Below are 43,771 nucleotides of genomic sequence, written 5' to 3'. Positions count from 1 at the left end.
CCCAGCACGACCCACCATCATTTCACCATCCACGAGATGGACAGATTCCCAGGTCGTTTAGCTCAGCTGGGAGAGCACCTCCCTTACAAGGAGGGGGTCACTGGTTCGAGCCCAGTAACGACCACCAGATTGAAGAAGCCCGCAGCGATGCGGGCTTTTTTGTCTCTGTCGTCAGGTGCGCAGCCGCTCGAGCTGGCTCGCCAGGGTGGTGGCTGCCTGCTCCAGCTGCTCGCTCAGCAGGTGACTGGCACTCGCCTCCTGCCCCAGGGTAGTGGCGGTATCCCCGATGCGCACCAGATTCTGGTTGATGTCGTCGCTGACGGCGCTCTGCTGTTCGGCGGCGGTCGCCACCTGGCTGATGTGATCATGGATCTGCTGGATCTGGGCCACTACCTGGTTGAGCGCCTCGAACGCCTGCTCGGTGCCTTCGACCGTGCTGACCGAGCGGTCGATGCCTGTGCTCATCAGTTGCTGGCTGCTGCTCACCTCGGCTTGCAGGCTGCCGATGAGCTGACCTATCTCGTCGGTGGACGAACGGGTCTTGTTGGCAAGGGCCCTCACTTCATCTGCCACCACGGCAAAGCCCCTGCCCATCTCGCCGGCCCGCGCCGCTTCGATGGCCGCGTTGAGAGCCAGCAGATTGGTCTGCTCGGCGATGGCCCGGATCACGTCGAGAATACGGCTGATATTGGTGCTGCGCTGCGCCACCTGGGCGACCGCCTTGTCCGCCTGGTGCATGTCCTCGACCAGGGTATGGATCTCGTTGCGGGCCCGGCTCAGGGTCTGCTGCGCCGTACTGACATGCTGGGTTGCCGCCTGGGACTCCTGGGCCGCCTGCTCGGCATAGCCCGCCACGCTGACCGCCGTCGTGCTCATCTCGTGCATGGCGCTGACCACGCTCTCCAGCTCCAGGCTCTGCTCGTCCAGGCTGCTGCGCATGGCGTCGGCCGTCTGCTTCATGGCTCTGGCCTGCTGATGAACCTGCTGTCCTATCTGCTTGCTGCCCTGCACCATGGTCCTCAGCTTGCCGAGGAAGGCGTTGAGCTGACCGCCCAGCTCGATGAGTTCCTGGTGGGTATCGATGCGCATCCGTTGGGTCAGGTCCCCCTCACTGCTGGCGAGGTGGGAGACATGGCGGCTGATGAGAGAGAGGGGAGCCGTGATGGTCTGGATGAACCAGACCAGCAGACCCAGCGCCAGCAGGGTAATGACGACCATGGCCACCAGCTGCCGTTGCTGGGTGGCTTGCAGCAGGCTGGCAAGCTGGTCGCCGATGGTGTTGGCCTGGCTCATGGCCAGCGCCTTGGGCACCTTGATCATCAGCCACCACTGGCTGTCGGCGGCGTCGATCTTGATGGGTTGCTGCAAGATGAAGTCGCTGTCGCTATGGTGCGCCTGTCCGTCCGGCGCCACCAGCCCGGCCTCCGTCAGGGGGCGCCCCAGCTTGTCCGCGTGGCGATTGCTGCCGACGATAAAGCCCATCTTGCTGACCAGGGTCACCTCGGCCTGATTGTCATAGAGGCTCTGGCCAAGGCGTTCTGCCAGTTGCTGGAAGAGGGGCAGATTCATGTCCACCCCGGTGATCCCGACAAACTTGCCCTCCTTGAGGATGGGCACCGTCAGGCTGGTCATCAGCATCTGCTTGCCCGGACTTATCTCGTAGAGGTAGGGCTCCATCAGGCAGGGACGACGCGTCTCGCGACCGCAGAGATACCACTCGCTGTTGCGAATGCCGAACTCATTGCGCGAGGTGTCGAACTTGGCTTCGCTGGTTGCCGCATCTATGGTCTGCTGCGCAATGTCTCCGTTCTGTTCCCGGGTGAAATAGATCTCCAGACTGCCCTTGCCCGCCACCGAGTGGCTGGCGCCGCTCTGCCAGTCGGCATCCTGCCCGTCATAGCCATCGGGTTCGAACTGGGCATAGATGGAACTGATCCCGTCCGCCTGACGCAGGCGACTGCCGAGCAGCAGTTCCACTTGGGGGCGGCTCAGTCTGGTGTCCGGCCGTGCCATGCTCCCTTCAATCTGCGCCGCCATGCCGAGCGGTATCTGGTAGGACTGTTGCAACTGGTCTGCGATCTGCAAGGCGTACCGCTCAGCCTGGAACTGCAGGGTACGCGATACCTCCTGCTCCAGGGCGCCGCGAGTCTGGGTCACTATTTCATCGCGCAGGCTGCTCAGGGAGGCAGACTGCATCAGGGTCATGGCGACGCCACTGGCGAGAAAGAGCCCCAGGGTGAGCAGCAGCAACTTGGTCTTGAGCGAGCGTTGTTTCATTCGGCAACTCCTTTTGGCAAGAATGACAACGAATTATCCGGATAGGGTCTGACCCTTGTACTGTACTGGATTTGTTGATGGGTTTGTGCGCGGCTTCTGGTTATAATTTTGGCCTTTCCAAGCGTTGATGGAACAGTCGCAATGAGCAATGCACTGAGCAGTATTCCTCCCGTGGTTGAGATGGATTACCCCTTCCCGGCCAAACCCGTCCCCTTGAGTCAGGCCGAGAAGAGCCGTTTCATCGAGGAGATCAAGGCACTCTTGGTCGAACGGCAGGCCGTGCTGATCGCCCATTACTACACGGATCCCGAGATCCAGGCCCTGGCCGAGGCCACCGGCGGCTTCGTTGGCGACTCCCTCGAGATGGCTCGCTTCGGGCGCGATCACGCCGCCCAGACCCTGATCGTGGCCGGGGTGCGCTTCATGGGGGAGACCTCCAAGATCCTGAGCCCTCACAAGCGAGTGCTGATGCCGACCCTGAAGGCGGAGTGCTCCCTCGATCTGGGCTGTCCCATCGACCAGTTCTCCGTCTTTTGCGATGCCCATCCCGATCACATCGTCGTGGTCTACGCCAATACCTCGGCGGCGGTGAAGGCGCGGGCCGACTGGGTGGTCACCTCCAGCATAGCGCTGGAGATAGTCGAGCATCTGGACAGCCAGGGCCACAAGATCATCTGGGGTCCGGACCGCCACCTGGGGGCCTACATCGAGAAGAAGACAGGGGCCGAGATGCTGCGCTGGCAGGGTCATTGCATCGTCCATGACGAGTTCAAGGCCCGCGCCCTGCGCGAGCTGAAAGAGCAGAATCCGGACGCGGCCGTGCTGGTGCACCCGGAATCGCCGGCCTCCGTCATCGAACTGGCCGATGCGGTTGGCTCCACCAGCCAGCTCATCAAGGCGGCCCGCGAGCTGCCCCAGCGCAAACTCATCGTGGCGACCGATCGCGGCATCTTCTACAAGATGCAGCAGGCCTGCCCGGACAAGGAGATGGTCGAGGCACCAACCGGGGGCGATGGCGCCACCTGTCGCAGCTGCGCCCACTGCCCCTGGATGGCGATGAACGGCCTGGCGGCCATCAAGGAGGCCCTGACCGAAGGCGCAGAGCAGCACGAGATCCTGGTGGATGAAGCGCTGCGCATCAAGGCCCTGATCCCGCTGGATCGCATGCTGGATTTCGCCGCAGAGCTCAAGCTCAAGGTGCAGGGCAACGCCTGATTGGGGTGAACGGATAAATAAAGAGGGCTCCCGCGGGAGCCCTCTTTATTTATCCGTCTGGCATATCGTCAGAGGATCACGGTAGAGAAGCTGTGCTCTTCGTCCGGCGCCACAGTGATGCCGGCGTCGGTTGTGATGGCCGCCTCGACGCAGAGGCTGGAGTGATGGCCTTCATCGTCTACCCTGGGCTCAGAGGATCACGGTAGAGAAGCTGTGCTCCTCGTCCGGCGCCACAGTGATGCCGGCGTCGGTTGTGATGGCCGCCTCGACGCAGAGCATGGTGCGGTAGCCATCGTCGCTCATGTCGGCCATGGCTGCGGCACCCTGTGCCCAGGGAGTCCAGACCACCACGCTGTCGTTGTTGCCGCTCACCACCCGGGTGGCGCGCTCCCCATCCTGGACCGCGACTATGGCCTCGGGCTGGCGATAGATGCGATCCATGGCCGCGGTGACGGTCAGTGCTCCCTGCTGCAGTTCGTTGCGGCCGGTCAGCTTGTCCAGATAGGGGGCGCCCAGCCCGGTCACGCTCACCGCTTCCGGGGCGCTTATCTGCAGATAGGTGTGCAGAGCCGCATTGTAGGTGAGAGGCGTCTTGCCTGTGTTGCGGGTAGTCAGTACCAGGGAGAGCTCCTTGCCCACCAGCACGTCCAGCTCCAGGGCGAAGGCATGGGGCCAGAGTGCCAGGGTCGCTTCATCCTCCACCAGGGAGAGATGCACCAGGGTGCCGTCCTGGTGGTCACTCACCCCATCCAGGGTCCAGAGGCTGGTTCGGGCGAAGCCGTGGGCGGGCTTGTCGTCGCCGACCCGGGCCGGGGCCGGACCAAACCAGGGCCAGCACAGGGGAATGCCGCCGCGGATGGGCTTGTTGCCATCCAGTACCGCCTTGTCGCTGAGCCAGAGGGAGTCTGGTTCGCCATGGCGCTGGTAGCTCAGCACATGGCCGCCGAACAGGCTGATCTGCGCCTTGGCCTGGTCGTTGTGGATGGTGAGGATGGGCAGACCGGCTGCGTTGTTGGCGAGCTGGCAGTGGGCGGTCAGGGGGCGAGTGGATTGCATGGGGACTCCTGTCATCGTGAGAAAGAAAACAAAAAGGCGGCCAATGGCCGCCTTTTTTCAAGCTACGCGAACGCGCATCCCATTACTTGGAGATGTGAGCGATCAGGTCCAGAACCTTGCTGGAGTAGCCCATTTCGTTGTCGTACCAGGAGACGACTTTCACGAAGGTCTTGTTCAGCTGGATACCAGCCTTGGCGTCGAATACGGAAGTCTGACGCTCACCCAGGAAGTCGGTGGAAACCACTTCGTCTTCGGTGTAGCCCAGCACGCCCTTCATGGCGCCTTCGGAAGCGGCTTTCATCGCTTCACAGATTTCAGCGTAGGAGGCTTCTTTCTTCAGGTTGACGGTCAGGTCAACAACGGACACGTCCGGAGTCGGTACGCGGAAGGCCATGCCGGTCAGCTTGCCGTTCAGTTCCGGGATAACCACGCCAACAGCCTTGGCCGCACCGGTAGAGGACGGGATGATGTTCTGAGCCGCACCGCGGCCACCGCGCCAGTCTTTGGCGGACGGACCATCAACGGTCTTCTGGGTAGCAGTGGTAGCGTGAACTGTGGTCATCAGGCCGGACTCGATACCGAAGGTATCGTTCAGCACTTTGGCGATGGGGGCCAGGCAGTTGGTGGTGCAGGAAGCGTTGGAAACGATGTCCTGGCCAGCGTAGGAATCCTGGTTGACACCCATGACGAACATGGGGGTGGCATCTTTGGACGGACCAGTCAGCACGACTTTCTTGGCGCCGGCGGCGATGTGCTTGCGAGCGGTCTCGTCGGTCAGGAACAGACCGGTGGCTTCGGCAACAACGTCAACACCGATCTCGCCCCATTTCAGGTTGGCCGGGTCACGCTCGGCGGTAACGCGAACTGTCTTGCCGTTGACAACCAGGTTGCCGTCTTTGACTTCAACGGTGCCCTTGAAGCGGCCGTGAGTGGAGTCGTACTTCAGCATGTAAGCCATGTAGTCAACGTCGATCAGATCGTTGATGCCGACCACTTCGATGTCAGCGCGCTCGGCGGCCAGACGGAAGACGAAACGGCCGATGCGGCCAAAACCGTTAATACCTACTTTGATAGTCATAATTGGTTACCTAACTGTTCAGTAGTCAAAGAAAATTCCGTTTGTAAATTTACTAGAACTCCCCCGTGAGTCAACCAACAATCTGTCTGAAATTGCGCTATATCATGAAAAACTGTGAAATTTATTTTCTGTTTATGTAACTCACTACCAGTTTTTGTCGAAAAGAGATAACCCAATACTGCCTGCCTTGTCACACAACCTCAGGACTGAATGTGTAAAAATAGCGGCGGTTTGGCGTGGCCGACAGCGCCAGCGCACGAGCTCGACCCATAAAAAACAAACAAAATAGTATAGACAGAATCCACAGCGGGAATTCTCAAACTATGACCACCCTGATTGAACAGCTGGCTGCCGCCAAAGGCATTGCCAGCGAGTATGTCGATGCCTGGGGCCAGCCGGCCCTGGTATCCGAAGAGAGCAAGGCCGCCATGCTGGGCGCCATGGGTTATCGCGTCGATGACGAGAGCGCCCTGACCGAGCAGCTGGAGCAGGAGCACCGCCAGCACTGGCTGCGGGCGCTGGATCCCGTGATGGTGGTACGCAGCGGCGAGCCCGTCACCCTGGAAGTCCGTCTCCCCATCGATTTCGTCAACGACGCCCTCACCTGGCAGCTTGCCCAGGAGCAGGGACCCGTCTTGTCCGGCAAGATCACCCCCATCGACGGGGAGCTGGTCGGGGTAGCCGAGTTCGAGGAGATGGAGTGCCAGGCCTATCGCGTCGCGCTGGATGTGCAGCCGGAGCTTGGCTATCACCAGCTGACTCTGCTGGAGGAGGGCAATGAGGAGCCGCTCGCCACCATGCGCCTCATCGTCGCCCCCAAGGCGTGCTACAAGCAGGCGCCGATTGCCAACGGCCGCAAGGTGTGGGGCCCGAGCGTGCAGCTTTACTGCCTGCGCAGCCGCACCAACTGGGGCATGGGGGACTTCAGCGATCTCGGCCAGCTGGTAGAGAAAGCCGCCGCCTGGGGTGCCCATTTCGTGGGTCTCAACCCCATCCATGCCCTCTATCCGGCCAATCCCGAGAGCGCCAGCCCCTACAGCCCCTCGTCCCGTCGCTGGCTCAACCTGGCCTATATCGACGTGGAGGCGGTGCCCGAGTTTCTGGCCAACGAGCGGCTCAAGGCCGAGGTGGCGACGCCCGCTTTCCAGCAGCACCTGGCTGAGCTGCGCGCCAAGGAGAACGTGGATTACACCGGCGTCATCCAGACCAAGATCGGCATGCTGCGCCAGGTGTTCGACCAGGCGAGCTTTGGTGCCGAGCGTCAGGCCGCCTTCGATGCTTTCGTGGCGGCCGGCGGTGACAGCCTGCAACAGCAGGCGACCTTCGATGCCCTGCAGGCCCACTTCTACAGCAAGGGTGAGAACGCCTGGGGCTGGCCGGTCTGGCCGGAAGCCTTCCGTGACTACCACAACCCAGCCGTGGCGGCCTGGATGGTGGAGCACCAGCAGGATGTGAATTTCTATCTCTACCTGCAGTTCCTGGCCGACGAGCAGCTGGCCCGGGCCGATGCCCGCGCCAAGGCGGCCGGCATGGTGATGGGGATCTACCGGGATCTGGCGGTCGGCGTCTCCGAAGGCTCCACCGAGATCTGGGCCAACCGGGATCTCTACTGCCCGAAAGCCTCGGTCGGTGCCCCCCCCGACATTCTCGGCCCCCTCGGCCAGAACTGGGGCCTGCCCCCCATGAACCCGAACCAGTTGTTCGAGGCGGCCTATCAGCCCATGGTGGATCTGTTCCGCGCCAACATGCGCGCCTGCGGCGCCCTGCGCATCGACCACGTGATGGCCTTGCTGCGCCTGTGGTGGGTGCCGCCCGGAGCGTCCGCCGCCAAGGGCGCCTACATCTATTACCCGGTCAACGACCTGCTGGGGATCCTGGCCCTCGAGTCCCACCGCAATCAGTGCCTGCTGATCGGGGAAGATCTCGGCACCGTGCCGGAAGGCATAGACGTGACCCTCAAGGAGAACGGGGTCCACTCCTACAAGGTGTTCTTCTTCGAGCGCTCCAAGGCCGATGGCGGTTTCATCTCTCCCGCTCACTACACCGAGCAGGCAATGTCGGCCCTGACCACCCACGACATGCCGACCCTCAAGGGCTTCTGGCATTGCGACGATCTGGCGCTGGGACGCGAGCTGGGATTGTATCCAGATGAAGACGTCCTCAAGACCCTGTATGCTGATCGCCACCAGGCCAAGCAGCGCATTCTCGACAGCCTGCATGCCCATGGTGTCATCTCCGGCAACATCAGTCACGACGTGAACTGGGTCGGCATGAACACCGAGCTCAACCATGGCCTGCAACTGCATATGTCCCGCGGCAGCTGCGCCCTGTTCAGCACCCAGTTGGAAGACTGGCTGGAGATGGACAAACCGGTCAATGTGCCCGGGACCAGTTACGAGTACCCCAACTGGCGTCGCAAGCTTTCAAGGGATCTGGAAGATATCTTTGCCGACGAGGCGCTCAAGGCGCTGGCGGGCAAGATGAGCCAGGCCCGCGATGAGGCCAGTCGTTGAGTCCCATTACCATGACTCGCTTACATCCGCTCGGGCCCAGGCCCGGGCGGATGCTCTGCTCTGAAAGGATGTGCTTATGCTTGTTGAACGTTTGGCGGCGGCCCGTTGCGCCGATCCCTTCTCTCACCTGGGCCTCAGCGTCAATCCCGATGGCCCTGGCCTGCGGCTGAGAGCCTGGCTGCCCGATGCGCTCGAGGTCCGGGTCAAGGATCTCAAGTCGGGCAAGATAGTTGCCACCCTCAGCCCCAGTGACCCATCGGGTCTTTTTGAAACTGTTTTCACCCGCCGCAAGAATCCCTTCCCCTATCAGTTGCTCGTCCGTTACGCCGACGCCACCTCCGAGCTTGTCGATCCCTATCAGTGTCAGGATGCCGCCTGGACCGGCCTGGCGGAGCTGACCGCACAACCGGAGCATCTCTATCACACCCTGGGCGCACAACTGCGCACCGTGGATCTCCTGGGTCAGCAGGTGGAAGGGGTCCGCTTCGCCGTGTATGCCCCGAGCGCCACGGCGGTGAGCCTCATCGGCGACTTCAACTTCTGGGATGGCCGTCGCCACCCCATGCAACGCAGCCTGTGCGGTCACTGGGTGCTGTTCGTGCCTGGGCTCAAGGCCGGGGATCGCTACAAGTTCGAGCTCAAGGATCCCATGGGCAACCGGCTGCCTCACAAGAGCGATCCGGTCGGTTTCTATTGCGAGCAGTATCCGTCGTTCGCCTCCGTGGTGTACGACCACGAGCAGTACCAGTGGCAGGATGGCGACTGGCAGGCACGCCAGGGAGGGGACAAACGCCAGCAAGCCATGTCCATCTATGAGTTGCACGTGGGCTCCTGGAAGCGGCACCCGAACGGCGACAGCCTGAACTGGCGCGAGCTGGCCAGCGAGCTGGTCGATTACGTCACCGACATGGGCTACACCCACATCGAGCTGCTGCCCGTCTCCGAGCACCCCTTCAGCGGCTCCTGGGGCTATCAGCCGGTGGGCATGTTCTCCCCTACCAGCCGCTTTGGCAGCGCCGACGACTTCAAATATTTTGTGGACAGATGCCACCAGGCGGGCATTGCCGTCATCCTGGACTGGGTCCCGGCCCACTTCCCGTCCGACGCCCATGGCCTGGCCCGCTTCGACGGCACGCCGCTGTATGAATACGAGGATCCGCGCCGGGGCTGGCACCCGGACTGGAACTCCTACATCTATGATTTCGGCCGCGATACGGTGCGCCAGTTCCTGGTGGCGAGCGCCCTCTACTGGCTCGACAAGTTCCACATCGACGGTCTGCGGGTGGATGCGGTCGCCTCCATGCTCTACCTGGACTATTCACGCAACGCCGGCGAATGGGTGCCGAACGTGGATGGCGGCAACCACAACTACGAGGCGATCAGCCTGCTCAAGTGGTTCAACGAGGCGGTCTACGATCAGTATCCCAATGCGGTGACCATCGCCGAGGAGTCCACCGCCTTTGCCGGTGTCTCCAAACCCACCTTCCTGGGGGGATTGGGATTTGGCTTCAAGTGGAATATGGGCTGGATGCACGACACCCTGAGCTACATGCAAAAAGAGCCGATCCATCGCCGTTACCACCATAACGAGATGACCTTCGCCATGGTGTATCACTATGACGAGAACTTCATCCTGCCGCTCTCCCACGACGAGGTAGTGCACGGCAAGCACTCCCTGCTCTACAAGATGCCGGGGGACGAGTGGCAGCAGGCCGCCAACCTGCGGGCCTACATGGGTTACATGTACGGCCACCCCGGCAAGAAGCTCAACTTCATGGGCACGGAAATCGCCCAGAGCAGCGAGTGGAACCATGATGCCCAGCTGCCCTGGCAGCTGCTGCAATTCCCGAAACACGCGGGGCAGCAGGCCCTCATCCGCGACCTCAACCGCCTCTATCGCAGCGAACCCGCCCTGTTCGAGGCGGATCACGAGCGCCAGGGCTTCCGCTGGCTGGATCACAGCGATGCCGACAACAGCATACTGGCCTGGCTGCGGGCCGATCTGGCGGGGGGCGCCCCCGTGCTGGTGGCCAGCAACTTCACCCCGGTGCCGCGTCAGCGTTACCGGTTGGGGGTGCCGGCGGCCGGCCACTACAGGGTCTTGCTCAACACCGACAGCGAGCATTACTGGGGCAGCAACTATGATGTGGGCGTGGTGTTCGTCGCCGAGCCGACCCCCTGGCAGGGCATGACGCACAGCCTGGTGCTGGACTTGCCCCCCCTCGCGACCTTGTTCATCAAACAGGAGTCCTGATGCGTGACATAGAGAAGGGAAGCGGCCAGCGCCTCGGGGCCTGGCTCGATGATCTGGGGTGCGAGTTCTGCGTCTGGGCGCCGCGGGCACGGCGGGTCGAGCTCTGTCTCTATGACGAGCAGGAGCGCGAGACGGCGCGTCTGACGCTGCCCGGGCGGCGGGGTCAGTACAGCTTCGGCCATGTGAAGGGCATCAGGGCGGGTCAGCGTTACGGCTATCGCGTCTACGGGGAACCACAGGATGGCCTGCTGTTTGATGGCGACAAGCTGCTGATCGACCCTTACGCCCGCGCCCTTTCCCGCCCGCTGCGCTGGGATCCGGACCTGTACGAGGGGGACAGCGCCCCCATGCAGGCCAAGTCGGTGGTGGTTCAGGATGATTTCGACTGGCAGGGGGTCAGCAAGCCCGGGATCCCGAGCCAGCAGACTGTCCTCTACGAGGCCCACGTCAAGGGATTCACCAGGCTGCATCCGGCCATTCCCGAGGCCGAACGCGGCACCTATCTGGGCATGTGCCATCCCCATATCCTGGCCCACCTCAAGGCGCTGGGGATCAGCTCGCTGCAGCTGATGCCGGTGGCGGCCTTCATGGCCGAACCCAGGCTGGAGCAACTGGGACTCACCAACTACTGGGGCTACAACCCGGTCGCCTTCTTCGCCCCCGAGCCGCGCTATGCCGTGGCGGATGCGGTGACCGAATTCAAGACCATGGTGCGCGAGCTGCACCGGGCCGGGATCGAGGTGATCCTGGACGTGGTCTACAACCACACCGCGGAGTCCGGCTTCGACGGCCCCATGCTGTCGTTCAAGGGCTTCGACAATGCGGGCTACTACGCCTTCGAGGCGGGAGCCCATGGTCCGGACTACCATCGCCACGCCAACGTCACCGGCTGTGGCAACAGCGTCAACCTGGATCACCCCAACAGCCTGCGCCTGGTACTCGATGCCTTGCGCTACTGGGTGACCGAGATGCAGGTGGATGGTTTTCGCTTCGATCTGGCGGTGACCCTGGCCCGGGAGGTGGGGGAGTTTGAGCCCATGGGGGCCTTCTTCAAGGCGGTGATGGCCGATCCCGTCCTCGCCGGGGTCAAGCTGATCGCCGAACCCTGGGACATAGGTCCGTTCGGCTATCGACTCGGCCAGTTTCCCAGCCAGTGGCAGGAGATCAACGATCGTTACCGGGACACGGTGCGCGCCTTCTGGCGCGGGGATGGCGGCAAGATGGCGGATCTCGCCACCCGGTTGATGGGATCCCGGGATCTCTTCCCCAAGAACTGGCGCTCCCCCCGTACCAGCGTCAACTACCTCTGCTATCACGACGGCTTCACCCTGGAGGATCTGGTCTCCTACAACCAGCGCCACAACCAGGCCAACGGCGAGGACAACCGGGATGGCCATGGCCACAACCTCTCCAGCAACCACGGGGTGGAGGGGCCCACCCTGGATCCGCGCATCAACAATCTGCGCCAGCAGCAAAAGCGCAACCTGATCGCCACCCTGCTGATCTCCCAGGGGACGCCGCACTTTCTTGGCGGAGACGAGATGGGGCGCAGCCAGCTTGGCAACAACAACGCCTACTGCCAGGACAACCAGATCAGCTGGGTCAACTGGCAGTGGCGGCCGGAGGATGAGCGCCTGCTCGCCTTCACCCAGCAGATGATGGCCCTGCGGGCCGAGTCGGAGGTCTTCTCCAATCTGCGCCTGTGTGACGACGACTGGAGCGGGCCCCAGGCGCATTGCCACAGGGTCGACTGGTATCACCCGGATGGCCACAGTCTCACCGAGCAGGATTGGCAGGCCCCCATGGGGCAGGCGTTTGCCATGGACATAGGCGCGTTGGACGAGGAGGGGGAACGCTGGCTGGTGCTGTTCAATGCCAGCGGTTACGACATCCAGTTTCGCCTGCCGCCGCCGGGGAATGGCATGGAGTGGATCCAGACCATAGACACGGCCACCAACGACGGTCTGCCCTTCCTGCCGGACGACATCAAGCGCCAGGTGGCGGTGGGGCGGGCCCACTCCCTCAAGCTGCTGGAGCGGGTCTCCCAGGTGGTGGAGTCCAGCGGTCATCATGCCCCCTGACCCCAGAGGACGATGTCGCGCGACCGGCGGCGGTCATCATGCTCTCTATATCCCAGGGGACGATGTCGCGCGGCAGGCGGCGGTCATCATGCTCTCTACATCCCAGGGGCCGATGTCGCGCGGCAGGCGGCGGTCATCATGCTCTCTACATCCCAGGGGATGATATCGCGCGGCAGGCGGCGGTCATCATGCGCTTTGACAGGTCGCGCTGCTGGCGGGATCACAAACTGGCATAACCGGACATTGTGTGGGGTGGAGTCGGTGAGGCTGGCTGGTTATGCTGTGGCTCCCGTCACCGACAGTGTGACCGACCAAGTGCCACGGAGGCTGGATGAGTGCAATAAACCCCGAGGCCTGGCGTCAGCGCCTGACCCCGGAGCAGTACCATGTCTGCTGGGAGAAGGGGACCGAGCGACCCTATAGCGGCGCCCTGCTGCACAATCGCAAGAGCGGTGATTACCTCTGCACCTGCTGCAAGAGCGTGCTGTTCCACTCGGAGGCCAAGTTCGATGCCGGCTGCGGCTGGCCCTCCTTCGATCGGGCCATCGAGGGGACTGTGACCTACACAGAGGACAGCAGTCACGGCATGAAGCGGGTGGAGATCACCTGCAGCGGGTGCGGTGCCCATCTGGGCCATGTCTTCCCGGACGGGCCGACCGAGACGGGCCAGCGCTACTGCGTCAACAGCCTGAGTCTGGAGTTCGTGCCCACCCCCGACCCCTGAGATCCCCAGGCATGAAAAATGGCGCCTTCCCCTGTGAAGGCGCCATTTTTTTATGGGCTCTTGGTTGGCCCTCATGCCAGCAGCAGGCTGCTTCCCATGAGCAGGGCGGCCAGGACCAGCACAGGCAGCTTGATGATGCGCAACAAATAGAAGCCGATGGCGGCCAAGGCCAGATCCCGGGGGGTGAGCACGGCGCTTTGCCAGATGGGCTGGTAGAGGGCGGCCAGCAGCAAGCCGACCACGGCGGCATTGATGCCGGCCACGGCGCCCGCCAGCCTGGGCCTGGCCAGCAGGGATTGCCAGCAGGGGCCGAGGGCCCACAGCAGCAGAAAGCCGGGCAGGAACAGGGCCAGGGTGGCGAGCAGGCTCCCCAGCAGCGCCTGCTGCGGCAGCAGCAGGGCGCCCAGGTAGCTGGCCAGGGTAAACATGGGGCCGGGCACCAGCTGGGCCAGACTGTAGCCGGTCAGGAACTGGCTGGCCCCCAGGGTCTGGCCCGCGCTCTCTTCCAGCAGGGGCAGCACCACGTGGCCGCCACCAAACACCAGGCTGCCCGCGCGATAGAAGTCCGCAAGCAGGCGGCCGGGCTCGGAGGACGCCAGCAGGGGCAGGCCGAGAAACAGCAGGGCAAACAGGATCAGGGTCGGCCAGTGGGGCCCTTGCCACGGCGGTACGGGGGCCGTGCTCGCCATGGCCTGGTGGGCGCAGATCAGGGCCCCGGCCAGCAGCATCAGCAGCTGGGTGAACAGCCCGGGTTGCCACCAGAGGGCGGCGGCCGTCGCCACCATGATGCCCAGGGAGAGGCTGTCCCGGCAGAACTGGCGGGCCATGGTCAGCACCGCGTCGGCCACCACCACCAGGGCCAGCAGCTTGAGACCGTGCAGGGCCGCATCCAGCCAGAGGTTGGCCGTCAGTCGCTCGAGACCTAGGGCGGCGAGCAGCAGCAGCAGGAAGGAGGGCAGGGTGAAGCCGACGAAGGCGGCCAGTGCCCCGCCGAGCCCGGCCCGGTGGCGGCCGATGGCGAAGCCGAGCTGGCTGGAGGCAGGGCCAGGCAGCAGCTGGCACAGGGCCAGCAACTGGGCAAATTCGCCCTGGCTGAGCCAGCCCAGGCGCGTGACGAAGGTGCGCTGGAAGTAGCCGATATGGGCGGCGGGGCCACCGAAGCTGGTGCAGCCCAGCCAGAGGAACTGGAGGAAAACCGGGATCATGGCGCTGTGCTCACGATAGAGATGGCAAGGGAACTCTCAGAATATGACAGTCCGGTGTCATTTTTATGACGACGCTTGCGGCCGTACGGGCTGATAGCTGGTCCCCGCGAGCCAGCAGGCAATGGCCTGACGGCTGGCATCGAAATGGGGTTCGGGCAGCTCCCTTGGATCGCACCAGCGCCACTCCTCGCACTTGTCCGGCTCGCGCAGTTCGGGCTCACCGCTTACCTCGGCCAGCAGGGCGACGGAGACATAATGCAGGCCGCTCTCGCGCCAGGTCTCCAGGTTGTTGCTCACCGCAACGACCCTGGGATGCTGGATGATGAAACCGGTCTCTTCCTCCACCTCGCGCACCGCCGCCGACTCGAAACTTTCGCCAAGTTCGAGGTGGCCGCCAGCGATGGACCAGTAGGGGGAGTGGCTCCCCTTGCGCTTGCCGATCAGTACCTGTCCCCGGGGATTGACCAGGATGACGCCGATCCCGACGCGGGGGTAAGGAGTAGACATTTGAAATCCTCGATTTGGATTTATATGAGGCCATCAAAGAGGGTGTTGTCTGACCAGGATAACGCTGGCATCGACCTCCGACGCGGGGGTAAGGTGTCGATGCTGGAATGCCTCGCTGGCTGAACACCATAAAAAAACGGGACCACATTAGAGCCTGTGGACCCGTTTCGCAAGCCACCAGCGAGGGGCTATCAATCCAGCTTGATCAGCATCTTGCCGGTATTGCGTCCCTCGAACAGGCCGATGAAGGCGGCAGGCGCCTGCGCCAGCCCCTCATAGACGGTCTCGCTGGCCTGCAGCTGACCCTGTTCGAAGGCGGGGGTCACCTCGGCCAGGAAGTCGCCATAGTGCTGCCAGTGATCGAAGACGATCAAGCCCTGCATGGTGAGGCGTTTGCGGATGATCTGGGAAAGGTTGCCCGGTCCCCCCTGACCCGCGCCATTGTACTGGTCGATGAGGCCGCACATGACGATGCGGCCGTTGACCACCATGTGATCCAGCGCGGCCTCCAGCATGGCGCCTCCCACGTTCTCGAAATAGACATGGATCCCCTCGGGGGCCAGGCGCGCCAGCTCACCGGCCAGATCCTGGGTCGTCTTGTAGTTGATCACCCCATCTATGCCCAGGGCTTCGAGGGCCGCTACCTTGTCGGCCGAGCCGGTGGAGCCGATGACGCGGGCGCCTGCCAGCTTGGCCAGCTGCACCACCATGGAGCCCACGGCCCCCGAGGCGGCCGAGACCAGCACGGTTTCACCGGCCTGCAGCTTGGCTATCTTGTGCAGGCCGACCCAGGCGGTCATGCCCGGCATGCCGAGGGCGCCGAGGAAGCGCTGGGGCGGCAGCGAACTGGCAGGCAGCCGGGTGAGGGCGGCGCCAGGAGCGATGAAGCGATCGCGCCAGCCCTGCATGCTGCTGACCTTGTCGCCGATGGCAAAGTCCGGATGACGGGAGGCGACCACGGTACCGACGGCGCCGCCGTCGAGGGCGCTGTTGAGGGCGAAGGGCGGCACATAGCTCTTCGCCAGGGACATGCGACCCCGCATGTAGGGATCCACCGACAGCCACTGGTTGCTGACCTCAACTTCCCCATCGTTCAGAGGGGGCAGCGCCACTTCGGCCAGGGTGAAATCGCTCGGGCTGGGCAGGCCGCTGGGGTAGCGCAGCAGGTGGATCTGGCGGCTGATATGGCTCATTTGGTTTCCTCCAGCAGTTGGCCGTTGAGCAGCAGGCGGGTGGCGACATTGCCCCGCATGGCATTGGCGAAGGGGCAGGTCTGGTGGGCCTTGCGCACGATTTGCTCGGCGAGTTCCCCGCTCAAGGTCACCTCCAGCAGGATGGCGAAGGTGAAGGTGCCATCGGCGCGGGCCAGCAGATCGACCGTGGTGGCGACGGGGGCGCTGGCCAGGGGTGTACCCAGGGCCTTGGCCACATGCAGCAGGGCGTTGGAGAAGCAGGCGGCATAACCGGCTGCCAGCAACTGCTCCGGGTTGTTGCCCTGGCCGTTGCCGCCGAGGGCGGTGGGCAGGGCGAGGGCCAGTTGCAGGGTGCCGTCCTGGGTGTGGACTTCCCCGTTGCGACCGGCCTGGGCCAGTGCCTGGGTGCGATAGAGGCTCTTCATGATGATGGCGTCTCACTATTGTTTGTGTGCAAAGTAAATTCAGGCTAATACCGCAGCACGCTTTTGACAACTACTTTGCGTGCAAATTATTTGGGTGGTGATTAATCTTGGGTATACTGGCCCCCCAGTCAGCGAGGTAGTGCCATGAGCGAATTGAAGAAACAGGTCTGTTTTGCCCTCTACAGCGCCGCCAATGCGGTGATGCGTGCATATCGCCCCCTGCTGGATCGGCTGGATCTCACCTACACCCAGTATCTGGTGATGCTCTCCCTCTGGGCCGAAGACGGGGTCAGCCTCAAGCAGATTGGTCAGGATACCGGTCTGGATGCGGGCACCCTGACCCCCATCGTCAAGCGGCTGGAGAGCAAGGGCTGGCTCACCCGCACGGTGTCGACGGAAGACGAGCGGCAAAAATGCGTGGTGCTGACCGACGCGGGACGTGCCTTGCAGGACGAGGTGCGAGCCTGCTGCCTGGCCGACAACTTGCGCAATCAGGTGGACTTGAACGATGCTGAGCTGACCCAGCTCAAGGGACTGTGCGATCGCATCTCGCACCAGCTGGGTCGCTGATACCCATCTGGCAACGTGAGGAGATCATGGATGAAAAAGACAAGCCGACTGGCCCCCCTGTTGGGGCTCTTGCTGGTGGCCTGTGGTGGTTCGGGCCAGCATACCCGCCCGCTGGAGATCGATGATGCCGACGCCTGGCGCGCCATCTGCAAGGATGGCACCCGGGTCAAGGCGGTGCGCGAGCAGGGGATCTGTGACGATCATCATGGAGTGGCCATGTGGATGAATAAGCCAGGGGAGGCTGCCACGGCAGAGGAAGCTTCCAAATGAGGGGAGATCCTCATCACAAAATGACGCAACCGACCGCCCTGGTCGGTTTTTTTTCGCGATCCCGCCAGCAGTTTGCCCGACTGTTCATGGTGCACTCAGTTTTCTCTTCCCATACTGGCCTCACAGTCCCGCAAGAGGAGTACCAAATATGCAACATTGGGTCGGGCTCTCCATCTTATGGGGGCTAGCCAGTTTCGGCGTACAGGCGGATTTCATCGAGAGCCGGGATCCGGTGGAGCCGCTCTGGCATGCCCAAGCCCAGGTCGAGATGGAAGGCTACTTGATTGAATCCCTTGGCGAGGGGCGCTGGGTATTCGATACCGGCTCCGACAGCCTGCTGGTGGAGTTGCCCCAGGGGCGGGTGGCCGCCCCCGATGAGCGGCTGCTGCTGAGCGGTGCCCCGCGTCAGGAGGCGGAAGGCTGGCTGTTGCAGGTCGAGGACGTCAGCACGGTCGCGACCTGACCGCCAGCACAGGCGATGCATGCAAAAGAGGAGGCCATGGCCTCCTCTTGTCGTTTCCATCAAGCCCCGGCCCTCAGCCGAGGTGATTGAGGGGCAGCGCCGTCTTGTGCTTGATGCGGCGCAGCACGAAGCTGGATCTCACTCCGGTCACCCCGGGAATATGGGTCAGCTTGTCCAGCAGGAAGTGCTGGTAGTGCTCCATGTCCCGCACCACCACCTTGAGCTGATAGTCGGCATCATTGCCGGTGATCAGGTCGCACTCGAGCACTTCGGGCAGGGCGGAGATGGCGGTGTCGAAGTTCTCGAACCGCTCCGGGGTGTGCCTGTCCATGGAGATGTGGATGTAGGCGGTGAGGGTGAGCCCCAGTTGGCGGGCGTTGAGCAGGGTGACATGGGTGTCGATGAGCCCCGCATCTTCCAGCGCCTTGACCCGGCGCGAGCAGGGGGAGGGGGAGAGGCCCACCAGCTCGGCCAGTTCCAGGTTGCTGATGCGGCCATTCTCCTGCATCAACTCCAGAATATGGCGGTCGATACGATCCAGTTTCAGCATGCTTTGCCACCTTGTCGCAATGTTTGATTGTATTTTCATAGGTTAAGGGTGAGTCATTGCAAAAACAACCGAAAAGAACAGGATCTTCGCAACCACTCTCCCGGGCGGCTTCGGTACTATGAACTCATCAAACGGTGGTCAGGCAGCGGCAGCACCCAGCCCCTGAGGCGACGAGTTCAACCGGACTCCTAGCACCACGAGACGTCACGCCTTATCGGGCCATGACCGACAGATACGGGCTTACCGGTCCGTAAAAAGCAACAAAGCAGGCCTCCCGGCGCCTGCTTTGTTGCTTTTTGCATGCCGGATCCCGGCTCAGGCTGCGGCTTCTGGATGGGGCGGACGGATGCGGTAGAGGCAACGGTGATCGCCGCTGAGCAGGTACTCCTCCCGCTCGACCCGGGCCGGGGCCAGCAGCTCGGCGAAGATGGCCAGCTCGCTGCGACAAAACCCCTGACAGCCCCGTGCCGCCACGCAGATGGGACAGTGACTCTCCCACAGCAGCCAGCTGCCATCCTCTTCCTGGCGCGTCTCGGCCATATAGCCTTCCCGGGTGCGCAAGGCCGCCAGTGCCTCCACTCGCTGCGCCAGGGGCAAACCGGCCAGCTCTGCCCGGTAGCGCACCAGTTGCTGCTGTTCCCGCTCCGCAATCACCTTGTCCAGTCCACTCTCCCCAAACAGCTGCTGCACGGATTCAATCAGGCGCAGGGTCAGTTCGCCATGACCATCGGGGAAGCGTTGCCAGGCCTGCTCGGTCAGTTGCCAGAGCCGACTCGGTCGACCCCGGCCCCGGGCTTCATCCCGAAAGCTCACCCAGCCGTCGGCCTCCATTGCGTGCAGGTGCTGACGGGCCCCCATGGATGTCATTTGCAGCTGCTCCCCCAGGGCGGCGGCGCTCTGGGGTCCTTGGGTCTTGAGCAGGTGAAGTATCTTGTCGGTGCTGGCGTTCATGTTGTGGCTCTGCTTATCGGCATCGGGTTATCGAGCGGCGCTGGCCGGCAGCGGTGGCGCCCTGGGGGATCCACGGCATCTCGAGCAGGTGGCGTCTCTTGTCGCTGCTGGCGTTCATGGCATCCCCGATTGCTGTGCTTGATGGGAATTATGGGCAGGCGGATGATTTAAATCAACAATTCACTTTACAAAACATCTGGCGTTTATCAGTATAAATAAACCTTTAACTTTACATAATGGTGAGTGCAATGGAGAGCCGCAAAGACAAGGCGAGTCTGTGGGTATTGGTAATGACGGTGACCCTGGCGGTGGCGGGCTTCAGCCTGCCTTCCCCGGTGCTGGCACCCCTGATGCTGGATCCCGGCCAGGGCATGCTGACCCCCGAGGCCTCGGACTGGAGCCGCAAGGTGTGGCTCGGGGTCATCATGGGACTCTATCCGCTGTTTCAACTGCTGGGGGCCCCCTTGCTTGGCAGGCTGTCGGATCGCCATGGGCGCAAGCCGGTGCTGACCCTCTGCCTGGTGGGGGTGCTGGCGGGGTATGTGTTGATGGCGCTCGGCATTGCCTGGCGCTCCCTGCCGCTCTTGCTGCTGAGCCGGGTGGTGGAGGGCTTCTTCAACGGCGACATCGCCATCGTGCAGGCGATGGCCGCAGACATGAGCACGGCCAGGACCAAGGCGCGCAACTTCGCCCGCATCAACATCGGCATGAACCTGGGCTGGGTGGTGGGCCCCATGATAGGGGGCTATGCGGCCGTGGTGTCGGGGGATTACAGCCTGGCGGCCTGGCTGGCGGTCGGGATGACGGTGGTCAACCTGCTGCTGGTGCTCTGGCTGCTGCCAAACCGTCCCCCGGTTCCGGCGACCCAGGATGAGGCGCCCCTCTCGACTCGCCAGCTGCTGCTGCAACCTCGCCTCCTGCCCTATTTTGCACTGACCCTGCTCAGCTATGGCGCCGTGCAGCTCTATTTCAGCTATTTCAATGTCTGGCTGGTGGACGAGCTGGCCTGGGATCCGGTGCAGCTGGCCCAGGCCGCCGTGCTGGTGAGCGTGCCCATGATGCTGGGATCCTGGATCGGTGAGCAGCTGGCACGCCACTGGCGCGGCAGCTCCCTTGGCATCGTCGGCCATCTGGTGATGGCGGCGGGCATGCTGATGTTCATCCTGCCGAGCCAGTGGTGGGGGCTGGCGCTCACCTTCATCCCAGCCGGCATCGGCATGAGCCTGGGGGAGCTGGCCACCTCGGTGGCGGTCTCCAACCGCAGCCATGCCAGCCAGCAAGGGCAGGCCATGGGGCTCTACCGCGGGATTGCGGTGGGCAGCGAGATCCTCGCCGTGGTGCTGGGCAGTCTGGCATTGCTGGCGGGCAATCAGTGGCCCTTCTATCTGGCGGCGGGAGCCGGCCTGCTCTGCGCCCTGGGATTCTATGCCCTGCGCCGCCGGGCCGACAGGCGCAGGCAGATCACAGAATGGGCGACCCAGGCGGGATGAGACTTGCATCGGGGTCGGGAGTCTGGGAATTTATCCCCTTTGTGGCTCAGCAGATGGGAGGGGATATGACGCAGTACAAGGCGATCGCACTCGACATGGATGGCACCTTGTTGACCCGGGATCACAGGATCTCCAGTGCGACCAGGGCGGCGCTGGCCGAGGCCAGGTCCCGCGGCATCAAGGTGTTGCTGGTGACGGGTCGCCACTTCATGACGGCGCGTCCCTTCCACCATGAGCTGGGGCTGGATACCCCCATCATCTGCAGCAACGGCGCCTATCTCTACGACCCGGCAGGGGATCGGATCCTCTGTGGTGATCCCCTGGCCAGCGAGCCCCTGAGCCGCCTGTTGGCCGCCATGGCCGAGGAGGAGGTCGAGGCCCTAGCCCACCTCTCCCACGGCATAGGCCACATCGGCTGCGAGCCCTATGTCACCCGGATCCGCGACTGGTCGGCCAATGCGGCGCAGCAGCACAGGGTGCAGTTGCTGCCCCAGAGCGGCGCCGACCTGCTGGCCCAGCCCCAGGTGTGGAAGCTGGAGCTGTTTGGTCAGGAGCCGGCCCGGCTGCACGACTTCGTCAGCCGGGTGGTGGAATCGCTGCCGTTTACCCAGGACTGGGCGGCGCCCTATGCGGTCGAGCTGGTGCAACCCGGTTGCAGCAAGGGCAACCGACTCGCCCAGTGGGCGGCGGGGGAAGGGATCCCCCTGGAGCAGGTGGTGGCGTTTGGCGACAACAACAACGACATCAGCATGTTCGAACGGGTCGGGCTGGCGGTGGCCATGGGCAATGCGGCCCAGCAGATCCAGGGGATGGCCCACAAGGTCACGGCGGATCACAACGAGGATGGCATCGCCCTGGGACTGGCGCGCTGGGTGCTCTAGCCCCTTGATGAAAGAGGCCCATGGTTTTCCATGGGCCTCTTTTTTCGTCTTGTTACAGCTTGAACTCGATCACCCTGGGGGGATGGCGCAGGCGGTTGTACTCCTGGCGCAGGGCCGCGTCGCGGCGCAGGGCACGCTCCCTCTGATAGCGATAGCCGTCGCGCCTGGCGCTGTCGCCCTCGGTGCGGATCAGCTGCTCGAGCCGGCGTATTTCCCGCTCGTTCTGGCCGATGGCCTGGGCCAGCTCGTCGAGGCGGGCGGCGAGTTGATACTCCCGCTGGCCGCGCTCGAACTGGCGCAGGAAGGTCTCGTCATGGGGGCAGACCCCCTGATACTCCTCCCCGTCGCGTCCCTTGCGATAGGCGAGCTCCGGGATGCAGTAGAGCTCAAGTCCCTTCTGGTAGCCTCGCTGCCACTCTCCCAGATCCGCCGCGATCCCGTGTTCGCCGCAGCGCTCGGCGTACCCCTTGCCCGCATCCGGCGCCTTGCCCTGTTCGCCATCGGCAAAGCCCAGGTTGTACCAGCTCATGGCGGCGCACTCCTCCCGGGAGAGGCTGCTGCAGGCCCCCAGCAGCAGGCAGAGGATGAGCAGAGCGGCTCGTGATCCCGTGGTTGTCATCATGGTTGCACTCCTTGCGGTGTCGCAGACGGCGGTGTGTTGTGGGATGCGCATTCTAGGAGTGGGCCGGCCCGGGAACAAGGGGGAGCCGCTGCTTTTGCCCCGGCTCGGCCAAGCTGCGGGGGGAAGGAGACGAGATGGCGGGCAAGGCTTCTCTTGCAGGCAGCATGAGAGTAAACTTGCGGCCACTTTTTAACAGCCATGCAACAACGCACATGAAAGTCCTGACCGTCGACTACCGGGCCCCCGATGCCGCCCAACGCTTCACCGAATCCCTGCGCACCACCGGCTTCGGTGTGCTGACCCATCACCCCATTCCCAAGGAGCTGGTACAGGGGATCTACGACAACTGGTATCGCTTCTTCATGAGCGAACGCAAGCAGGATTTCCTGTTCAACCGGGAGACCCAGGACGGCTACTTCCCGCCCTCGGTGTCCGAGGTGGCCAAGGGCCACAGCCAGAAGGACATCAAGGAGTATTTCCACCTCTACCCCTGGGGTCAGATGCCGGACGAGCTCAGGGCCCAGGCCATGGAGTACTACCAGCTGGCCAACAACCTGGCCGCCGAGCTGCTGGGCTGGGTCGAGCAGTACACTCCGAGCGATATCGCCGCCAACTACAGCTGCCCGCTCTCCTCCATGATCGAAGAGAGCCAGAAGACCCTGTTGCGAGTGCTGCACTACCCGCCGTTCGATGGCACCGAGGAGCCGGGCGCCATCCGCGCCGCCGCCCATGAGGACATCAACCTGCTGACCATACTGCCCGCCGCCAACGAACCGGGCCTGCAGGTGAAGGGATCCGACGGGGAGTGGATGGATGTGCCCTGCGACTTTGGCACCCTCATCATCAACATCGGCGACATGCTGCAGGAGGCGTCCGCCGGTTATTACCCCTCCACCACCCACAGAGTCATCAACCCGACCGGCGGCAGCGCCAGCAAATCCCGCATCTCCTTGCCGCTGTTCCTCCATCCGCGCCCGGACGTGGTGCTCTCGGAGCGTCACACCGCCCACAGCTACCTGATGGAGCGGCTGCGGGAGCTCGGCGTGATCTGAGCCGGTCGGCCTGCCCATCCTGCATCAAAACCGGAGCATCTTTGCTCCGGTTTTTCATTGTTGGCATCATTGTCGTGAGTGTGGCGATATTTTGGTGATTCCTGCTAATTTGTCCGCGCTCACGCCAGATTTCATCATTGTGATTGCGCAGCCCCTCCCTTACTCTGGCCGCCGCTTTTCGCCAGCGGCATCCCAGGCCCTGGCCCTGACCCCGGAGTTCATATGCAGCAGTCCCAATGGTCATCCCGGCTTGGCTATATTCTCGCCGCCGCGGGATCGGCAGTCGGCCTCGGCGCCATCTGGAAGTTTCCCTATGTGACGGCCGCCAACGGCGGCGGAGCCTTCCTGCTGGTGTTCCTGCTGTTCAGTTTTACCCTGGGGGTGGCGGTGCTGATGGGGGAGACCCTGCTCGGCAGCCTGAGCCGCCGCGGGGTGGTGGGGGCCATGGCCAGTCTGGCAGGTCCGCGCTGGCGCTGGCTCGGCGCCATGGGCCTGCTCTGCAGCCTGCTCATCTTCTGTTTCTACAGCGTGGTGGGAGGCTGGACCCTGGGTTACACCGCCATGGCCCTGTCCGGCAGCCTCAACAGCGGTGATGGCGCCGCCCTCACCGCCCGCTTCAACGACTATGTGGCGGATCCCTTCTGGCCTTTACTCTCTCACCTGGCGTTCGCGGCCCTCGCCTGGTGCTGCGTGCAGGGCGGGGTGCAGAAGGGGGTGGAGCGTACCCTGCGCTGGATGATGCCGAGCCTGCTGGTGATGATGCTGCTGCTCGCCGCCGTAGGATTGACCCTGCCCGGCGCCATGGCCGGGGTGCGTCACTTCCTGCTGCCGGATTTTGACAAGCTCGGTATGGAAGGGGTGCTCGACGCCATGGGGCTGGCCTTCTTCTCCCTCTCCATCGGTCTTGGCATCCACACCACCTATGGCGCCTACCTGTCCGACAGCGAAGGGGTGGGGCGTTCCAGCCTCTGGGTGGTGCTGCTGGCCAGCCTGATCGCCGTGCTGGCGGGACTGATGATCTTCCCCGTGCTGGCGGCGACCGGCATAGATCCCACCGCCGGGCCCGGGCTCACCTTCATGACCATGCCGGCGGTGTTCCAGCAGCTTCCCTTCGGCCAGGGGCTGGCCAGCCTCTTCTTCGCCCTGCTGGTGGTGGCGGCGCTCTCGTCGGCCATCTCCCTGCTCGAACACCTGCAATGCTTCGTCAGCGAGAGCTGGGGCTGGCGGCGACGCAGCAGCTGCACCCTGATCATCGCCCTGGTGATGGCGGGGGGCATACCGGTCAGCCTCTCGTTCGGCCCCTGGTCCGGGGTGACCCTGTTTGGCAAGAACATTTTCGAGCTGCTCGATTTTGTCACCTCCAACCTGATGATGCCGCTGTTCGGTCTCGGCCTCACCCTGCTGCTGGGGTGGCGGCTGGGCCGCGCCATCCTGCCCAAAGGGCTGGGTCAGCCCTGGCAGGCGCTGCTGCTGGGAGGATGGCGCTGGCTGGCGCCCCTGCTCATTGGCGGCATCCTGATCCGCGGCCTGGTCTGAGGGCTTGGATGAGGACTTGCTGCCGGCCGCAGAAACGGCGACAGGTGATGGTGCCGACTCGATCAACCCCTGCCATGAGTGAGAAACAGGGATTTTTCAACTGATCTTGCCGAGAATGTTCGACAGGATCTGTCAACTTGCCTTGCCATGGTTTAGGCTGTCGCCCACTCGTTTTCCGGGCCCGTGCCATGGCATGGGCCCGGCTCGATGCAGTCGTTCCTGGTGTGGCCATACGAGGCTATTCTGGGTGGCTGACGAGCCGGATCTTGTTGCAGGGTCGCCGCGAGGCGGCCCTTTTTGTGTGTCCATCATGGAGTCAATCATGTTGTCCTCAAGGGAGTTGGTATGAGCCAGGTGCAGTGGTCTTCACGTCTCGGTCATGTGCTGGCGGCCGCCGGCACGGCGATCGGCCTCGGTGCCATCTGGAAGTTTCCGTATGTGACCGCCACCAATGGCGGTGGCGCCTTCCTGCTGCTGTTTCTGCTGTTCAGCTTCACCCTGGGGGTGGCGGTGCTGGTGGGGGAGACCCTGCTCGGCAGCCAGAGCCAGCGCGGGGTGCTGGGTGCCTTCAAGAAGCTGGTGGGGCCGAATTGGCGCTGGATGGGCTACATGGGCATTCTGTGCGGCTTTTGCATCTACAGCTTCTATAGCGTGGTGGGGGGCTGGACCCTGGGCTACGTGGGCTTCGCCGCCATGGGGCGCCTCAACCTGAGTGAGGGGGATGCCCTGACCGCCCTCTTCACCGGCTATGTGAGCGACCCCTGGTGGCCTGCCCTGACCCATCTGCTGTTCGCGGGCCTGACCTGGTGGTTCGTGCAGGGGGGGATCCAGAAGGGCGTGGAGCGGGCGCTGCGCTGGATGATGCCCGCCCTGTTCGTCATGATGCTGCTGCTGGTGGGGGTGGGGCTCTCCCTGCCGGGGGCCATGGCCGGGGTGCGCCAGCTGCTGCTGCCGGACTTCAGCCAGCTGAGCGGCCAGAGCGTGCTCGATGCCCTGGGGCTGGCCTTCTTCTCCCTCTCCATCGGTCTTGGGGTGCACACCACCTATGGCGCCTACCTGCCCAGCAGCCAGGGTGTGCTGCGCTCCGGGGTCTGGGTGGTGACGCTGGCGAGCCTGATCTCTGTGCTGGCGGGGCTGATGATCTTCCCGGCCCTGGCCTCGACCGGCATAGATCCGAGCGCGGGCCCCGGCCTCACCTTCATGACCATGCCCGCCGTGTTCAACCAGCTCCCCTTCGGCCAGGGGCTGGCCCTGATCTTCTTCCTGCTGCTGGTGGTGGCAGCGCTCTCCTCCTCCATCTCCATGCTGGAGCATCTGGTGCGCTTCGCCTGCGAGGAGTGGGGCTGGTCGCGCCGTGGTGCCTGCCGGGTGCTGACCCTGCTCATCATGGCGACCGGGGTGCCGGTCAGCCTCTCCTTCGGGATCTGGTCCGAGGCGACCCTGTTTGGCAAGACCCTGTTCGAGCTGCTCGACTATCTCACCTCCAACCTGATGATGCCGCTGTTCGGCCTGGTGCTGACCCTGCTGCTGGGCTGGCGACTGGGGGACAAGATGCTGCCGGAAGGGGCGCCGCCCCTGGCCCGTTTTGCCCTGCTCTGGTGCTGGCGGCTGGTGGCGCCGCTGCTCATCGCCAGCATCTTGCTGCGGGGTATCGGCTGACAGGCCGGACAGGACGAAAAAGGGTTGGCCCATGGCCAACCCTTTTTTCATCGACCCGCGGCCGTTACAGCAGGGGATTGGTGGGAAGGGATCCGCGCAGCAACCCCGCCAGCCGCTCCAGCCCCTCGGCAACGCGGGCGTCGGTGGCGGGTTGGCTCAGGCTCAGCCGTACCCCTTGCGGCGCGGCGAACTGGCCGGCGGCGAAGTGTTCCCCGCTCGCCACCCCCACCCCCTGGGCGTTGGCGGCCTCGGCAAACTCCTGGCTGCGCCAGGGCTCGGGCAGCGGCAGCCAGGCATGCATGGAGCCTTCCTGCCAGCGGGCCCCGGGCAGCAGGTGGCGCAGCAGCTCGCCGCGCCGGGTCAGGATCCGCCGCTGCTGCTCCACCAATGGCATGATCTGGTGCTGGCTCACCAGCTTGCAGGCCAGCTCGATCAGCAGCGGGCTCACCATCCAGCTCGACAGGCGCATCGCCTGGGCGAAGGCGTTGCGCAGGGGAGGGGGCGCCAGTACGAAGCCGACCCGCAGGCCGCCGCAGGCGATCTTGGCCAGGCTGCCGAGGTAGATGACCCGCTCCGGCGCCAGGTTCACCAGGGGGGCCACCGGGGTGCTGGGCAGCAGGCCGTTGACGTCATCTTCGATGATCAGCAGATCGTGGCGGCGGGCGATGGCGACGACGGCCTCGCGCCTGCCCTGGCTCATGGTGGCCGTGGTGGGGTTTTGCAACGTGGGGGTGAGGTAGAGCAGCTTGGCGCGGCGGGTGCGGCAGGCCGCCTCCAGGGCATCGGGGATCAGCCCCTCCTCGTCCATCGCCAGCCCCACCACCTGATTCTTCAGCTGGCGGGCATTGCCCAGCATGCCGGGATAGCTGAGCCCCTCGCACAAGATCGTCTCCCCCACACAGCCGGTCGCCATCAGGGAGAGCATGATGCCGTGCTGGGCGCCATGGCTGAACAGCAGGCGATCCTCGCTCCCTGCCACCCCCTGCTCGGCCAGCCAGTCGATGAACAGCTGGCGCTGGCCGGGCTGGCCCGCCTCCTTGTCATAACCGAGCAGGGCATTGAGGTCGCCGTCCGCCACCTCGGTCAGCATGGGGCGAATGATGGCGGCCCTGTCCAGCTGCACCGGCAGGTTCTGCCACAACTCGATGCGGTGCCCCTCTTCCTTGCGGATCACCCACTCGTTGGCGGGATCCGTGCCAGCCCCCTTGACCCAGGTGCCGTGACCCACCTTGGCGGCCAGCAGGCCGCGCCGCTCCGCCTCGCCATAGGCGCGGGTGATGGTGCCGACGGTGACCCCCAGCCTGTCTGCCAGCGCCCGCATGGTCGGCAGCCGGGTGAGGGGAGGCAGGGCGCCGTCGTCGATGGCCTGCTCGATGGCCTTGACCAGCTTGAGGTAGAGGGGGCCATCGAAGGGGGTGAGGTCCGGGGTCCAGATTGTCATGGTGACAATAAATCCATTGATCCAAAGTTGTGGCCAATATAGCGTGAAATCTCCCACAACGACAATCAAGAATGGCACATTGTATCGATACAATGTGACAAGGAAGGAGTCACAAGATGACGATAGAATGGTATGCCACCCTGTTTGGTTTCGCCCTGCTCACCTGCGGCACCCCGGGCCCCAACAATCTCATGCTGACGGCTTCCGGCGCCAACTTCGGGGTGCGTCGCACCCTGCCCCACCTGATCGGGGTGGCGGTGGGCCAGCCTGTGCTGCAGCTGGTGCTGGCGCTGGGCTTTTATCCCATGTTCGAGCGCTGGCCCCTGCTCAAGCTGAGCCTGCAGGTGCTGGGCAGTCTCTACCTGCTCTGGCTGGCCTGGCGCATCGCCGTGGCCGGTGCCCCTGGCGATCCGGAGCGACGCTCGCGTCCGCTGACCTTGCTGGAAGGGCTGGGCTTCCAGTTCCTCAATCCCAAGGCCTGGATGATGGGGATCTCCGCCATCAGCCTGTTCAGCCTGCCGGGCAGCGACTACTGGCCGAGCATGGGGGGCATCATGGCCGTCTTCCCCATGGCGGGGTTCCCGGTCTGCTTCGCCTGGGTCTTGTTCGGCCATCAGCTCAGTCGCTGGATCAACTCGGACCGAGGCTGGCGCCGCCTCAATGGCAGCCTGGGGGCGCTCACCGCCCTGTGCGTGGTGATGCTCTGGTATTAATGACTGCCTGATTATTCATGCAAAGAAAATGCATTGCTGACCTTGTCGTCACGGCACAGGCTCTGCATATTAGGAGGCTTGCCGCATCGTTGGCGCCCTGTATCACCAAGAGGTTGAGATGGATCTGAACTGGTTGCTTCCCCTGGCGGGCTTTGCCCTCATCACCTGCGGCACGCCGGGCCCCAACAACATGCTGCTCACCAGCGCCGGGGCCGCCCAGGGCTTTCGCCGCTCCCTGCCCCTGCTGGTGGGGGTGGTGGGGGGGATCAACCTGATGATCCTGGCCACGGCGCTGGGGCTCGGGGTCATGTTCGAGCAGGTGCCCCTGCTGCACGACGGCCTCAAGCTGGCGGGCTCGGCCTACCTGCTTTGGCTGGCCTGGAAGGTGGCCAACGCCAGCGGTCCGGCCGAGGGCAACCGGCCGCTCATTCCGGCCCATCAGGGGGCCATGTTGCAGCTGCTCAACCCCAAGGCGTGGATGATGGCGCTCTCCGCCATCAGCGGCTTCACCCTGGCGGGGGAGGGCTATTGGCCCTCCGCCATCTGGGTACTGGGCATCTTCTTCGTGACCGGCCTCTACACGGGGGCCTTTTGGGTGCTGTTCGGCGCCCAGGTGCGCCGCCTCATCCGCACCGCCAGGGGCTGGCGTCGTTTCAACCGAACCATGGGGCTGGCCACCGCCGCCTGCGTGCTGATGATCTGGATTTAGGTGCCTGCACCTTGCCGTCTGTCTTGTTGGCCCTGCGGGGCCTTTTTTGTCCGAGGGGCTCAGTGCCCGCAATGAGAAGGAGCAGTTATGAAATGTATCGGTCTGCTGGGGGGCATGAGCTGGGAGTCCACCGTCAGCTACTATCAGGCCCTCAACCGGGGCGTGCGGGCAGAGCTTGGCGGCCTGCACTCGGCGCGGGTGCTGCTCAATAGCGTGGATTTTGCCGAGATAGAGCGGCTGCAACACGCCGGTGACTGGCCCGCTACCGCCCGCCTGCTGGCCAATGAGGCGCGCAGGCTGCAAGCCGGTGGCGCCCAGTGCCTGCTGATCGCCACCAACACCATGCACAAGGTGGCCCCCGAGATCGCCGCCGCCATCGACATTCCCCTCATCCACATCGCCGATGCTACCGCCCGTCGCCTGCAAGCCGACGGGGTGGCCCGGGTGGGCTTGCTCGGCACCCGCTTCACCATGGAGCAGGATTTCTACAAGGGGCGCCTGGAGACGCAGTTCGGGCTGGAGGTGCTGGTACCAGGGGAGGCGCAGCGGGAGCGGGTGCATCGCATCATCTATGACGAGCTCTGTCTCGGGCAGATCCGCGAATCGTCCCGGGCCGAGTACCTGGCCATCATCGCCGAGCTGGCCGCGGCGGGGGCGCAAGCCGTGATCCTCGGCTGCACCGAGATTGCGCTGCTGCTGGGGGACGCCCGGGCCGCCGTGCCCCTCTATGACACCACCGCCATCCACGCCGAGGCGGCGGTGGCCTGGTCTCTGGCCCGGGAGTGAGGTGTCCTGTCTGTCAGGGGCGGATCGGTTGCCCCGATCGATCCGCCCCGGGGCGCCGTTATCGATTGGGCCTCTTTTTCGCCTCATCCCTGCTCTCTTGATGCTGGTCAGATCTCATATCGACCGTTGTGGCATAGTCCTCGGGATAAAAGCGTGTAAAATTGCGCCCTGAATTTTGGCCGACCCGTCGGCCAGCCTCTCTCTCAAGCAAGGCAGACCCGGTGACAGAAGTAGACAGATTCGCAGACATTCGCCCCTATCACGACGATGAAGTTCCCGCCGCCATCGAGCGCCTCATCCAGGACGACGAGTTTATCGGCGCCATCGCCAAGTATCGTTTCGGCGCCCTGATGAGCGGGTTCGGCTGGGCGCTGCGCCCGCTGATCCGTTACTTCCTGCGTAGAAAATGGCGCCATGTGACCACTGTGCATCAGGTGCAGATGGGGGTGACCCGCTACATGTCCCGCATGATTGCCACCTCCACCAAGGGGGTGACCTTCTCCGGCATCGAGCATCTCCAGCAGGGCCAGGGCTACCTGTTTGTCTCCAACCACAGGGACATCGCCATGGATCCCGCCTTCGTCAACTGGGGACTGCATACCCACGGCTTCGAGACGGTGCGCATCGCCATCGGCGACAACCTGCTGCGCAAGCCCTGCGCCACCGAGCTGATGAAGCTCAACAAGAGCTTCATCGTCAAGCGCTCCGCCAAGGGGCCGCGGGAGATGATGAAGGCCCTCGGCGAGCTGTCAGCCTACATTGGCCAGTCGGTGCACGAGGGGCACTCCATCTGGATCGCCCAGCGGGAAGGGCGGGCCAAGGACGGCGACGACAAGACGGATCCGGCCATCCTCAAGATGTTCTACGTGGACGGCAAGAAGCAGAAGATCCCGTTCGCCGACTACATGCGCAGCCTCAACATAGTGCCGGTGAGCATCAGCTACGAGCTGGATCCCACCGACAAGGCCAAGGCGCGCGAGCTCTACGAGAAGTCGGTCAACGGCAGCTACGAGAAGGGCGAGTTCGAGGATATCGAGAGCATAGTGGCCGGTATCGTCGGCCAGAAGGGGCGGGTTCATGTGGCCTTCGGCGCCCCCATCCGCGACGGCTTCGAGGATCCCGATCAGCTGGCGGCCCTCATCGACAAGGCGGTCTGGGGCAACTATCGCCTCTTCCCCGGCAACTATCTGGCGGCGGACGTCCCCGATCGGGCCAGCACCCTGGAGCAGGCGGCGTTTCTGACCCGCCAGTCCGAGGTGCCCGAGGAGCACAAGGCCATCTGGCGTGCCATGTACGCCAAGCCGGTGGAGAACGCCGGCAAGGTGCGCTGATTCAAGGCGAGATGAAAAAACGGGAGCTCAGGCTCCCGTTTTTGCGCCCGGTCAAAGTGCGACGGGCCCCTCTGGTGAATAATATTGTTTCAGATGGTACGTTTCCTCATCGCCTGACCGCCCATGCCTTGGCAAGGGCCCGCAGAGTGTGTAACAGTGTGGGCCCGGCCCGTGTTGCAGGCCGTGAGCAAACTGCTTGCAAGGAGTGCAGGCAGTCATGACAAGGACCCTTTGCGGTCCTTTTTCGTTTGTGGAAAAAGATGCTGACCAGATGCAGCAATAAGGAGTGACGGCCATGATCACCGGCAATCTCGAGACCCTGGATCGTACCCCCTTGCCCGCCCCGCTGGCGCGCATCATGAAAGAGGTGGTGATAAGCGTCGACCACTGGCTGGCCGCGCCCCTTGGCAAGGCGAACGTCGATGGCCTGCGCCTGTTCACCCTGGTGAGCGAAGAGATGACGGAACCCGCCCGCGATCGCCGCGGCGAGTTCCATGAGCAGTATCTCGACATCCAGCTGCTGCTGCGCGGCCGGGAGTGGATCGGGGTGGGCCCCCATCAATATCGGCAGGAAGGGGCGAGTCACCCCTATCCGGATCTCTGGTTCGTCGACCATGAACAGACCAGCTACCTGGCGTTGCAGCCGGGGGATTTCGCCATCTTCTGGCCCGGCGAGCTGCACCGCCCGCTCTGCACCCCGGGCGAGCCTGGCGCCGTCAGAAAACTGGTGGTCAAGGTACACAGGGATCTGCTGCTGCCCTAGGGGCGCCCCGGCATCCCGGCACAGGAATCAAAGACTTGGTCGCCACAGGCGGCCATACGCCCCCGGCAGGGGAAATCCCATCCCTTGCGGATGACACCATACTGTCCGGCGTGACGCCGGCCCACAGGAAGATGTAGAACATGAGCAAGCTGGTACTGATCCTTAACTGCGGTAGCTCTTCCCTGAAATTTGCCGTCATGGATGCCACAACGGGTGAGGACATGCTGTCCGGCCTGGCCGAATGCTTCAATCTGGATGATGCCCGTATCAAATGGAAACTCCACGGGGTCAAGGGGGAGGCCATGCTGGGAGCAGGCGCCGCTCACCAGGCCGCCCTGGACCACATCGTGGGCCAGATCCTGCCCCAGGATCCCGCCCTGGCCGAGCAGCTGGTGGCCATCGGCCATCGCATCGTGCACGGTGGCGAGCAGTTCTCCCGCTCGGTGCGCATCGATGAGACGGTGATCGCCGGCATCGAGGCCGCCATTCCGTTCGCCCCCCTGCACAACCCGGCCCACCTCATCGGCATTCGCGCCGCCTTGAAGGTGTTCCCGGCCCTAGCCGACAAGAACGTGGCCGTGTTCGATACCGCCTTCCACCAGACCCTGCCCGAGGAGGCCTATCTCTACGCGCTGCCCTATCCCCTCTACAAGGAGCACGGCATCCGTCGCTATGGCGCCCACGGCACCTCCCATCGCTTCATCGCCGAAGAGAGCGCCAAGGCGCTGGGCAAGCCGCTCAATGAACTCAACATCATCAACTGCCACCTGGGCAATGGCGCCTCCGTCTGCGCCATCAAGAACGGCGAGTCCGTCGACACCTCCATGGGGCTGACCCCGCTGGAAGGGCTGGCCATGGGCACCCGCTCCGGGGATATGGATCCTGCCGTGGTCTTTTTCATGCACGATCAGCTGGGGTTCAGCGTGGATGAGATAAACCATGTGCTGACCCGAGAATCCGGCCTGCTGGGGCTGACAGAAGCGAGCAGCGATTGCCGCTATGTCACGTCCAACTACGCCAGCGACGCAGGCGCCAAACGGGCGCTTGATCTATTCACCTACCGGGTTGCCAAGTATGTGGGTGCTTACGCCGCAGCCCTGGATGGCCGCCTGGATGCCCTGGTGTTCACCGGCGGCATCGGCGAGAACGCCGCCATGGTGCGGGAGATGGTGCTGGCACGGCTGGCCCTGTTTGGCTTCAAGGTCGACAAGGAGGCCAACAATGCCGCCGTGCTCGGTGGCGAGGGACCCATCACGGCCGAGGGCAGCCGCCTGGCCCTGGTGATGCCCACCAACGAAGAGCTGGTGATCGCCCGCGACGCCCTGGTCCTGGTTGGCTGAGGCGCCCCAGCCTGATGCACAGCGCCGGCCATGGGCCGGCGCTGTCGTCTGAGGGCCGGGCGGGTTTGACATATGACGGCAGATCCGTAGTCTGACCGACTCGTTTGATGAGAGGAGCTAACGGCATGAGAGAGGCATTTTTCGCCTGGTTGACGGGGCAGGGCATCGAATTGACCAGCATGATGATGCTGGTCATTGCCATCGGTTTCATCCTGCTCACCTCTCTGGTGCTGCATCTGGTGCTGCATCGCTATGTGCTGGTGGCCCTGACCCGGCAGCTGGGGCGCTGGTTGCAGGTCTGGCTGCCGCCCCAGTTGCAGCAGAAGATGTTCAACCGTTTCGCCTTCGCCCTGCAGGGGGCTGTGCTGCTGGCCCAGGCCGAGATCTGGCTGCTGGGCTATGTCGAGAGTCTGCACCTGATCGAGACGGTGGCCCAGCTCTGGATCCTGCTGTTCCTGCTGCTGGGGGGCTTCTCCATCCTCGATTGCGTGCTCTTCATCAGCCGCCGCGCCCCTGTGGGCAGGACGCTGCCCCTGCGGGGCATCTTCCAGGGGGTCAAGCTGATGGGCAGCATACTGGTCGGCATAGTGATGCTGGCCCTGCTGATGGGCAAGTCCCCCCTGATACTGTTCAGCGGCCTGGGGGCCATGACGGCGGTGCTGATGCTGGTGTTCAAGGATCCCATCCTGGGTCTGGTGGCCGGGATCCAGCTCTCTGCCAACAGCATGCTCAACGTCGGCGACTGGTTGCAGATGGACAAGTACGGCGCCGATGGCGAGGTGATCGACATCGGCCTCACCACGGTAAAGGTCTCCAACTGGGACAAGACCATCACCACCATTCCCACCTATGCCCTCATTTCGGACTCCTTCAAGAACTGGCAGGGGATGACGGAGGCGGGGGGGCGCCGCATCAAGCGCTGCGTCAACATCGACATGACCAGCGTGCGCTTCCTCGAGCGCGACGAGTTGCAGCAGCTGGCCCAGGCCAGGTTGCTGGCCCCCTATCTGAGCGAGAAGGAGCAGGAGCTCTCCCGCCACAACCAGCCCCTGGGGGAGGAGCTGGCGTGCCCCATCAATGGTCGCCACCTCACCAACCTCGGCACCTTCCGCGCCTACCTGCAAGCCTATCTGAAGGCCCACCCCGCCATCCGCCAGGACATGACGCTGATGGTGCGGCAGTTGGCGCCCACTTCCGACGGCATCCCGCTGGAGATCTACTGCTTTACCTCGACCACGGCCTGGGCCGAGTACGAGGGGATCCAGGCCGACATCTTCGATCACCTGTTTGCGGTGATTGGCGCCTTCTTCCTGCGGTTGCACCAGACGCCGACCGGTTACGATCTGCGCGCGTTGCAGGGGTCCCTGCCGGTGCGCGAGCGTCTGAGCCAGCGCGCCTGAGGCGCCGTGGATTTGCCAGTTGAATTTTTAGTCGCCGCGAAGAAGAATAGCGGGCCGTTTAAGGCGGTCGGCGCGGCCCGTGCCCGCCGGGGTTCAGTCATCATCACAGGACATTTATGAACAGCCTTCGTTTCTCCCTGGCCAGCCTGCTGCTTGGCCTCATCGTCACCAGTGCGCCGAGCTGGGCCCTGGAATACCCGCTGCCGGCGGCCAACAGCCGCCTCATCGGTGAAAACATCCAATATCAGGTGCCAGAGGGCAAGGGGACCCTGGAAGATATCGCCGCCCGGTATCAGCTCGGTCTCACCAACCTGATGGAAGCCAACCCTGGGGTGGATCCCTTCCTGCCGCGCCCCGGCAGCACCCTGACCATTCCCCATCAGCTGATCCTGCCGGATGCCCCCCGGGAGGGCATCGTCATCAACGTGGCCGAGATGCGCCTCTATTACTACCCCAAGGGCCAGCAGGTGGTGGAAGTGCTGCCCATCGGCATAGGTCAGCTCGGCACCGACACCCCGGAAGACTGGGTCACCAGCATACAGCGCAAGAAGGCCAACCCGACCTGGACCCCCACCGCCAAGGTGCACAAGGAGTACGCGGCGCGCGGCGAGACCCTGCCCGCGGTCTGGCCGGCCGGGCCGGACAACCCCATGGGGCTGTTTGCGCTCTATATCGGCAACCTCTACGCCATCCATGGCACCAATGCCAACTTCGGCATCGGCCTGCGGGTGAGCCACGGCTGCGTGCGCCTGCGTAACGACGACATCGAGTACCTGTTCAACAAGGTACCGGTCGGCACCCGGGTCCAGTTCGTCAACCAGCCCATCAAGGCCAGCGCCGAGCCTGACGGCCGCCGTTACCTGGAGGTGCACCAGCCCCTGTCGCGCACCGAGGAGGAGATGGCATCCAAGGTGCCGGCCCCGCTGCCCATGACCCAGACCATCACCCGTTTCCTGGCCCACGCCGACAGCGACTCCCAGCGGGTCAAGCAGGCGCTGGAGCAGCGCACCGGCATGCCTCTGGCCATCAATCTGTAAGGCGAAGGGGGACTTCGCCCTTCAGGGGATCCGGCTGCCATGGGCCGGCATCCCCCCGGCCCCTGCCACGGCAGGGGCTTTTTGCTGTGAGTCGCAGCACAATATCTGGTTTTTAAACCCCTGATTGGTCAGTTAATTAGAGGAAAAACGTTTTCCAGCTGTTTTTTATTTGTTAAAAACAGTTGAGAAGAGGGGATCGGCTGATTAAGCTAGGGCGTTTTTTTAAGGAGGGTCCGTCCATAGAACGGGCCCCTGAGTCACATAAGGGAGTATTGCATGACAGCTAGCACGCCTATGTTAATCACCTTCTTGGTGTACATATTGGGCATGGTGCTGATCGGTTTCATCGCCTATCGCGCCACCAAGAACTTCGATGACTACATCCTCGGCGGTCGCCGCATGGGGAGCTGGGTCACCGCCCTCTCCGCCGGGGCCTCCGACATGAGTGGCTGGCTGCTGATGGGCCTGCCGGGCGCCGTCTACCTCGGCGGCATCTCCGAAGGCTGGATCGCCATCGGCCTCATCATAGGCGCCTACTTCAACTGGCGTCTGGTGGCCGGTCGTCTGCGGATCCACACCGAGCGCAACAACAACGCCCTGACCCTGCCGGACTACTTCACCTACCGCTTCGAGGACAAGAGCCGGGTGCTGCGCATCCTCTCCGCCCTGGTGATCCTGCTGTTCTTCACCATCTACTGCGCCTCCGGCGTGGTGGCCGGTGCCCGCCTGTTCGAGAGCACCTTCGGCATCGACTATGACACCGCCCTCTGGATCGGCGCCGCCGCCACCATCACCTACACCTTCTTCGGCGGCTTCCTCGCGGTGAGCTGGACCGATACGGTGCAGGCGACCCTGATGATCTTCGCCCTGATCCTGACCCCGGTGTTCGTCATCATCGCCGTCGGCGGCGTCGACAGCGCCATGGTGGAGATTGCGGCCAACAACGCCAGCCATCTGGACATGTTCAAGAACCTGGACGTGATCGCCATCGTCTCCCTGATGGCCTGGGGCCTGGGCTACTTCGGCCAGCCCCATATCCTGGCCCGCTTCATGGCGGCCGGATCCCACCAGACCATGGTCAACGCCCGTCGCATCAGCATGACCTGGATGGTGCTTTGCCTTGGCGGCGCCGTCGGTGTCGGCTTCTTCGGCCTCTCCTACTTCGCCAGCTTCCCCGAGCAGGCAGCCGGAGTGAGTGCCAACCCGGAGCGGGTCTTCATCGAGCTCTCCAAGATCCTGTTCAACCCCTGGATAGCCGGTATCCTGCTCTCCGCCATCCTGGCCGCGGTCATGAGTACCTTGAGCTGCCAGCTGCTGGTCTGCTCCAGCGCCATCACGGAGGATCTCTACAAGCCCTTCCTGCGCAAGAACGCCAGCCAGACCGAACTGGTCTGGGTCGGCCGCGCCATGGTGCTGCTGATCGCCGTCGTGGCCATCCTGGTGGCACGGGATCCGGACAACCGGGTACTGGGTCTGGTGAGCTACGCCTGGGCCGGCTTCGGTGCCGCCTTCGGCCCCCTGGTCATCTTCTCCGTGCTCTGGCCGCGCATGACCCGCAACGGCGCCCTGGCCGGCATGCTGGTCGGTGCCGTCACCGTCATCGTCTGGAAACAGTTCGGCTGGCTGGGCCTGTATGAAATCATCCCGGGCTTCGTGTTCGCCAGCATCGCCATCCTGGTGTTCAGCCTGCTGGACAAGGCGCCTTCCCGCGCCATGAGCCAGCGTTTCGCCGAGGCCGAGCAGGAGTATCGCGCTCCCGTGACGGCTGCCTAAGCATCCTCGCCTGATACAAGAAGCCCCGCATCGCGGGGCTTCTTTTTTATCTGCGCTGGCGCGCCAGCCTGCGCACATCGTCGCGGGCCGCGGCGCAGGCCCTGGCCAGCCAGCCCGTGCGCCTCTTCTCGCTGGCGGTGTGGACCGGCCCCAGGTGCTGCTGATGGCTGAGCCTGATGCCACACAAGCCCAGCACGGGTTTGCCAAGGGTGCGACCTATGGGATCCCCCAGCCACCAGCGGTAGTACCAGGGCGGGCTGTCCATGGTGAGCAGCAGGCGCGCCGTCTTGCCGGCGAGCAGCTGCTCAGGGTGCGCCTTGCCCGCCTGGTAGCGAAAGGCAAACCCGGGCAGCAGGGTTCTGTCCAGCAATCCCTTGAGCCGGGCGGGCAGGCTGCCCCACCAGACGGGGGAGACGATCACCAGATGCTGGGCCGCCGTCAGGCGCTGCTGCAATGCCAGCAGATCCGCCTCGAGCGGCGGCATCTGATCATAGCCATGGCGCAGGTCCGGCTCGAAGGCCAGCTCGCCGATATGGAGCAGGGTGACCCGGGCGCCGCTGGCCTCGGCGCTGCGGGCATATTCGCGGGCCAGGGCATGGCAGAGGCTGTCGGGTTTGGGGTTGCCGTTGATGATGAGCAGGTTGGGGGTCATGGTATGGCTCCTTGAAGTGAGCCGCCATTACACCCCTTGTCCCATGGGACAGAGTCAAGCCACCTTGTGCGCCCGCTCTGCACTCTCCTGCTGGACCCGGGCTTCAGGCTCGCGCTGGACGGGGGCGCCATAGCGGCAGGGATGTTGTGCCAGCAGGGCGGCGCACTGGCTCAAGACCTGGTGCTGCCCTTGCAGCCTGGCCATCTCTGTCTCTATCTGCGCCAGCTTGCCCGCCACCAGTTGCTCCACCGCCTGCCAGGGAAACTCGGCGAGACGGGTGAGGCCAGCCAGCAAGGGGACCAGCTCGCTCAATTTGCAACCGAGCTGCTGGGCCTCGCGGATAAAGGCGACCCATTCCAGATCCTCGGCCCGGTAGACGCGATACTTGCCGCGCCGCCTGGGCTCGGGCAGCAGCCCGAGCTGCTCGTAGAGACGGATGGCCTTGGGGGTGGTGCCCGCCAGCCGGGCAAATTCGCCGATATACATGCTGCCGCTCGCAAAGATGATGTGAAAGGAGCCTCACTATAGGGCAGTGGCAGGGGGGAGAGAATCCCCATGGGGGAGCCAGCGCCGCAGATGCTGCACAAACAGCGCAGGCTGCTCTATGGGGTAGAGGTGGCCAGCATGTGGCACCAGCAGGCGCTCGCAGGCGGGAATGGCCCGGCCCAGGGCCTCGCTTGCCAGTGCAAACAGTGGCCTGGTATCCGCCCCCTGCACGATGCAGGTGGGCAGCTTGAGTGTGGCAAGACGCGCTGGCGACCAATCCGGCCGCTCGCTCTGGCTCATCTGCTTGGGCAGGCTGCCTGCCTCCGCCAGCTGGGCCTGCTGCCACTTGAGGGGTTGCGCTGCAAAGTAGCCCGGGCGGCCACCTGAGCCATCGATCAGGGTTGCCACGGCTTCTTGCAGCAACCCTGCCCCAACCTGACCAAACACGGGGCCAAACATGGCGCCAGCATCGGCCATAAAGGCGGCAAGACCCTGCTCATCCAACGCCCCCGGGCAGCCCGGCTCCACCAGATAGAGGCTCTGGACGCACTCCGGTGCCTGCAAGGCAGCGGTCAGGGCCACATCCGCGCCATAAGACCAGCCGACCAGATGGACAGGCCCGACGGCCAGCTGTGCCAGGAGCGCCAGCAGATCGCCTGCGTGGGTATCAAGGCCGAAGGGCCCCTCTTTGCCCGCCTCGCCAAAGTGGCGCAGGGTGGGGGCATAGACGCAGTAATGGTGTGAGAGCGGCTCGATATGCTCGAGCCAGAGGGTATGGTTGGCCAGCGCGCCGTGGATCAGCAGCAGCGGCTCGCCGGAACCGACCTGCAGGCAGGGCATTGGGCTGCCATTGATGAGAAAAGTGTGAGTCTGTGACTGCATATCAACGCCCCCTCGGCGTGTCATGGAAGCGGAAAAATAGATGGCAAGTGCCCTGCGCCCCTCAGAATGATGGGTGTCCCAGATTGACTGCCGTGGGTATCCCTGATTTTTTGGCACCGTAAGCACAAAAGCCAAATCAAACTGAAACTGCCTAGCGTTGCGAATCCGTCTTAAAGCGTTGTTGTGTGCATATTCGTTGGACATGATGCACAATTAAAGAACGACCATTAGCATGTAATTTAGGGATGATTTCATACTGCTCTTTAATTTCAAAGTTATAATCCCAGCGACCAACCTCTTTTTTATATGGTTTTGCTTCAACTGGTCCTTTAGGCAAGCGAACTATAACACCTTCTTTGACTAATTGGATGCAGAACCCTTCATCTGCCTCACCTGACTCAACAATCCGTTCAACCTTTGCTAGATCAGCAAGCATGTCTGTACAATCCTCCTTGCTTGCACCTTTGAAATACTTCAACTCTATAACAATTACCTTTGATGGGGTTTGGATATGCAAGTCAACCCTGCTTTTACGATTTGCAGTCGAACGACCTCGTAAACAATACGATTGATAATCATGTTGCAAAATGTGCTCAAAGCGGACTATTGCCTCTGGCAAAGCTTTATAAAGCTCACCAAATAATACAGACTGAAAATCAGCTTCCTTGTTTATGGGGTAAGGGTTGTCAATTCTTTCCATTGAGCACTCTAATGCTTCCAATATTTCTTTTTTCACTAATGATTTCTAACCAAGTAATTTGGACGGCTAAGCGCACAACAGTGACTAGATGGAAGGCGGTACTAATCCAATAATGGAGCCCTCTGCATCACTCCATAGTGATAGGGGACAGCCACCTTGCTAGGCAAGCTTGCTATAGAGATGGTGGGTGTCCCAGATTTTTGTGCGGTTAAAGCATGCTAGACAGGAACTCTTTCGTTGGTTCAGGCAGTAAATCTTGCGGCTTATCCCCACCAAAAGTAGCTAAACCACTCTTCCCTTCGATAATACCTGACTTAACTACAGAGCCAGATTTTACGTCCACAACAACTATTTTTACTTTTACCTTGTCAGCCTTTGCTGACCATTCTGTTGCTCGGTCCTCCCAGTGCAAAACTGTTGGGTACACCAAGTAATCAAATTTGCGTGAAGACGCTAAGTTCAACGCAGTGTTGTAGTCTTCGGGTTCTTTAGCAATGACAACATTATTAAGGGTTGTGACAAGTTCACCTTTGATGGTTTCACTAACCATTTTCCCAGAGCCTGCATAATAATGATTTCCATACTGACCATCTTGCGATAATGCAATATATACTGCATTGCTAGGGAACAGCTGAACATTACTATCCACCTTGGTCACATTCAATGAATGAGAATCAGCACAGCCAACCATTGCTGAGAGGACGACAGGTAACAAGAATATTCGCTTATTCATTTTTATTTCCTATGGTTAACATTCACCCAAAATCAGGACTGACAGAGGGCATCCAGCTTGTGAGGGACATCTGCTCTCGAGATGGTGGGTGCCACAGTTTTTCCAGGCAACAACCTGCTCGCGATCAATTGCGTGGTGAGATCGGCAATGACATTTTTCAACCAGCACAGGCTGGCATTGCGATCGTCTCGTCGATGCCACGCCATATATATGGTGGATGCAGGCACCTGTAGTGGCAATTTGCGCGTGACGATATCGCCACGGGCCACACTGTCGGCCACGATGGGATAAGGCAGCACGGTAATGAGCGACGTCGTGCGTACCAGCTCGATGGCACCCGCAAAGCTGTTCAACGTCATGGCTAGTCGTCGTCTCAGGCCTTGCTTGGCCAGACATGTATCGACAATGCCTTGTGCCTGCCCCGACAGGGAAACCAATAACTGATCAGCCGCAATAAAGTCTTCCAAGGTCAGTATGCCTTTGGCCAGTACATGGTTTGGTGCCATGGCCACCACGAATGGGTTTTCGAACAACACCTGCATTTGCACATGTTCAGACCCTGCATCCGAGCTACCCAAGACCAAGTCGGCTTCGGCGTCTTCAAGCTGCTGCGTCATCTGTCCTACATACGGGACCGCATGAATATTGATGCCTGGGGCATGGGCTTCGATGTGCTGACGCAACGGCCCCCAATACAGACTGGTCAATCCGTTGGTCAAGGCAATACGAAAAGTTTGCTCACTGCTGGCCGGGTCAAAATCGGGAGGGGCAACGGCATGGCGAATATCACTTAACGGCGCCGCGATTTGCTGCCACAGCCCCACGGCAAACGGCGTAGGCTTCAGCCCGCGCCCTGCCTTGACGAACAGTGGATCCTGCCATGTATGGCGCATACGGGTAAGCGCATTGGACACCGCAGGTTGGGTCATGGCCAGGCGCTGGGCGGCTGCGGTGACGGACTGCTCTTGCATGATGGCGTCGAAGATCACCACCAGATTCAAGTCCGCTTTACTCATGGAGCCTCTCCTTTTGCACGATACATCCCTGTTGAACAAGACATCTTTCAATCAATACATCACTAAATTCAATGCATCATATATTAATCATCAATTAGACCGCATGAATCAAACCGCACAAACTGCACTCCGTTGACCACAGAACCACGAATTCAACCAAGTGACCAAACAGCACAAGCTAAAAACAACGGAGCACGCACCATGAACCAAGCAGTTAACGCCAGTCAAACCACAACCCCAATCATTAACAGCACCATGCAGGCCGCTTACATTGAAAGTTACGGTGAGCAAAGTCCGTTGATGATTGGCACTCGCCCCATCCCCACACCCGCCGCTGACCAGGTGCTGATTAGAATCGCCGCTGCGGGCGTGAACCCAGTGGATTTTCATATCCGCAACGGCTTGATCGCCGACACCAAGGTCCACACTCTGCCGTTGATTCTGGGCTGGGATGCCGCAGGCACAGTGGTCGCCAAAGGCGCCGATGTGACACACCATGAATTAGGCGACGAGGTGTTTGTGTTTGCCCCCATCGCCCAGCAAGGCACCTATGCCCAATACCTGGCCGTCGATGCAAACCTGGTGGTGGCCAAACCCAACACCATCAACATGACAGAAAGCGCAGGAGTGCCGCTGGCGGCCACAACCGCGTGGCAAGGCTTGGTAACAGAGGGGGGCTTGCAGGCAGGTCAAACCGTTCTGATAGTGGGCGCAGCAGGAGGCGTCGGCGGCTTCGCAGTGCAAATGGCAAAAGCCTTGGGGGCGCATGTTGTTGCGAGCGCATCGGGTAAAAACCAAGCCTATGTCACTGGCTTGGGTGCCGATGAATTTATCGACTACAAGACCACACGTTTTGAAGACAGGGTCAACCAGCCGGATCTGGTCTTTGTCATCAGCAGCGGTGGCGACCTGGTAAAACGCGCTCTCAATGTCGTGCGCCCTGGTGGAACCGTGGTGTCTACGCTGGACGACGTGGCAGCCGAAGAGTGGGACGCCAATCAAGTCACGTTTAAACGTATGTGGGTGCAACCCAACGCCGACGACTTGGCCATCATTGCCAACATGATTGACCAAGGCCAAGTAAAGGTACGACTCGACCGCGTCTACACCCTTGCACAAGCCAGCGATGCCTTAGCGCGCAGCGAAGCGCAACTTGCCGTGGGCAAGATCGTCATTGAAATGATTTAACTAAATCACTGACAGAGGACTCCCACTTTGCTAGGCAAGCCTGCTATTGAGGAGGTGGGTGTCCTAGATTTTTGGCTATTGAGGGGGTGGGTGTCCCAGGTTTTTTTCGAGAGAAGGGTTAGCCAGCCTCACTCGGCAGTATGAGCAATAACTTCAGCCACTCAAACAAGTAACTAGCCACTAGGTTGAGGGCAATGCCGCTGAGGATGGCAACACCGAGAGTTAACCACGGATGGCGGGCGATCTTGC

General features: G+C 62.7%; 41 protein-coding genes and 1 tRNA gene (1 of these 42 running past the window's edge). 24 read left to right on the top strand and 18 right to left on the bottom strand.

From position 1 onward, the window contains the following. Window positions 1-51: 51 nt before the first annotated feature. Window positions 52-127, top strand: a tRNA-Val gene (locus ACEUCR_RS19210). Between the two features lie 44 nt (window positions 128-171). Here ACEUCR_RS19210 and ACEUCR_RS19205 read toward each other — a convergent pair. After that, the gene (locus ACEUCR_RS19205) at window positions 172-2,277 is read right to left on the bottom strand and encodes a methyl-accepting chemotaxis protein (protein WP_408791890.1); all 2,106 of its coding nucleotides are present in this window, start codon (window positions 2,275-2,277) and stop codon (window positions 172-174) included. A gap of 141 nt (window positions 2,278-2,418) precedes the next feature. Here ACEUCR_RS19205 and nadA point away from each other — a divergent pair, with 141 nt between their 5' ends. Then, the gene (gene nadA / locus ACEUCR_RS19200; RefSeq protein WP_408791888.1) at window positions 2,419-3,492 is read left to right on the top strand and encodes a quinolinate synthase NadA; all 1,074 of its coding nucleotides are present in this window, start codon (window positions 2,419-2,421) and stop codon (window positions 3,490-3,492) included. Window positions 3,493-3,681: 189 nt separating this feature from the next. On the opposite strand, the gene ACEUCR_RS19195 is transcribed toward nadA, so the two are convergent. Then, window positions 3,682-4,548: a D-hexose-6-phosphate mutarotase gene (locus ACEUCR_RS19195; protein ID WP_041992152.1), complete on the bottom strand. Its 867-nt coding sequence runs from the start codon at window positions 4,546-4,548 to the stop codon at window positions 3,682-3,684. A gap of 82 nt (window positions 4,549-4,630) precedes the next feature. Beyond that, window positions 4,631-5,626, bottom strand: a complete 996-nt coding sequence (gap, locus tag ACEUCR_RS19190; protein WP_041992149.1) for a type I glyceraldehyde-3-phosphate dehydrogenase — start codon at window positions 5,624-5,626, stop codon at window positions 4,631-4,633. A 323-nt stretch (window positions 5,627-5,949) separates the two neighbouring features. Between gap and malQ the strand changes: the two genes are divergently transcribed. The 4 genes from malQ (at window position 5,950) to msrB (ending at window position 13,198) form a co-directional block, all read left to right on the top strand. Continuing rightward, entirely contained in the window at window positions 5,950-8,139 is a 2,190-nt protein-coding gene (gene malQ / locus ACEUCR_RS19185; RefSeq protein ID WP_408791885.1) for a 4-alpha-glucanotransferase, read from the top strand. A gap of 76 nt (window positions 8,140-8,215) precedes the next feature. Then, window positions 8,216-10,393: a 1,4-alpha-glucan branching protein GlgB gene (gene glgB / locus ACEUCR_RS19180; protein WP_041992145.1), complete on the top strand. Its 2,178-nt coding sequence runs from the start codon at window positions 8,216-8,218 to the stop codon at window positions 10,391-10,393. Continuing rightward, entirely contained in the window at window positions 10,393-12,474 is a 2,082-nt protein-coding gene (glgX, locus tag ACEUCR_RS19175) for a glycogen debranching protein GlgX (RefSeq protein ID WP_041992142.1), read from the top strand. The genes glgB and glgX overlap by 1 nt, the downstream gene beginning before the upstream one ends. 331 nt (window positions 12,475-12,805) lie before the next feature. Next, window positions 12,806-13,198 (top strand): peptide-methionine (R)-S-oxide reductase MsrB, encoded by a 393-nt coding sequence (gene msrB, locus ACEUCR_RS19170; protein ID WP_408791883.1) that lies wholly within the window; start codon window positions 12,806-12,808, stop codon window positions 13,196-13,198. Window positions 13,199-13,269: 71 nt separating this feature from the next. Here msrB and chrA read toward each other — a convergent pair whose 3' ends face one another. The 4 genes from chrA to ACEUCR_RS19150 form a co-directional block, all read right to left on the bottom strand. Further along, window positions 13,270-14,403, bottom strand: coding sequence for a chromate efflux transporter (chrA, locus tag ACEUCR_RS19165; protein WP_408791881.1), 1,134 nt, complete (start codon window positions 14,401-14,403; stop codon window positions 13,270-13,272). A gap of 63 nt (window positions 14,404-14,466) precedes the next feature. Next, window positions 14,467-14,910 carry a nucleotide triphosphate diphosphatase NUDT15 gene (locus ACEUCR_RS19160; protein ID WP_408791879.1) on the bottom strand — a complete coding sequence of 148 codons (444 nt, stop codon included), beginning with the start codon at window positions 14,908-14,910 and terminating at the stop codon, window positions 14,467-14,469. A 191-nt stretch (window positions 14,911-15,101) separates the two neighbouring features. Beyond that, window positions 15,102-16,103, bottom strand: coding sequence for an NADP-dependent oxidoreductase (locus ACEUCR_RS19155; RefSeq protein ID WP_408791877.1), 1,002 nt, complete (start codon window positions 16,101-16,103; stop codon window positions 15,102-15,104). Continuing rightward, window positions 16,100-16,528, bottom strand: coding sequence for an organic hydroperoxide resistance protein (locus ACEUCR_RS19150; protein WP_041992127.1), 429 nt, complete (start codon window positions 16,526-16,528; stop codon window positions 16,100-16,102). The genes ACEUCR_RS19155 and ACEUCR_RS19150 overlap by 4 nt, the downstream gene beginning before the upstream one ends. Before the next feature lie 144 nt (window positions 16,529-16,672). On the opposite strand from ACEUCR_RS19150, the gene ACEUCR_RS19145 reads away from it, so the two are divergent. From ACEUCR_RS19145 to ACEUCR_RS19135, 3 genes are all read left to right on the top strand, one after another. Further along, window positions 16,673-17,098, top strand: coding sequence for a MarR family winged helix-turn-helix transcriptional regulator (locus tag ACEUCR_RS19145; protein ID WP_111873225.1), 426 nt, complete (start codon window positions 16,673-16,675; stop codon window positions 17,096-17,098). Between the two features lie 30 nt (window positions 17,099-17,128). Next, window positions 17,129-17,368: a hypothetical protein gene (locus tag ACEUCR_RS19140; RefSeq protein WP_041992121.1), complete on the top strand. Its 240-nt coding sequence runs from the start codon at window positions 17,129-17,131 to the stop codon at window positions 17,366-17,368. A 148-nt stretch (window positions 17,369-17,516) separates the two neighbouring features. Next, window positions 17,517-17,831: a hypothetical protein gene (locus ACEUCR_RS19135; protein WP_041992118.1), complete on the top strand. Its 315-nt coding sequence runs from the start codon at window positions 17,517-17,519 to the stop codon at window positions 17,829-17,831. Window positions 17,832-17,904: 73 nt separating this feature from the next. Here ACEUCR_RS19135 and ACEUCR_RS19130 read toward each other — a convergent pair whose 3' ends face one another. Next, window positions 17,905-18,381 (bottom strand): Lrp/AsnC family transcriptional regulator, encoded by a 477-nt coding sequence (locus ACEUCR_RS19130; protein ID WP_041992115.1) that lies wholly within the window; start codon window positions 18,379-18,381, stop codon window positions 17,905-17,907. Between the two features lie 315 nt (window positions 18,382-18,696). Beyond that, window positions 18,697-19,332 carry a helix-turn-helix transcriptional regulator gene (locus ACEUCR_RS19125; RefSeq protein WP_408791876.1) on the bottom strand — a complete coding sequence of 212 codons (636 nt, stop codon included), beginning with the start codon at window positions 19,330-19,332 and terminating at the stop codon, window positions 18,697-18,699. A 248-nt stretch (window positions 19,333-19,580) separates the two neighbouring features. Between ACEUCR_RS19125 and ACEUCR_RS19120 the strand changes: the two genes are divergently transcribed. Both ACEUCR_RS19120 and ACEUCR_RS19115 read left to right on the top strand, forming a co-directional pair. Beyond that, window positions 19,581-20,822 carry an MFS transporter gene (locus ACEUCR_RS19120; RefSeq protein WP_408791874.1) on the top strand — a complete coding sequence of 414 codons (1,242 nt, stop codon included), beginning with the start codon at window positions 19,581-19,583 and terminating at the stop codon, window positions 20,820-20,822. A gap of 65 nt (window positions 20,823-20,887) precedes the next feature. Then, window positions 20,888-21,703, top strand: coding sequence for a Cof-type HAD-IIB family hydrolase (locus ACEUCR_RS19115; RefSeq protein ID WP_111873228.1), 816 nt, complete (start codon window positions 20,888-20,890; stop codon window positions 21,701-21,703). 52 nt (window positions 21,704-21,755) lie between these two features. Here ACEUCR_RS19115 and ACEUCR_RS19110 read toward each other — a convergent pair whose 3' ends face one another. Then, a complete protein-coding gene (locus ACEUCR_RS19110; protein WP_408791873.1) occupies window positions 21,756-22,325 on the bottom strand; it encodes a DUF2799 domain-containing protein in 570 nt (189 codons plus the stop codon). Between the two features lie 212 nt (window positions 22,326-22,537). Here ACEUCR_RS19110 and ACEUCR_RS19105 point away from each other — a divergent pair, with 212 nt between their 5' ends. The 3 genes from ACEUCR_RS19105 (at window position 22,538) to ACEUCR_RS19095 (ending at window position 26,572) form a co-directional block, all read left to right on the top strand. Next, on the top strand, window positions 22,538-23,377 hold the full coding sequence (locus ACEUCR_RS19105; RefSeq protein WP_111873230.1) for an isopenicillin N synthase family dioxygenase: 840 nt from the start codon (window positions 22,538-22,540) through the stop codon (window positions 23,375-23,377). A gap of 222 nt (window positions 23,378-23,599) precedes the next feature. Continuing rightward, window positions 23,600-24,913, top strand: a complete 1,314-nt coding sequence (locus ACEUCR_RS19100; RefSeq protein WP_408748248.1) for a sodium-dependent transporter — start codon at window positions 23,600-23,602, stop codon at window positions 24,911-24,913. A 345-nt stretch (window positions 24,914-25,258) separates the two neighbouring features. After that, window positions 25,259-26,572 carry a sodium-dependent transporter gene (locus tag ACEUCR_RS19095; RefSeq protein ID WP_111873232.1) on the top strand — a complete coding sequence of 438 codons (1,314 nt, stop codon included), beginning with the start codon at window positions 25,259-25,261 and terminating at the stop codon, window positions 26,570-26,572. 64 nt (window positions 26,573-26,636) lie between these two features. Here ACEUCR_RS19095 and ACEUCR_RS19090 read toward each other — a convergent pair whose 3' ends face one another. Next, window positions 26,637-28,013, bottom strand: a complete 1,377-nt coding sequence (locus ACEUCR_RS19090; protein ID WP_408761021.1) for an aminotransferase-like domain-containing protein — start codon at window positions 28,011-28,013, stop codon at window positions 26,637-26,639. Between the two features lie 116 nt (window positions 28,014-28,129). Here ACEUCR_RS19090 and ACEUCR_RS19085 point away from each other — a divergent pair, with 116 nt between their 5' ends. The 9 genes from ACEUCR_RS19085 (at window position 28,130) to putP (ending at window position 37,865) form a co-directional block, all read left to right on the top strand. Further along, complete coding sequence (locus tag ACEUCR_RS19085; protein WP_041996036.1) at window positions 28,130-28,726, top strand: LysE family translocator; 597 nt, start codon at window positions 28,130-28,132, stop codon at window positions 28,724-28,726. Window positions 28,727-28,844: 118 nt separating this feature from the next. Next, window positions 28,845-29,435 (top strand): LysE family translocator, encoded by a 591-nt coding sequence (locus tag ACEUCR_RS19080; RefSeq protein ID WP_041996034.1) that lies wholly within the window; start codon window positions 28,845-28,847, stop codon window positions 29,433-29,435. Between the two features lie 87 nt (window positions 29,436-29,522). Further along, the gene (locus ACEUCR_RS19075; RefSeq protein WP_041996031.1) at window positions 29,523-30,221 is read left to right on the top strand and encodes an aspartate/glutamate racemase family protein; all 699 of its coding nucleotides are present in this window, start codon (window positions 29,523-29,525) and stop codon (window positions 30,219-30,221) included. 221 nt (window positions 30,222-30,442) lie between these two features. Continuing rightward, window positions 30,443-31,552 carry a 1-acyl-sn-glycerol-3-phosphate acyltransferase gene (locus ACEUCR_RS19070; protein WP_041996028.1) on the top strand — a complete coding sequence of 370 codons (1,110 nt, stop codon included), beginning with the start codon at window positions 30,443-30,445 and terminating at the stop codon, window positions 31,550-31,552. Window positions 31,553-31,847: 295 nt separating this feature from the next. Next, entirely contained in the window at window positions 31,848-32,315 is a 468-nt protein-coding gene (locus tag ACEUCR_RS19065) for a YhcH/YjgK/YiaL family protein (RefSeq protein WP_041996025.1), read from the top strand. Window positions 32,316-32,455: 140 nt separating this feature from the next. Further along, window positions 32,456-33,655, top strand: coding sequence for an acetate kinase (locus tag ACEUCR_RS19060; protein ID WP_408791871.1), 1,200 nt, complete (start codon window positions 32,456-32,458; stop codon window positions 33,653-33,655). 125 nt (window positions 33,656-33,780) lie between these two features. Next, entirely contained in the window at window positions 33,781-35,055 is a 1,275-nt protein-coding gene (locus ACEUCR_RS19055; protein WP_408791869.1) for a mechanosensitive ion channel family protein, read from the top strand. 116 nt (window positions 35,056-35,171) lie between these two features. Then, the gene (locus tag ACEUCR_RS19050) at window positions 35,172-36,092 is read left to right on the top strand and encodes a L,D-transpeptidase family protein (RefSeq protein WP_408791867.1); all 921 of its coding nucleotides are present in this window, start codon (window positions 35,172-35,174) and stop codon (window positions 36,090-36,092) included. Window positions 36,093-36,368: 276 nt separating this feature from the next. Further along, complete coding sequence (putP, locus tag ACEUCR_RS19045; RefSeq protein ID WP_111873237.1) at window positions 36,369-37,865, top strand: sodium/proline symporter PutP; 1,497 nt, start codon at window positions 36,369-36,371, stop codon at window positions 37,863-37,865. A gap of 46 nt (window positions 37,866-37,911) precedes the next feature. Here putP and ACEUCR_RS19040 read toward each other — a convergent pair whose 3' ends face one another. The 6 genes from ACEUCR_RS19040 to ACEUCR_RS19015 form a co-directional block, all read right to left on the bottom strand. After that, window positions 37,912-38,517, bottom strand: a complete 606-nt coding sequence (locus tag ACEUCR_RS19040) for an NAD(P)H-dependent oxidoreductase (protein WP_408791864.1) — start codon at window positions 38,515-38,517, stop codon at window positions 37,912-37,914. 54 nt (window positions 38,518-38,571) lie between these two features. After that, on the bottom strand, window positions 38,572-39,003 hold the full coding sequence (locus ACEUCR_RS19035; protein WP_408791862.1) for a MerR family transcriptional regulator: 432 nt from the start codon (window positions 39,001-39,003) through the stop codon (window positions 38,572-38,574). Between the two features lie 36 nt (window positions 39,004-39,039). Further along, the gene (locus ACEUCR_RS19030; protein WP_408791860.1) at window positions 39,040-39,885 is read right to left on the bottom strand and encodes an alpha/beta fold hydrolase; all 846 of its coding nucleotides are present in this window, start codon (window positions 39,883-39,885) and stop codon (window positions 39,040-39,042) included. A gap of 151 nt (window positions 39,886-40,036) precedes the next feature. Next, entirely contained in the window at window positions 40,037-40,621 is a 585-nt protein-coding gene (locus tag ACEUCR_RS19025; RefSeq protein ID WP_408791858.1) for a hypothetical protein, read from the bottom strand. Window positions 40,622-40,793: 172 nt separating this feature from the next. Then, window positions 40,794-41,318: a DUF4823 domain-containing protein gene (locus ACEUCR_RS19020; protein WP_408791856.1), complete on the bottom strand. Its 525-nt coding sequence runs from the start codon at window positions 41,316-41,318 to the stop codon at window positions 40,794-40,796. Window positions 41,319-41,350: 32 nt separating this feature from the next. After that, window positions 41,351-42,334 carry a LysR family transcriptional regulator gene (locus ACEUCR_RS19015; protein WP_408791854.1) on the bottom strand — a complete coding sequence of 328 codons (984 nt, stop codon included), beginning with the start codon at window positions 42,332-42,334 and terminating at the stop codon, window positions 41,351-41,353. 201 nt (window positions 42,335-42,535) lie between these two features. Between ACEUCR_RS19015 and ACEUCR_RS19010 the strand changes: the two genes are divergently transcribed. Beyond that, window positions 42,536-43,522: an NADP-dependent oxidoreductase gene (locus ACEUCR_RS19010; RefSeq protein WP_209434895.1), complete on the top strand. Its 987-nt coding sequence runs from the start codon at window positions 42,536-42,538 to the stop codon at window positions 43,520-43,522. Between the two features lie 118 nt (window positions 43,523-43,640). Here ACEUCR_RS19010 and ACEUCR_RS19005 read toward each other — a convergent pair whose 3' ends face one another. After that, window positions 43,641-43,771, bottom strand: partial view of a hypothetical protein gene (locus tag ACEUCR_RS19005; RefSeq protein WP_041996004.1) — the end only. Its footprint extends 655 nt past the window's final position; 131 of the gene's 786 nt are visible here — the last part of the coding sequence; the start codon falls outside the window, past its right edge; the stop codon is at window positions 43,641-43,643.

The sequence above is a fragment of the Aeromonas bivalvium genome (assembly GCF_046078285.1).
GTDB lineage: Bacteria > Pseudomonadota > Gammaproteobacteria > Enterobacterales > Aeromonadaceae > Aeromonas > Aeromonas bivalvium.
The sequence above is the reverse complement of the archived record's forward strand: the minus strand, read 5'-3'. Positions and strand labels throughout refer to the sequence as shown.

Coding starts and splice junctions, on each gene's coding strand:
- ACEUCR_RS19035 (WP_408791862.1), bottom strand. CDS start 39,003: ATGTATATCGGCGAATTTGCCCGGCTGGCGGGCACCACCCCCAAGGCC.
- ACEUCR_RS19065 (WP_041996025.1), top strand. CDS start 31,848: ATGATCACCGGCAATCTCGAGACCCTGGATCGTACCCCCTTGCCCGCC.
- glgB (WP_041992145.1), top strand. CDS start 8,216: ATGCTTGTTGAACGTTTGGCGGCGGCCCGTTGCGCCGATCCCTTCTCT.
- ACEUCR_RS19085 (WP_041996036.1), top strand. CDS start 28,130: ATGACGATAGAATGGTATGCCACCCTGTTTGGTTTCGCCCTGCTCACC.
- nadA (WP_408791888.1), top strand. CDS start 2,419: ATGAGCAATGCACTGAGCAGTATTCCTCCCGTGGTTGAGATGGATTAC.
- ACEUCR_RS19155 (WP_408791877.1), bottom strand. CDS start 16,103: ATGAGCCATATCAGCCGCCAGATCCACCTGCTGCGCTACCCCAGCGGC.
- ACEUCR_RS19140 (WP_041992121.1), top strand. CDS start 17,129: ATGAAAAAGACAAGCCGACTGGCCCCCCTGTTGGGGCTCTTGCTGGTG.
- ACEUCR_RS19010 (WP_209434895.1), top strand. CDS start 42,536: ATGAACCAAGCAGTTAACGCCAGTCAAACCACAACCCCAATCATTAAC.
- ACEUCR_RS19050 (WP_408791867.1), top strand. CDS start 35,172: ATGAACAGCCTTCGTTTCTCCCTGGCCAGCCTGCTGCTTGGCCTCATC.
- msrB (WP_408791883.1), top strand. CDS start 12,806: ATGAGTGCAATAAACCCCGAGGCCTGGCGTCAGCGCCTGACCCCGGAG.
- ACEUCR_RS19105 (WP_111873230.1), top strand. CDS start 22,538: ATGAAAGTCCTGACCGTCGACTACCGGGCCCCCGATGCCGCCCAACGC.
- ACEUCR_RS19100 (WP_408748248.1), top strand. CDS start 23,600: ATGCAGCAGTCCCAATGGTCATCCCGGCTTGGCTATATTCTCGCCGCC.
- ACEUCR_RS19150 (WP_041992127.1), bottom strand. CDS start 16,528: ATGAAGAGCCTCTATCGCACCCAGGCACTGGCCCAGGCCGGTCGCAAC.
- ACEUCR_RS19015 (WP_408791854.1), bottom strand. CDS start 42,334: ATGAGTAAAGCGGACTTGAATCTGGTGGTGATCTTCGACGCCATCATG.
- ACEUCR_RS19030 (WP_408791860.1), bottom strand. CDS start 39,885: ATGCAGTCACAGACTCACACTTTTCTCATCAATGGCAGCCCAATGCCC.
- malQ (WP_408791885.1), top strand. CDS start 5,950: ATGACCACCCTGATTGAACAGCTGGCTGCCGCCAAAGGCATTGCCAGC.
- ACEUCR_RS19090 (WP_408761021.1), bottom strand. CDS start 28,013: ATGACAATCTGGACCCCGGACCTCACCCCCTTCGATGGCCCCCTCTAC.
- putP (WP_111873237.1), top strand. CDS start 36,369: ATGACAGCTAGCACGCCTATGTTAATCACCTTCTTGGTGTACATATTG.
- ACEUCR_RS19135 (WP_041992118.1), top strand. CDS start 17,517: ATGCAACATTGGGTCGGGCTCTCCATCTTATGGGGGCTAGCCAGTTTC.
- chrA (WP_408791881.1), bottom strand. CDS start 14,403: ATGATCCCGGTTTTCCTCCAGTTCCTCTGGCTGGGCTGCACCAGCTTC.
- ACEUCR_RS19145 (WP_111873225.1), top strand. CDS start 16,673: ATGAGCGAATTGAAGAAACAGGTCTGTTTTGCCCTCTACAGCGCCGCC.
- glgX (WP_041992142.1), top strand. CDS start 10,393: ATGCGTGACATAGAGAAGGGAAGCGGCCAGCGCCTCGGGGCCTGGCTC.
- ACEUCR_RS19075 (WP_041996031.1), top strand. CDS start 29,523: ATGAAATGTATCGGTCTGCTGGGGGGCATGAGCTGGGAGTCCACCGTC.
- ACEUCR_RS19115 (WP_111873228.1), top strand. CDS start 20,888: ATGACGCAGTACAAGGCGATCGCACTCGACATGGATGGCACCTTGTTG.
- ACEUCR_RS19120 (WP_408791874.1), top strand. CDS start 19,581: ATGGAGAGCCGCAAAGACAAGGCGAGTCTGTGGGTATTGGTAATGACG.
- ACEUCR_RS19130 (WP_041992115.1), bottom strand. CDS start 18,381: ATGCTGAAACTGGATCGTATCGACCGCCATATTCTGGAGTTGATGCAG.
- ACEUCR_RS19080 (WP_041996034.1), top strand. CDS start 28,845: ATGGATCTGAACTGGTTGCTTCCCCTGGCGGGCTTTGCCCTCATCACC.
- ACEUCR_RS19160 (WP_408791879.1), bottom strand. CDS start 14,910: ATGTCTACTCCTTACCCCCGCGTCGGGATCGGCGTCATCCTGGTCAAT.
- ACEUCR_RS19205 (WP_408791890.1), bottom strand. CDS start 2,277: ATGAAACAACGCTCGCTCAAGACCAAGTTGCTGCTGCTCACCCTGGGG.
- ACEUCR_RS19195 (WP_041992152.1), bottom strand. CDS start 4,548: ATGCAATCCACTCGCCCCCTGACCGCCCACTGCCAGCTCGCCAACAAC.
- ACEUCR_RS19060 (WP_408791871.1), top strand. CDS start 32,456: ATGAGCAAGCTGGTACTGATCCTTAACTGCGGTAGCTCTTCCCTGAAA.
- ACEUCR_RS19110 (WP_408791873.1), bottom strand. CDS start 22,325: ATGATGACAACCACGGGATCACGAGCCGCTCTGCTCATCCTCTGCCTG.
- ACEUCR_RS19020 (WP_408791856.1), bottom strand. CDS start 41,318: ATGAATAAGCGAATATTCTTGTTACCTGTCGTCCTCTCAGCAATGGTT.
- ACEUCR_RS19055 (WP_408791869.1), top strand. CDS start 33,781: ATGAGAGAGGCATTTTTCGCCTGGTTGACGGGGCAGGGCATCGAATTG.
- gap (WP_041992149.1), bottom strand. CDS start 5,626: ATGACTATCAAAGTAGGTATTAACGGTTTTGGCCGCATCGGCCGTTTC.
- ACEUCR_RS19040 (WP_408791864.1), bottom strand. CDS start 38,517: ATGACCCCCAACCTGCTCATCATCAACGGCAACCCCAAACCCGACAGC.
- ACEUCR_RS19095 (WP_111873232.1), top strand. CDS start 25,259: ATGAGCCAGGTGCAGTGGTCTTCACGTCTCGGTCATGTGCTGGCGGCC.
- ACEUCR_RS19125 (WP_408791876.1), bottom strand. CDS start 19,332: ATGAACGCCAGCACCGACAAGATACTTCACCTGCTCAAGACCCAAGGA.